The organism is Gelidibacter maritimus (genome assembly GCF_014062315.1).
GTDB classification, from domain to species: domain Bacteria; phylum Bacteroidota; class Bacteroidia; order Flavobacteriales; family Flavobacteriaceae; genus Gelidibacter; species Gelidibacter maritimus.
This window is the reverse complement of the sequence record NZ_JACGLT010000002.1, coordinates 115343-173013: the sequence shown is the minus strand read 5'-3', so window position 1 is coordinate 173013 and position 57671 is coordinate 115343. Positions and strand designations below refer to the sequence as shown.

The following is a 57671-nucleotide window of genomic DNA, read 5'->3' as shown; positions in this document are numbered from 1 at the left end:
TGTTCAGCAATCCCCAAGAAACCACCTGGATTATTTCGTAAATCAAGTACTAATTTGGTAGCCCCTTCGTCTTGCAGATTATCCAAGGCCTTTTTAAATTCTCGATATGTGGACTCAGCAAACCGGTTTATTTTAATATAGCCCAGATTTTTTGTGATCATATAGGCCGCATCCACACTTTTTATAGGGATGCTGGCTCGTCTTAAGGTGAAGTCAAGCAGTTCTTTCTCACCTTTTCGGTAAACTTTTAGATTAATTTTAGAGTTTTTTTCACCTTTTAAGCGCTTAATGATCTCTTCGTTGCTCCATTGATGCCCAAAGATAGAATCACCGTCGGCCATGATAATTCGGTCACCACTTTTAATCCCAGCTTTATCACTCGGGCCTCCTGGAAGTGATCTGATGACTGCTATGGTGTCTTTGTAAGTGTAAAAACTGACCCCTATTCCAACAAAATCGCCCTTCATGTTTTCGCTGACCCGTTGCATTTCATTTTTCGGAATATAAACGGAATGTGGATCGAGCTTGTCTAAAATACCATTAACCGTAACATCCACAATGCTGTCAGTATTTACAGCGTCAACGTATTCATAATCAATATAATCAATGAGCCTGTTAAGTTTGTCTTTTTTGCTGTTAGAGGTAAATAAACGATCAGAAGTATCCGTGAAATTGAGTTTTCCACCAATAAAGACGCCTGCTGCAATGGCAACACCAATTAGTAATGGAATATATTTTTTCTTAGATATCATTCTGCGGATAATTCTTCAATAAGTTCGATCTCTATACCGGCTTTAGCTAAAAATGCAAGTCCGGAATCATCTTTATAGCCTTGGTGATATACAACACGAATGATGCCAGCTTGATGGATCAATTTGCTGCATTCTTTACAAGGAGATAATGTAATATATAAGGTAGCGCCCTTACACGATTGTGTGGAGGCCGCTACTTTTAAAATAGCATTGGCTTCGGCATGAAGAACGTACCATTTGGTGTAACCTTCATCATCTTCACAATAGTTTTCAAAACCCGTAGGTGTGCCATTATAACCATCAGAAATAATCATCCTGTCCTTTACTATAAGTGCACCCACTTGCTTGCGTTTGCAATGGGATAATTTCCCCCATTCCTGTGCTATTCTTAAATACGCCTTGTCGTAGCGTAGCTGTTTTTTCCTTGGCATTAATTTATTTAATTATTTGGTCGCTATTTCTCCTGCAAACCTACAACGAAAATAAAAGCTTCGTATTTTAATTTTTACAATTTAGAGTTAAATTTTTAACAAACCTTATGCTATTTATGAAAACAACTTGTTGTTTTTCAGTATTGGAATGACCTATCATAGAAACATTGCTGATGATACCTTGATCCAATCGTCTTTTGAAATCCTATAAATAGTTTGAGATTAAAACCCTAAAAACAAGTTGTCAAATGCAACGACTATTTATACGAATGCAATGCCTAATTCAAATCTCACTAAGGGCATCACCTTGTTTTCTGCCCTCCCTACAAACATGTCTAATGGTATGGCCTAAAGTGAATAGGGTAAGGAGTATAAATTTGCTTTTAATCTTGAGTATGTATGGTGAAAACCCTAAAGAGAGCATATCATCGTTTTATGCATTGCTGTGCAAAACATAGTTCATGCCCTAGGTCACTTTAAACCAAATAAAATGTTAAGCCTAAATTCGTTATTTGGAACGTCTCAAAGGTACGATGAACCAGGTGAGCTGCAAAATATATTATTGAAAACAACTGGGCTGAAAACCCAAGAATCAAGGTGTTCCGTTTTTATTGTTTTATGTTTTCCAGCTTGATGCGATGATAGTCTTGCATATATTTAAAACTATGGATAAATGTATAGCGTATAAATCTTATGGAGCGGTGTCATACAATCAGAATCAGAAGCTTGCCTGTTGATGCCATTTTTGGAAGAGCCTATTGCGGCAATTTACATCTTTCCTAAAAATAAACCCTTACAAACGGTGCCCAAGGATCTGCGTAGATACTTTTGTCTTTATCGTATAAGACATCATATCTAATCCCAACCGCCACATTGTGAGACCTAAAACCAGCGCCCAAAAACAATCCGGGGTACCAATAGTTTTCATCAGCAATGTTCAATCTATCATCCCATTTTCGGTTAACGTTGAGCTCTTCAAATTCTGCCGATAATTGAATTTCGGGAATGGGATTGAACAAGCCAATCAGGCTTCCTCCAAAAACGGTCGACTTGTAATAGTTTTTGCGTTTGTTGTACGTGCCATTAAGTCCAACCCCTAGTGCAAACTGTGGGTTGAATTGGTAAATAGCACTTGGAGCCAATGTGCCACTAAAAAAACCATCACCAAAGCTCAATCCAATCCCGCCTCCAAACCGGACGTGATTCCAGAAATCTGTAGAAGATTGACCTGCATTTATTTGTGCCAAGCCGTTTAAGGTTAATGATATCATAATAATACAAGAAAACAAGGTTTTATTTAGTGAGAATCGCATAAATTTGGTATTTTGTTTATTGATACAGTTATATCATATAAATATACTAAAAGCAATTCTTATTTTGCTAAAAGTTGTATTTTTGAATAAAATCTGAAAACATCTGAACGTTTTACAAAATGATGGATAAATATTCCTTTTTAAATGCCGCTCACTCAGCTTATTTTGCTGAATTATACGATCAATATTTACGAAACCCAGATATCGTTGAACCAAGTTGGCGAGCCTTTTTTCAAGGTTTTGACTTTGGATCAGAAAACAGTGAGGCCGTCTATGATGATGGCGCTGTTTGTATTTCGCCTGAAGTTCCTGAACACATGCACAAGGAATTCAATGTTATAAGACTAATTGACGGGTACAGAAATAGAGGCCATTTGTTTACAAAAACCAATCCGGTTAGAGAACGAAGAAAATACGAACCTACTTTAGCTATTGAAAACTTTGGACTTCTTCAAGAAGATTTAAAAACTGTTTTTTCAGCAGGTGAAATTTTGGGTATTGGACCTCAGACCTTGGAAAGTATCATTACGCATCTTGAAAAGATTTACTGTTCTTCCATAGGGTTGGAGTATATGTACATCAGAAATCCGAAAGAAATTGAATGGATCCAGAAAAAGCTGAATATCAATGATAATCAGCCAAACTTTTCTGCTGATCAGAAAAAGCATATTCTGAGCAAATTGAATGAAGCCGTAACGTTTGAAAGCTTTTTGCATACTAAGTATGTAGGACAAAAACGCTTTTCATTGGAAGGTGGCGAATCTCTGATTCCTGCGCTTGATGCGCTTATTGAAAGTGCCGCAGAAATAGGGGTGAAAGAATTTGTTATGGGCATGGCACACAGAGGCCGTTTGAGTACGCTGATCAATATTTTTGGAAAATCGGCTAAGAATATTTTTAGCGAATTTGATGGAAAGGATTATGAGCAGGAAGTATTTGATGGCGATGTAAAGTACCACTTAGGATGGACGAGCGATAGAGAATCTAAAGGGGGCAAGAAAATAAACTTGAACATTGCGCCGAACCCTTCTCATTTAGAGACTGTAGGTGCCGTGGTAGAAGGAATTGCTAGAGCCAAACAGGACGATAAATATGCTGACGACCCATCACAGGTGTTGCCTATTATTGTTCATGGTGATGCTGCTATCGCAGGGCAAGGATTGGTTTATGAAGTAATTCAGATGGTAAATTTGGAAGGGTACAAAACCAATGGTACCATTCATATAGTAATAAACAATCAAATAGGGTTTACAACTAATTATCTTGACGCCCGTTCAAGTACTTACTGTACTGATGTGGGTAAAGTCACTTTGTCACCAGTATTGCACGTTAACGCTGATGATGTTGAAGCCGTAGTGCATGCCATGTTGTTTGCCTTAGATTTTAGAATGACTTTTAAGAGAGACGTATTTATTGATCTCTTAGGGTATAGAAAATACGGACATAATGAGGGTGACGAGCCTCGTTTTACCCAACCTAAATTATATAGAGCCATTGCAAAGCATGAAAATCCGAGAGAGATTTATGCTGATCTTCTTATTAAAGAAGGCCTTGTAGATAAGGATTACGTCAAAAAATTAGAAGAAACTTATAAGGCTTCTTTAGAAGAAGAATTAGAGGATTCGCGTAAACAGGAAAAAACGGTCATTACAGCATTTATGCATGATGAATGGACTGGCTATGAATACGCAGATCTTAATATGATGATGCAAGATGTAGATACAACGGTTTCTGAAGAGAAATTATCTAAGATTGCAGAAGTTATTTCCACTCTGCCAGAAGACAAAAAATTCATACGTAAGATAGAGCGTCTTGTACAATCCAGAAAAACCATGTTTGATGAAAATAAGTTGGACTGGGCTATGGCTGAGCATTTGGCCTACGGGACACTATTATCTGAGGGTCATGACGTTCGTTTCTCGGGTCAGGATGTTGAACGCGGCACCTTCTCACATCGTCATGCCGTTATAAAAGTGGAAGACAGTGAGGAAGAAATTGTTCTGTTGAACCATATTAATGATGAACAAGGTAAATTTTATATTTATAATTCATTGCTTTCTGAATATGGCGTTGTAGGATTTGACTATGGTTACGCCATGGCAAGTCCGAATACATTGACAATCTGGGAGGCGCAATTTGGTGATTTTGGAAATGGTGCCCAAATTATGATAGACCAATACATCTCCGCAGCAGAAGATAAATGGAAATTGCAAAACGGCTTGGTTATGTTGTTGCCACATGGTTATGAAGGTCAAGGTGCTGAGCATTCTTCAGGGCGTATGGAACGATTTTTACAGCTTTGTGCCAGTGATAATATGTTTGTGGCCGATTGTACAACGCCGGCAAATATGTACCATTTGTTGAGAAGGCAGATGAAGACCAACTTCAGAAAACCGCTCATTATTTTTACACCAAAAAGTTTACTGAGACATCCTTTAGTGGTTTCAACCGTCGATGAATTTGCAAATGGAAGTTTCCAAATGGTCATTGATGATGAAAAAGCTAAGGCGGATAAAGTGAAAACTTTGGTTTTTATGACCGGAAAATTCTATTATGATCTTTTGGAAGTTAGGGAAGAAGAGAAAAGAGAGGATGTTGCATTAGTAAGAATAGAGCAGCTGTTTCCTTTACCTGCAAAACAGTTGAGAGAGATCATGCAAAAATATAAAAATGCCGATGATATTGTCTGGGCACAGGAAGAGCCTCGCAATATGGGGGCGTATAGCTTTATGATGATGCATTTTGAAGAGGCCAAATCCTTTAGGTTAGCTTCGCGACGCGCTTATGGTGCGCCGGCAGCGGGAAGTGCAACACGCTCGAAACGCCGTCATAAAGAAGTGATTGATTATGTGTTTGACAAAACAAAAAACAACCAACGATAAATAAAAATAATACTAAAATATAGAATACGATGATTTTAGAAATGAAAGTTCCTTCACCAGGAGAATCCATTACAGAAGTAGAAATTGCAGAATGGTTAGTCGCTGATGGTGACTATGTAGAAAAAGACCAAGCCATTGCAGAAGTAGATAGCGACAAAGCTACCTTGGAGCTTCCAGCAGAAGCTAGTGGTACGATTACCTTGAAGGCAGAAGTAGGAGATGCGGTTGCCGTGGGTGCTGTGGTGTGCTTAATTGACACCGCTGCCGAAAAACCTTCAGGTGATTCAGATGCTAAGCCTGAGAGTACAGGTGATGAGGGTTCTGGTGACAAAGATGTTGAAAAAGAACTTTCCAAGGAACATAAGGAAACTCCGAATAAGAAGGATTCCGAAAAAGCACCAAACCCTGATCAAAAAACGTATGCTTCAGGAGCTGCGAGTCCGGCAGCCAAAAAGGTTTTGGCAGAGAAAAACATGTCGGCTTCAGATGTTCGAGGCACTGGTAAAGATGGTCGTATCACCAAGGATGATGCTGTAAAGGCAACCCCTTCAATGGGTACGCCAACAGGAGGGAATCGTGGTGTTTCACGTTCAAGGCTGTCTATGTTGCGTCGTAAAGTTGCAGAGCGTTTGGTAGCTTCCAAAAATGAAACAGCCATGTTAACCACCTTTAATGAGGTGGATATGACCGCAATTTTCAAATTACGTGAAGAGTATAAGGAAACTTTCAAAAGCAAACATGGTGTTGGCTTAGGTTTTATGAGTTTCTTTACCTTAGCTGCTGTTAGAGCCTTAAAAGAATATCCGGCAGTTAACTCTATGATTGATGGTCAGGAAATGGTGAGCTATGATTTTTGTGATATTAGTATTGCGGTTTCAGGTCCACGAGGACTGATGGTTCCAGTAATCAGAAATGCTGAAAACCTATCCTTCAGAGGCGTAGAGAACGAAGTAAAACGTTTGGCCATCAGAGCACGAGACGGAGAACTGACGGTAGATGAGATGACTGGCGGTACCTTTACAATCTCTAACGGTGGTGTTTTTGGCAGCATGATGTCCACACCAATTATCAACCCGCCACAAAGTGCAATTTTAGGAATGCACAATATTGTGGAACGTCCTGTAGCAATAGATGGGCACGTCGAGATTAGACCAATCATGTATTTGGCGGTGTCTTATGACCATAGAATTATTGACGGAAAAGAAAGTGTTGGATTCTTAGTGGCCATCAAAGAGGCGCTTGAAAATCCTACAGAGCTCTTAATGGATAATGATGTTAAGAGAGCATTGGAATTGTAAATTAAAAAAGACAATAAAATACAAAAGGGCAACTTAAATATTAAGGTGCCCTTTTTTATTGTCCTATATCAAACAGATTTGAATGTTTAAGAAGGATAACTCAAATTCAACAAAAATTAACCAGAATATTTGCAGTTATTATCAATATAGCACTCGTTATAAGCCCTATGATTAGTAAACGATTGCCACTTTCGAAATTATTTTTCATGATTTTCATAGGTTTTAAGAAATTTAGGTTCTTCCTATTAACTTATTTAGAGGTGTACCCTCACAGAAATCAATAAGCTTATTGAAATGTAAAATTCGGCATTAAACGGACGTTAAACAATACGTAGTTCTACGTATTTTTGAACGATAGTGCTTAAAAAATAAAGCCCTGAATCAGCAAAGATCCAGAGCCTTATAAATAATTCCCCTAAGAATTAATAGCAATGTAAATTTCGACTATTTAATAACACCAAACAATACGTAGTTCTACGTATATTTTGATCGATTTTGACTTTTTCTTAGAGTATTCTTACTAAATGACGATGAAGTACATCTACTTTTATCCTAATAAATATAAACGCTGTTTAGACAATCACTTAACTTTAAGTGAAAAATAGATAGTAGAAGATGCACTTAAAATGGGAGCAAAAAAAGGATCGAAAAGATACTAATCATGTTTTCATGCCAATCGGTTTATAAAAAAGCTCTGGATCAGTTACAATCCAGAGCTTTTTGATTCCCCTAAATAGAAATTGATTAATAGCTCTGTAAATGTCGTGATTATAATAATGCTAAACAATACGTAGAACTACGTATTTTTACCAAGAAACTCCTCGTTTTCCTTAGCGAAAAGGGCTAAACTGCCAACTTTGGACTCTAAATCCAATTTTCTAATAATATGGCTCTTGTGTTTTTCGACGGTTCTGCTTGAGATAAAAAGAATGCTGCCGATTTCTTTTGCCGTTTTATTTAAAGCAATAAGTCTCAATACTTCAATTTCGGTGGGAGTAAGTAATTCAAGTTCTTTTGGAGGCTCAACTATTTCTAAATATTCAATGAGCTCAGGACTGAAATAGGATTTTCCATCTAACACCGCTGCAATACAATTTTCAATTTCCACCAACGCAAACTCTTTAAGTACATAGCCATAAATCTCCAGTGCTTTTGCTTGATTATAAATCTGTTCATCCTTTTCAAATGTAATCAAAATGATTTTGGTGGGAAGTTCTAATGCCTTGCATTTTTCTGCAATTTCCAAACCGGTCATAAATGGCATCTGAATATCTAAGATGGCAATTTTTGGCTGCTTGGATTTGATCATTTCAAAGGCGTCCCTGCCATTTACGGCGCTTCCGATAAGATTATATTCCTTTTCAATTAAAAAATCAGTCAGACCTTTAAGGATAAGAGGATGATCGTCTGCTATTATGATAGAGGATGCCATGTGCTATTAATAATAAGTATAGGGACTTAAATATAACTCTAATATATTGAAAACGAAGGAAAATTATTACAGTTTTAAATACACATAGCGTTTGTTATAGTCAATAATAGCTTTTGCTTTCTTCAAAATATCGGCACCTATAATGCCATCTACAGGCTTTGAATTATAGTTTAGAAGTGCTGTATTGACGTGGGTCAAATTGAAAAGTACCAGAGCTACTTTGTCTTTTTTCCACTTTCCTATTTTGAGTTTGTTCTTCTTAGAAATCTGTGTCAACATATCCGATGCGCCGGCGCCGGCTGCTTTGACTTCAGAATCCTTTGCGGTAAGTTTAAAAGTTTCAATAGCTTCAAAACCTACACAGGAATTGGAGGCACCAGTATCTAAAATAAAAAGACCTTTGACTCCGTTTAAGGTTGCTTTGATTTCAAAATGATTTGTTTTGGTCAATTTCAATTTGACTTTAACATAGCCTTTTTCCAAAAGAAAATCCTGAAGGGACAGATCGTTGCAATCAATCATTTAAGTTAGTTGTTTTGTGATTTTTAAACCATAAAAATAAAACAAATAACACTGCAATCATCCCAAAGAAATAATAAATGATGTTTCCACGCGTAACGGGAGGTTCAATCTTACCATAATATACAAAGGCACCCCAGTAGTAAGGCGATTTTTTGGTAGTGCTAATGGATGGGTTCTGTAAATAATCGAGTTTTGATTGCCGGTTTGCAAAATGAGCCGATTTTGTTTTCTCAAAAGATGTGTAGTACAAATCCATTAATGTTGCTGTTGATGCATCGTTGATTTGCCAAAGTGAGAATAATAGGTTTTTGGCACCTGCATATTGAAAGCCACGTGCAATGCTCATAGCACCTTCGCCTTTTTGTAATTTCCCAATTCCAGTTTCGCATGCACTTAAAATGACAAGCTCGGGCTGGATATCTAAGCTGTATAATTCGTTGACTGTTAAGGGTTGATCGTAAAATGCAATACTGGCTGGATTTATAAAATCACCACCAGTGGCATGGGTTGACAAATGTAAAATGCCAAAATCTGCAGCGGTTTTTAAAAATTCAGTTTTAGTAGCTTCAGTATGCATTAGTACCTTAGCTTCGTCAATCTCTTGGATGGAATGCGCTTCGTCAACGGAATAGCGAAGCTCTTGATTGCTATTTTCAAAGACAGGAAAAACACCAAGAATCTGATGGTTGGACGACTTTTTTCGATCTTGGAGATAAAAATTAATATTAGAGTTGTAGACAACATTGTTGGAAGTGACCAGAAATGGCATCTTTGAAAAATTGTTAGTCTCGGTAGACTCAGTAAGCAAAGTCTCAAAAGGGACGAAATTTAAGAGGCCATCGGGAATAATAATAAGATTGGGTTGCGTGACTATCTGATCAAGTTTTAAGATTTTATAAAGCTCAAAGGCTTGAAAAGTGAAGCTATTGACGTTATTGTTTATGACAGATGCATGGTCAAATAAATGAATGAAATCAGTGATGGCTTTTGTAAACTGCGTATTCAATTCAATTTTAGAAAGTTGATGTGTGCCTGCTGTAATTGAGAATTTATATAAGGCTTTGTTACCATAAAAATATACGGCAAGAGCTGCTTGGTCAAGCTCCAATTGGTTTGATAGCTTTACAAAATCAATGGTCTGATTTTGCGTGGCACCATATTTATCGTTAATGGCTTGAGCTACGGATTTTAATGCAATGCTTACTTCCAGTAACTCTTTGTTTAAACTCTCGTTTTGTAAGGACTGATACCCCAACTTGGTTTTGATCAAAACATCGGTAAGCCGTTCTTGTTCTTTCAAAAGTTCTTGCTCTTTAAGCAAAAGACGGTCGTTGGGATGTTTAGACAGCAATGACTTTTTCTGAAACACTTCATGTAAAACAGCGGCCTTATCTTTTTCAGCATAATTTAATGCGCGATAAAAAAGTTTAGGATTTGGGTCTTTTTCATATGCGTCAAACAATAAATCAATACACCATTCACTGCGCTTTCTATTGCTATTTAAATTGGCCAACTTTGATTCCTGAGAGGTCAGACTGGAAGTGAGTAGATTGGTAACATAAAAGCTCAGGTCATAATATGCCAATGCATTCTCAATTTGAGTTTGCAACCGGGCCTTAAGATCAAAAATATCTATTAAGGTATTTTCTGCATAAAGATCTGATTCTTCAGGGAGTTTTTGATTGTGATAATTGGGAAGCAATAATCTTAAAGCATTTTCCAAAAATAAATCTGCGTTATCAAAGTCATTCAAAACATAATACAATTGGGCTTCTTCCATATCCCGTTTTGCCATGGCTCTAATGGTGAGCTCTTCGTTGTTCTGGAATTGTTTTGACCGTTGGAAATGTTCCAATGCCTTAGTATGATCCTTGTTTTTGAGGGCCAGCTGGTAGGCCAATCTGTGTTTTGCGAACGGCTTTTCAATAATTGGCATATCCTGGTTTTTAGGGATATCTTTATCAATCTGGCTTTTCAGAGCTAAAGCACTAAAGGCTTTTAAATTGGTTAACTTTTCTTCCTGCAATTTGCTAACTCCCGAAATACGCTCTCCTTTTGCCACCATCTTTAATACTGATGAATGCATTCCTCGCGTTTGGTATAAAGCCGACAAATTGATTATTCCTGCAATATTTTGAGCTTTATTTTTACTTTTTTCAGCTAATCCAATGTACTGATGAATGGTGTTTTCGGCATTGGTATAATTATTTGTCTTTGTGTATAAATTACCAAGCGGTTTTAAGCAATATTCAATGATATCAAAATCTGATATAATTGAAAGCTCATGGTAGCTATAACGTTGCCAAGCCTCTTCGTAGGTGGAAATGGCTTTTCTTAACTGATTGGTGTCTTTGAGGTAGAATGCCTTGTTGCATTGTAAGAACACGAGTGCAAGTTGTTCGTCCTTACTTTTAATCTCAGACTTAAAATTATTTTCCTGCTGTACTAGACGTTGGTAAGAGTGGTCGTTTTTGTTGGCAATAAATGCTTCAGTGGCACTGTAAATCTGCTCCTCCAAATTTTGGGACAAGGTAACTCCGCTAATAAAAAAGATGATGAAGCAGATGCTTTTCATTCTTAAGATTGTATTGTTTTAAAATGGACCATTTTGAATTGCGATTTGTTCTTTAATACCGACTATGATCTTAAAAGTCATATCAATTTGACTTAAAATTTCCAAATTGCATAAAACTGAAGATAATTAAAGTCTTCCTTTAAATTCAGCACATATCTTGCGCCAAGACTGGGGCCAATCCGAGCAAAACCGCCAGTAACATCAAGTAATAAGCCCGTTCTGAAATTGTTGAAACCACTACTATGACTACTTTTTGTGAGTTGGGTCTGCATGACGTATTCATCTGTAATACCTTCAAATTGTTCAATCAAAATTTCCTGATCCTGTTTTTTACTCAAAGAAAACATGCCTTGTAATCCGGCGCCAATCCCAAAATAATTATTGATATTGTAACGCACAAGTACTGGAATTTCCCAATCGACATTTTGAAAATGTGAGTTTGTGGTGGTGCGCTGCAATGATCTCTGTTGAGCCATGTCGATAATTTCATCAAAAACATGCGTCTTGGCGTCATAGTTATGGAAGCTGTTTAACAATTCTACTTGCCAATACCAACGATAAGATTTGTAAGGCGAAATTGTAGCGCCTACAAAGTAGCTTTCAGAGTTTTTTAAATCTGAATATGCATTGTACCCGACTTTTGCACCTATGGAGAGTCCGGGAATAAAACGGGTAGTTGAGTAGTTGGTGATGATTGGGTCGTTCTTATCAAAATAAATAGCGGTTTGACTTTTGGTGCTCTTCTTATGAAAATCCTTGGCAAACTTGATGTTATATTTTACAAAGCCTTTGGTAGAATCGTAATCTTTGACATTTTTTTGTTCACTGCCAGGGAGGTAGATGTTTTTAAATGTGAAAATAGCTTTCTTATCGGTAAAGGCGGTGTCTAAACAACTATAGCGCACTTCATAATCGGGACAGATTTCGCACTTGGGATACATATCTGTGACCTCGATGGATTGTTTGTCCAATATTTCAGGAATATCGGTTTCCAATCGGATGGTCCTTGCTGGCCCTTCGCCATTATTTTGGAACTTGATTTTGTATTTTAAAGTCTTAAAACGTACTGTACGGTAGTTCATGAAAGTGCCGTTACTTGACATTTTATTGGGGTCGTGGGAAGTGACAATTTCCATTTCCATATCTTTTACCTTATGGTTGTCAAAATTGGCATCAGGCACATAAACTCCCCGTATCGAAATAATGGCACTCGTATCTTTTAGCATTTCTGGAGGGGTTTTTAAGGTGAAAAACAGATTTCGTTCTTCGTTGGGTTCCATATTCTGAAACTCTAAGGTTTCCCAGTCTCTATATTCGGCCTTAGCATCCTCAAGTGTGAACTGTAAATTGGTCTTGATGGTGGTGTCTTGGACCTGACCTTTTAAATGCTGCTGATTTCTATCTGCGGAAGCGACAAAATCTCTATCTGAATCATGGGTGGTATTGGTATAGACAAAATCAGTTTCGTGTACCTGATTTTCATTGTGATACATTCTAATATCTACCACTTCAAAATTATCTGCTTTATACTTTTGCTCGTTATAAAACATAAATAATTTTCCGTTTGTGGTGTAGTTTAAGTAGTTTTTATAGCTTAATACCACAACAATTTCTTCTTGGGGCATGGGTTCTCTGTTGCGGATTAACATTAAATCCTCGGTCATGGAAGCTTCATCCTGGTATGATGGATCGGGGTTATTGACGCTAATTTTTTTAGGACGGGTGGTGGGCGGCTTTCCAGTGTCATAATTATTGGTGGCCCAAAGCTTGACGTCGTAATCACCCGCAGATTTATAAGTGTGTTCTGGGTTTTCTTCCTTGCTGTACTTGCCGTCACCAAATTCCCAGAAATGAGAGTAAAAGGCTTTTGGCGCCCCCGCAATTTGCTCTAATGTTGGCGTTTGTGGCGTAAATTGAATGGTATTGCCAAGGACTTCATGCTTTATGGTTGCTATACGAGAGAGGCTGTCATGCGAGGCTTCTGTTTGTGCGAAAAGCCATTGACCACAACAGCAAAAATAAATGACGGATAAAAAGGTTCTCATGTTAAAAGCATTGATTCCTTGCTAAAATACAAAAAGCGATGGTCTTGACAACCATCGCTTTTCTGCAGGTTAAATTAAGGCAAATTATTTACTATTGATATGAGTTCAGCTTCTGTAGCTACTGTAGATTCTTCAATGCTAAAGGCGGTGACCTGATTTTCGGCAATTGTTACTGCTTTTGTTGCATAGCGCCAAACACCATTATCTTCGGTGACGAAAATTATATGGCAATCCAAACCGATAGGTATTTGTCCGTAATGCTCACTGAACAGTCCGTTGTCAAAAGTGTCCAATAAAGCTAGGCCTGAATCTTCACCATCATATGATAAATATACCGCACTGTTTTCATAGGTGTATCCAAGTGGTGGCTGTATTTTAATGGTGGTTTTGGGACGCGGATCACTATAAAAACGATCAATATTGGTCCATCCAAAATTTTGCACAAAGGCAAGGTAATTTCCACCTTGAATAAATAAACCAGCTTCACCTGCTACATCACCTTCTTCTTCCCAGGTTAAATCGCCGTTATCGTCAATACTGCCTTGCCACATGATCATTTCAGGATCATCGCCACCTGTTAGACTTGTTGGTACTTTAATTATCATTGGACAATTAATCTCTAAGGCAATACCATCTTGAGTGGCTTCAAAATAGAATTCACCTCCCGTAACGAGCATGGCTTTATCACCGTTTGACATACGGCCCATGGTTGGTTTATTTGTGGTAATCATGTTTCCTTTTTCAAAGATCTCAACGTATTCCAAGGCTACAGCTCCGGTGACCGGGTTTCCGTCTTTAGAAAGGCAATTGGCATATATGGAGACTTCCACTCCATTGTTAGTGGTTAAAGAGATGTAGCCGTCATCAGCGTTAAATTCAAAGTGTTGCGTAATATTTTCTAAACTTTGGGCTCTGATACCTGCAAACTGTTGCGCTGTGGGCGGCATAATTTGGGCGGTATAATCATTGTCATTAAGACTGCAACTTGTTAATGTTAGCATGAGCAAAGTCAATGTGGTCAATACTAAAGCTATTAAGCTTATCTTTCCGAAAATTGTTTTTAAATATTTCATAATTAATGGATTTTAATTGTTGTCATTTTTATATCAACAGGGCAACGATTTTGTTACCCTGTTTACGGAATATTTAATCTGAAAGGCCGCTTTTAATGATCTTAGAGGTAATAATATCACCACGTGCAACTAAATGGATCATTCTACGCGCCGCATTTTCCGAAGCAGAATAGCCCTGGGCATGACCATGGGCGCTGCTCACTTCCCATAAATAAATTCTTTTGGCATTTTGTTTGACATCTGTTTCAAGCATAAAGTAGCTTTGAATGGTCTTTTCAAGAATAACTTCTCCAGTACTGACAAGCGCAATCATTTTTGTGGCATGTGCCGCACTGGTTGAGGTTCCGGAATAGTAAGTGTGATTTGTTTTTACGTTCCATTCGTAGATTTGAATAAGATGATCTACGGTCATCTTAGGGTCATTGTCAAAATTGTTAAGACTTGCGTTATCATTAAAAGCATTCATTTGTAAAAATGATAAAAGAGCAGCTGCGATAATTAAGATTGAATTTTTCATAATGAGGAGTTTTTGGATTAATTTATATTCTCTTCAGCGTCGTTTCCTTTGCTGATTCAACCTTATATCAAAACCCGTTAAGAATTGTTACCCCTATATTTGAAACTTTTTTTACTTTAGTAGAAAATACGAGGGTTGATGAGCCAAAAAATAATTCACCAAGACCAAAAATATGTTGAGGGTTTAAAGCAAAACAACAGTTTTGTAATTCAATCCATCTATGAGAAATTTGCACCTAAGGTTATCAATTATATCAAGCAAAATAGTGGTGATGAAGACCAAGCAAAAGATGTGATCCAAGAAACAATCATGACCATCTATAATCAGGCACATGAAAAGAATCTTCAGTTAACATGTCCGTTTGATGCCTATTTTTTCTTGCTCTGTAAACGGAGATGGTTAAATAATTTAAAGAAAAGTGATACAAAAGGGGTAACAATTAATGAAGCATTGCTATCTGATGGTGACGACGCTTTAGAACTTGTTTTTGAAACCAGGTTAAATGAACAGCAACATGAGCTGTTTGAAGACATGTTTCAGAAATTAGGACAGGCTTGTAAAGATTTGCTCAAAGCATCTTTTAAAATTAAATCAATGCAAGAAGTTGCTGAAAGTATTGGAGTTACCTATGCTTATGCGCGAAAAAAGAAATCGCTATGCATAGGCCAGCTTACTAAAATGGTCCAGGCGTCGCCAAAATACCAACATGTAAAACCCTAACCATGCAAGAACAAGACTTTATATTATTTGACGATTATCTTTCAGGAAGCTTAGATACTGAAAGTATCCAAGCGTTTGAAAATCGGCTTAATACAGATCCTGACTTCAAATTGGCTTTTATTGACTACCAGCAGGCTGAAGCTTTTTTGGAACATAAGTTCAAGAACGAAGAACAAACACAGCACTTTAAAGAGAACTTAGAGCGTATTTCTTCAGGGTATTTTGAAAAGAAAGCATCTGGAAAAACTAAAGTGTTACGCATAAAACCGTGGTACTATTCAGTTGCAGCCGGTGTTATTTTGCTTTTTGGTGTTGTGATTGCACAGCAGTTCTCGAGCCCAACCTATGATGATTTTGCAAATTATGGCACTATTAGCTTGACGGTTAGGGGCAGTGACAATGCTTTGCAGAACCAAGCAGAAAAAGCCTTCAACAACAAGGATTATAAGGATGCTGAACAACATCTTAGTCAATTACTTCAGAAAGATCCGAATAATTTGGAGCTTCAACTCTATAAGGCCATCTCATTGGTGGAATTAAATAGGTATGACGAGGCCGATAAACTCTATCAAAATGTAATTCAATCGCCATCCGTTTATAGCACCAAAGCGAAATGGTATTTGGCATTAAGCAAATTGAAACAGAAAGATGAATCTGCAAGTATCGCCGTTTTAAAAACGATTCCTGAAGACGCTGATGATTTTCAAAGTGCACAGAAGCTTCTAAGAAAGTTACAGTAATACTAATTTAATTTTGAAACGCTGTATAGAAAGCGCTGTTGTGTTTTTCTATGATGCTGTGATTGAACTATTTGGCCTTAGCTATGGAATTTATGAACAAGTTTAAATGCGGTATTACATTTATACTTGGTTTAAAAGGTACATTCGATTGAAATTTGATCTTTTAACACTGTAGCCGTTAATTAAGGTTATTTGCAAAAGAACCTATATTTTTGCAAGATGATTGTAACAGATACCCACACTCATTTATATAGTGATGCTTTTGACGAAGACCGAAAGGGAATGATGGCACGTGCCATAGAAGCCAATGTGACCCGTTTTTTTATTCCTGCCATAGATTCTACTTACACAAAAGCCATGCTTCAATTGGAAGCCGATTTTCCAGATCATGTTTATTTGATGACGGGTTTGCACCCCACTTCAGTCAAGGAAAACTATAAAGCTGAGTTGAACCACGTTGAAGATCAGCTTTCTCAGAGGAAATTTATCGCCATTGGAGAAATCGGCATCGATTTGTATTGGGACAAAAGTACATTGCAAATCCAGAAAGACGCTTTCAAACATCAAATACGTCTGGCAAAACAGTATCAATTGCCCATTGTCATCCATTGTAGAGATGCTTTTGATGAGATATTTGAGGTTTTGGAAACTGAAAAATCTGAGGATCTATTTGGTATCTTTCATTGTTTTACGGGTGACTTGGAACAGGCAAAGCGCGCTATTTCATTTAATATGAAGTTAGGTATTGGCGGCGTGGTTACATTTAAGAATGGTGGTATTGACAAGTTTTTAAATCAAATAGATTTGAGGCACATCGTATTGGAGACAGATTCTCCGTATTTGGCGCCAACACCATTTAGGGGAAAACGCAATGAAAGTGCCTACATAATAAATGTGCTTGAAAAAGTATCTGAGCTCTATGGACTATCCGAAGAGAAAATTGCCGAAATTACCACTGAAAATTCAAAAGCCATTTTTAAAGTCTAAACATGTCTAGCCAAAAACCCAATATTTTATTAATATATACAGGCGGAACCATTGGTATGATTAAAAATGCCGATACAGGTGCTTTAAAAGCTTTCGATTTTAGTAATTTGCTCAAACAAATACCCGAATTGAAGCTTTTAGATTGTAAAATCAAGACGGTTTCTTTTGAAAAACCAATTGATTCCTCTGACATGAATCCCGATTACTGGGTTCAAATAGCCGAGCTTATCGAGCTCTACTATGAGGATTTCGATGGTTTTGTTGTTTTACACGGTAGTGATACGATGAGTTATACCGCTTCTGCGTTAAGTTTTATGTTAGAGAATTTAGCCAAACCGGTCATTTTTACGGGCTCGCAATTGCCTATTGGCGATTTGCGTACGGATGCCAAGGAGAATCTGATTACCACTATTCAAATGGCCTCTCTACGACATCGTGGTAGGCCAGTAATCAGAGAGGTTGGGCTTTATTTTGAATATAAATTATACAGAGGTAATCGGACCACAAAAATCAACGCTGAGCATTTTGAAGCCTTCGAATCTTTAAATTATCCTGATTTAGCAGAATCCGGAGTGCATTTAAAAGTGTCAAAAGAGTATCTTTTTAAACCGAATGTCCGTAAAAAATTTAAGGTTCATAAAAAACTTGAAAACAATATCGCCTTAATAAAGATGTTTCCTGGGATTTCAAAATCCGTGTTGGAGTGTATGTTTTCGTCACCTGATATAAAAGGAATCATTTTGGAAACCTATGGCGCTGGGAATACAACCACAGCCAATTGGTTTATTAATCTGATCAAACAAACCATAAAAAAGGGTATTCCTGTCATTAATGTGACACAATGTTCGGGCGGAAGTGTTATTATGGGACAGTATGAAACCAGTTCACAGCTCAAAAATATTGGTGTCATATCAGGTAAAGACATTACAACAGAGGCAGCAGTGGCCAAATTAATGTATATGTTAGGAGAGAAAATTTCACTTAAAACGTTCAAAACCATCTTTGAAACCTCCTTAAGAGGGGAAATGTTTTAAAATTAACGTATAAAATTTTTTACGCCAATATTTTTTTTCGTTATTTGGCAAAGCAATTGAGCTGTAAATTTTAGAGAGGTGGCCGAGTGGTCGAAGGCGCACGCCTGGAAAGTGTGTACACCTCAAAAGGGTGTCGAGGGTTCGAATCCCTTCCTCTCTGCAATTTAATTTCGAGCGGAATCAGAATTTCAATTGAAATTTATTTTGCAATCTATGGGTAAGATTAAGGATTAACCACAATATTAAATCTGAGATACTCTCCCGTATTTTTATTTTTTAATTGCAATTTTTTTATATCTTTAACACTTTAACTAATAAAATTAAGATCAGAACAATGAAAAGACTATTTTCTACCCTAGCCATTGCAGGAATCATGGCTTTCGGAACTGTAAGTGCAAATAACTATGCGGCTACAGCGTCAATGGCAACTACAACTGTTGCAACAGTAACTCAAGAAGATGAAACTACGGCTACGTCTGGAGAAGAAGAACTTGGGTTTCATCAAGAATTAAAGAAACGTTTTATTGAAGGTGGCCCTGGCTTTATGGGTATCGTATTGCTTTGTTTGATTTTAGGACTTGCAATTGCCATTGAAAGAATTATCTTTTTAAACTTATCAACTACAAATACTAAAAAATTAGTACAAAATGTAGAAGATGCTTTACAATCAGGTGGTATTGAAGCTGCAAAAGAGGTTTGTAGAAATACAAAAGGACCTGTTGCCTCAATATATTACCAAGGATTGGATCGTGCAGATGAAGATTTGGATGCTGCAGAAAAAGCTGTTATAGCTTACGGTGGCGTACAAATGGGACAGTTGGAGAAAAACGTGTCTTGGATTTCATTGTTCATTGCATTGGCACCAATGCTCGGTTTCATGGGTACGGTTATTGGTATGATCCAGGCCTTTGATAAAATTGAAGCAGCTGGAGATATGCAGCCTTCACTTGTAGCTGGTGGTATTAAAGTTGCACTTTTAACAACGGTATTTGGTCTTATCGTGGCAATTATCCTTCAGGTATTTTACAACTATATCATCGCTAAGATTGATAGTATTGTAAATGACATGGAAGATGCATCTATCACTTTGATGGATATGCTCGTGAGATACAAAAGATAAACCGCACAATAAAAGAAAATTATGAATTTACACAGAATATTAAAAATAGTAGCGGGACTTTTGGGGCTTGCAGGTATTATCTTTTTAGTGATGGTGATCTCTAAAGGTGATACGGCAATTCAATCGGCTGCTGCAGATGGCGATAGTGCCGTTCTTGATCCAATGCTTTATGTAACATATGTTATTTTTGCATTGACCATTCTTCTCGTTCTAATTTTCGTATTACAAAACTTGTTTACAAATACAGGTTCTTTGAAAAGTACGTTAATTGGAGTAGGAGCCTTTGCAGGAGTACTGATCATATCTTATATATTGTCTAGTGGCTCTGATGCCGGAGACTATTTCTATAATGGAGTTCCCGCAACAGAAGGTGAGGCACACATGGTTGGTGCAGGCTTGGTAGCATTTTACATTCTTATTATAGGAGCTGCTGTAGCAATGTTATTATCAGGAATCAAAAAAATCTCTAAGTAATTATGGCAAAAAGATCAGCACCCGAAGTTAATGCAGGATCCATGGCTGATATTGCATTCTTACTTCTTATCTTTTTCTTGGTAACAACAACCATTGAAACTGATACAGGTTTAAATAGAAGATTACCTCCTATTGACGATCAAGAGGTAGAGCCACCTATTATTCGGCAAAAGAACATCTTTACAGTGTTAATTAACGGAAAAAACCAGCTCATGGTTGAAGATGAGTTAATGGAGCTTAAAGATTTAAGACAGGCCGCTGTAGAGTTTTTGGACAATGGTGGTGGCACAGGAGAAGAAGCATGTTCTTATTGCCAAGGGAAGAAGGATCCAAAATCATCGGACAATCCTGACAAAGCGATTATTTCGTTAAAGAATGAGAGAGAAACCAAATATGGTACTTACATCTCCGTTCAGAATGAGTTAGTTGCAGCGTACAATCAATTGAGAGATAGAAGGGCCACAGAACTTTATGGAACCACTTTAAAGGAAATGGAAGCCAACTATAAAGATGTCAATTGGATAGGGAATAAAGACGCTCTGAAAGAGAAAATTGAAAGAGTTAAAATTGAATACCCTCAGAAGTTGTCAGAAGTTCAATAATAATTTAGAAAAACATCAATAATGGCCAAATTTAATAAAAAGAAGTCAGGCGAATTACCGGCAATATCAACGGCATCCTTACCCGACATTGTATTTATGCTATTGTTCTTTTTTATGGTGGCAACTACAATGCGTGATACAACGTTGAAGGTGGAAAACAAATTACCTTATGCTGACCAAATCGAGAAACTTGATAAGAAGGATTTGATAATGTATATCTATATTGGAAAACCTCAAGAGGCCTTCCAAGGACAATTCGGAACAGAATCGCGAATTCAGTTGAATGACAAGTTTGCTGACTTAGTTGATATTAAGGCGTTTATTGCGTCAGAAAGAGCCTCTAAAAGAGAGGAGCTGGTTCCGTTTTTAACCGTGGCACTTAAGGTAGATGAAAATGCCAATATGGGTCTGGTGAGTGACGTTAAGCAGGAACTTAGAAAAGAAAATGCATTAAAAATAAACTATACGACCAAAAAAGGTGATATATCTGAGAATAGGTAACATTAGTTTATTAGTTAAATAGTCTATAAAGCATCCTTATAAAATGGGATGCTTTTTTTATGGTATCAATTCAAATCCGCCGCATTATCAATTATATTTGTAGTATGAAAAGCTTTATATTTATTATTCTGTTTTCTTGTGCCACATCAATTCTGTTTGCGCAACAATCTGTTGATACCACTTTTGTAGATCATAAGTATAAAGAAGACCAGTTTTACTTTTCAATTACCTATGAGTTGCTAGGTAAAAAACCTAAAGCAATCAAACAAAGTGGCTTTTCTAGTGGGATTCATTTTGGAGTCATTAAAGACATGCCCATCAACCAACGTCGCAATAGGGCTATTGGGGTGGGCTTGGGACTATCTGTGAACTCCTACAATCAGAACATGCTGATTTCGTCTGACCCTGATGGCGGCTATACCTATCAGATTATTGATGAAAGTCAGATTACCATTAAAAGAAATAAATTTACCACCTATTTAATTGAGATGCCGTTTCAGTACCGATGGCGAACCTCAACTGCTCAAGATTATAAATTCTGGCGTATATACTCCGGTATAAAACTTGGGTATATTCTTTATAATTCCTCTAAATTTATCGGAAGTATTGATGATGTCAGGCTGAGTGAGATTGATGATTTTAACAAATTCCAATATGGACTCACCTTGAATGCGGGGTATTCTACTTGGAATTTTCACGTCTACTACGGGCTAAACTCCATCTTCAAGGATTCGGCAAAATTGGACGGAAAGGCCGTGGACATGAATAGTATTAAAATTGGTTTGATGTTTTATATACTTTAGTATTACTTAAACCAGGGATATACGCACGGTGTTGCTAACACTGCTTAGATGTGATTTAAACGGCTCTAGAGCCAGTAATTCAACAATACCAATTGTGGTACTAACCCAACGAAAAAGCCTACTAACAGCTCTGCATTGTTATGGGCTTTTAGGTGCAATCTAGACGTTGCAATGCCACCCATAATGATACACATCAAAGCAATAGTACCATTGATATTGATTTTAAAATGAATGCTCAATGCCACCGCAAACATAAAAAATCCTGCACTGCCAATCATGTGGATACTTGCTCTAAATTTTAAAATGGCCAAGAATAAACAGGTCAAGGTAGAGAAGAGGATACCGAGATAGAAGTAGTACAATTCTGGTATTTCGTCATAAGACAAGACCCTTTTTAAGATCAGGACCATGATCAATACATTTAGTATCAGGGGGGTGATGCGCTCTTTGCTCGTTTTAAGTTCCAAGGATTCCACTTTCTTAATAGTTTTGAGCAAAAAGTATAAGAGTATTGGTAAAATGATGGTGAGGATGGTTACCGAAAACAGCTTCGCTTTTATCACAGGCAGAGGAATAAAACGGGGTGTTTTTGAGAAATAAAAAATCACACCCAATAGGGGCATGAGTAGTGGATGGAAAATATATGAGATGCTTTTTAAAAGGTAATGAATCATAATTGTTTTCGTAATCGCGCTACAGATATGTCTAATTGTTCCCTGTATTTTGCAACGGTGCGTCGCGCGATAGGATAGCCTTTTTCCAATAAGATAGCCGCCAATTTTTCATCGGTTAGTGGCTTTCTCTTATTTTCATTTTCTATGACGGTTTCGAGAATTTTTTTAATTTCGCGTGTGGAGACCTCTTCACCTTGGTCGTTGGTCATAGATTCTGAGAAAAATTCCTTGATTAACTTCGTGCCGTAAGGAGTGTCTACATATTTGCTGTTTGCCACGCGTGACACTGTTGAAACATCCATATCTATTTCTTCAGCAATATCCTTTAAAATCATGGGTCTAAGCTTCCGCTCATCGCCAGTTAAAAAGTAGTCCTTCTGATAGTGCATAATAGCACTCATCGTTACAAATAAGGTCTGCTGACGCTGTTTAATGGCCTCAATAAACCATTTGGCAGCATCCAGTTTTTGCTTGATAAACATGACCGCATCTTTTTGGGACTTGGATTTGTTTTTGGACTCCCTATAGCCTTTCATCATGTTGCTATATTCTCTAGATACGTGTAGTTCTGGTGCATTTCTGCCGTTTAAGGTCAGTTCCAATTCGCCATCCACAATCTTAATGGCAAAATCAGGAACAACATGCTCAACAATTCTATTATTTCCAGAGTAGGAGCCACCCGGCTTAGGATTCAGACGTTCTATTTCTTCAATAGCATCTTTAAGTTGAAGCTCGCTAATGTCAAATTTCTGAATCAATTTTTTGTAATGTTTTTTCGTAAATTGATCAAATGCGGTATCAATAATCTCAATGGCCAATTCAACATCCGGATTTTTCTCTTTTCGGTGTAATTGGATACTTAAACACTCTTGCAAATTTCGGGCGCCTACGCCCGCAGGATCCAATTGATGTACCACATGAAGCACTTTCTCTATCGACGCTTCATCAGTAAAAACGTTTTGAGTAAAGGCCAAATCATCAGTAATATCAGATAATGATCGTCGGATATAGCCGCTTTCATCTACACTGCCCACCAAAAACTCAGCAATATCTCGTTCATCATCAGTTAACCTGAAAGTATTAAGTTGATTGGTCAAATATTGCGTAAAAGACGTCCCAGCGGCAAAAGGGATGTCCCTATCTTCATCATCTGCACTATAATTACTTACTTGAGTCCTGTAATCAGGAATATCATCGTCACTTAAGTACTCATCTACGTTGATGTCTTCACCAATTTGCTCATGCTCGTCAAAGTCATCCTGAGTATTGTCAAATTCATCCAGTTGGTTGTCAAATTCATCCGTTTCCTTACCAGCTTCCAAAGCAGGATTTTCTTCCATCTCCTGTTTTAAACGTTGCTCAAATGCTTGCGTAGGCAATTGAATCAGTTTCATCAACTGAATCTGTTGCGGCGACAACTTTTGTGACAATTTGAACTGTAAATACTGTTTAAGCATGCGTATTAAAAGATTTACTCTAAAAATAGAAAAAACAATCTACATAAGTAATAAATGCAGATTGTTTTGTGAAAAATTTACGTTTTCAGACCTTGCAGCGACTGACTTCCGATAGTAAAAGTTCGTGTTGCTCGTGTCCTGTCTAAAAGTCGGCGTTATGTGGTGTTCTTGGAAAAGGAATGACGTCTCGGATATTTCCCATTCCGGTAACGAACATGACCAAACGTTCAAAGCCAAGTCCGAATCCTGAATGCACAGCCGTACCGTATTTGCGTAATTCCAAATACCACCATAATTCTTCTTCATTAATGTCCAAGGCTTTCATTTTTTCTCTAAGGACCTCCAAGCGCTCTTCACGTTGTGATCCTCCAACCATTTCACCAATGCCTGGGAACAAAATATCCATGGCACGAACGGTTTTTCCATCTTCATTCAATCGCATATAAAACGCTTTGATGTTGGCTGGATAATCAAATAAAATCACAGGACTTTTAAAATGCTTTTCAACTAAAAATCGCTCGTGCTCACTTTGAAGATCCGCACCCCATTCTTCAATAGTATATTTGAATTGTTTCTTCTTATTCGGTTTTGAATCCTTCAATATGTCGATGGCTTCGGTATAACTTACCCGCTTAAAGTTGTTTTCAATCACAAACTTCAGCTTGTCAATCAGTTTCAACTCTGATCGATCAGCCTTTGGTTTTGTCTTTTCTTCATCCAACAAACGCTGCTCTAAAAACTCTAAGTCCTCACGGTTGTGATCCAAAACATATTTGAGGACTGATTTGAGGAAGTCCTCAGCCAAATCCATATTTCCTGCCAGATCCATAAAGGCAACTTCTGGTTCAACCATCCAGAACTCTGCCAAATGGCGAGATGTATTGGAGTTCTCAGCCCTAAACGTTGGCCCAAACGTGTAGACTTTGCCTAATGACATGGCATACGCCTCGGCTTCCAGCTGCCCGGAAACGGTAAGATTGGTTTCTTTGCTGAAGAAATCTTGTTTATAATCTACTTCACCATCCTCTGTCAGTGGTGGATTTTTAGGATCCAAGGCACTTACACGAAACATTTCACCCGCACCTTCAGCGTCACTTCCGGTAATTATGGGGGTGTGCATATAGTAAAATCCATTGTCATTAAAGTACTTATGAATGGCGAAAGATAAAGTAGATCGTAGTCGCATCACGGCACTAAACGTATTGGTTCTAGTGCGCAAATGCGCGTTTTCACGTAAAAATTCAAAAGAGTGTTTTTTGGGTTGGATCGGGAAGGTCTCCGGATCAGAATCGCCTAAAATAACAATGCTTTCTACTTGAATTTCAACAGATTGCCCTTTACCTTGGCTTTCAGTCAATTGGCCTTTAATATGGACTGCAGCACCAGTAGTAATACGCTTCAATGTTTTTTCGTCGGTGTTTTCAAAGTCCACAACACATTGTATGTTCTGAAGGGAAGATCCATCATTCAAAGCGATAAATCGATTGGCTCTAAAGGTTCTTACCCAGCCTTTAATGTCAACGTCCTCCGATTTGAAATCGGCCTTTAATAGTTGTGCAACGGTTTTAGATGTCATTGTCATAAAATTTAAGAGTGCAAAGATAAAAAAAGCCTATGAGGTTTCAAGTGCCAAACTTTGAAATTCTAAATAGCGACTCAAACTGTATGTATTTGAGTTTTTTTTAATTCGTATTTTCGTCATTGTCATCCTCTTCAGGAATAATATTAATGGTAGGTTTCTTCAATGTTTCCTTGTTGGCAATACTTCTTTCTAAGGATAAAAGTAAGGATGGCAGCAATAGTAAATTGGACAACATGGCAAACAGTAAGGTGGCGGATACCAAAGCACCTAATGCGACGGTGCCTCCAAAACTGGAAAGCGTAAATACGGAAAACCCAAAGAATAATACGATGGAGGTGTAGAACATACTTACTCCAGTTTCCCGCAATGCGCCATAAACTGATTTTTTGATCTTCCACTTATTAACTTGTAATTCTTGACGGTATTTTGCCAAAAAGTGAATGGTGTCATCCACCGAAATTCCAAAAGCAATACTAAACACTAAAATTGTAGAAGGTTTTAACGGAACGCCCAAATAGCCCATCAATCCGGCGGTAATCAATAAGGGTAAAAGATTGGGGATAAGTGAAATGACAATCATTCTAAACGATCTGAAAAGATAGGCCATAAATAAGGCAATCAAGAAAATGGCAAGCGATAAGGAAATGGCCAAATTCTTCACTAAATAATTCGTCCCCTTTTGAAACACTAAGGCTTTACCGGTCATGATGACGTTATAGTTTTCAGCCGGAAACAGTTTATTGATTTCAGTTTGAAGGTCTTCTTCTATCCGTTCCATTTTGTCCGTACCAATATCTTTCATAAACGTTGTGATACGTGCATAACGTCCTGTACTGTCCACAAAACTCTGTAAAAGATCGGCTTCTGTATTGGAGTTTTTGGCATAAGAGAGGATAAAACTATTTTCCTGACTGGTTGGCAACTGATAGTATTTTGGATTACCATTATAATACGCTTGTTTGGAATATTTAACCAAACTCACTACAGAAATAGGTCGTGATAACTGAGGTGTTTCAATAATATGCGCTTCCAACTCCTCCATGCGTTTGAGCGTACTCAGTTTCATGACCCCTCTTTTGCGTTTGGTATCTACCATGATTTCCAAAGGCATGATACCATTGAATTCATTTTCAAAAAATCGAATGTCATTGAAAAACTCCGTGTTTTGAGGCATATCTTCAATAAGGCTTCCCGAAATTTTAATTTGGTAAATCCCAATCAAGCTCACGGTCAATAAACTTACTGCAGTAATGTAAATGGTGATGCGACGTTCTTTAACCATCCGCTGCATCCAATTTACGAATCCACTGGTCCAACGTCGGTTAAGATGCTCTAAATGGCGTTCTTTTGGGAAGGGGAGAAAGGTGTAAATTATCGGAATAATAAGTATGGATAGCAAAAAAATGGCAATAATACTTAAAGATGCCACAACGCCAAATTCGTTTAATAGCGAGCTTTCTGTCAAGATAAAGGTGGAAAAACCTACAGCTGTCGTAGCATTTGTCATTAAGGTGGCATTTCCGGTTTTGGTGATGACCCGTTGTAGTGACCTGACCTTGTTCCCGTGGTCTTTAACTTCCTGTTGATACTTGTTGATTAGGAAAATACAGTTCGGAATCCCGATGACGATAATCAAAGGGGGAATTAAAGCGGTTAAGACCGTTATTTCGTAACCCAAAAGACCAATGATGCCAAAGGTCCACATTACGCCAAATGACACAACAACCAATGCAATCAAGGTAGCTCTAAACGATCTGAAAAACAGAAAGAAAATAAAGGAGGTGACAAACAGTGCTGCACCAATAAACAAGCCAATTTCATCGACGATATTTTGAGAATTAAGCGTTCTGATATAAGGCATTCCTGAAACCCTGACATCCAAGTCATAATCTCTTTCAAAATTATCAACCTCGGTTTGGAGGATGTCTATAATAAAATCTTTTCTTATTGAGGTATTTACAATATCTTTTTTGAGATATATGGCGGTTCTTATCGTGCGTGTCTCTTTATTAAAAAGAAAGTTGTCATAAAAAGGATACTGTTGAAAAAGCTCTTGTTGCAGGGTGTCAATTTCAGCTAAAGTTGTTAAATAATCCGTGATAAAAGGCTGTAGATCAAATTTTTGCTTTTCAGTGTTTTTGACGAGCTTTTGTAAATCCTTTATTGAAAGTACGGTCTCAACTTCGTCATAGCTTTTGAAGTTTTCTGACAAACGGTTCCAAGCATTTAACTTTTCTACCGTAAATAGTGAGGGGTCCTTGACGCCAAGAACAACAAGGTTGCCTTCTTCTCCAAAAATATTTAAGAATTGGTTGTAAGTGATGTTGACCTCGTGGTCATCAGGGAGAAGATTGGCCTCGGTAAAGGTAAAACGCATATTTTTCCATTGGGTACTAAGGAAAAACGTGGCTAACACGATAAGGACGAGGATGATAATCTTGTTGCGCAAAATTGATCGCGCTACAACTTCCCAGAAGCTTTTTGTAGACAGTTTGGACATAATGTTTATTACTGTTACAAAGGTAAAAAAACAAAACCTTAATCGTTTGTTTACAGACTAATATTAAAAGTAAACTTCGCAGCAACATTATCTGCAAACTCGGGCAAGTGATATGCACCATAGCGGTAGGCAAAGCTAAGCCCAAAACCGAATAGAATCTTATTCACTTCCATGCCCACTTCGGTATATCCTTTGTGCAATGTTTTGAATTCAATGTCTTGATGACGTTCTAAATGATCCATCTCGCCCAAGGCCATTCGTGAAATAAAAACGATTTGTGGCTGTATGTGTTTTGAGACGTCAAAAGTCTTTAAGTAATATTTAAGTTGGAGCGTCGCGAATTTATCAGAAAAAAATTCGTCGAAATACATGGTTTCAAAACTGTTGATTCCTGCAACCGAGAAGCGTTGTAGGATGGTCTGTTTATCTAGGTTGTTTGGATAGGTATGGTATAAATGGGTCAACGGAGTTTTTCCGGCAGCAATACCTCCTGTTAAGGTAGCTTCTGCAAAAGAACTGCCCTCGGGGTTGATGTCAAATTTGTATATGGTTCTAAAATCGGCTTTGAAAAAATTAAAATTACTGCCCAATACATCTTTAAAACTCTTTGAAAGTTGTAGTGTAAAGTTAGGGAATCCGTCTTTTTCAATTTCAATATCGCCATCAGATTCAAAAGTGTTAAAGGGGTTCCATTGCAATGATATTTTTGCCATTGTCATGCGGAACTCTTTGTACGCATCATCGTCTACAAAAAAAGTGTAGTCGTAAGTGGGGGTGATATTGCTTCTTGACAGTTCAATTTCTGACAGTAGATAAGGTGTCAGACGGTGTTCAAGAGATACATTTTTGGTAATATGGTGATGAAAAAGACTAATATTCAATAAGCGCGGTTCAAAAAATGAAAAAAAGCGCTTATCGGTTAAAATAGTAGAGCTTCCCGTTTCCTGTAAATCGTCAGTATAGGAAAAATCAACCCAAGTGTCCGTACTTTTTGAGATTCTAAAGCCGCCACCTATACTATATTTAAAATGATGGTCTTTAAATCCATAGACGACATAACCAACCATTCGGTATTTTTCTGATAGGTTATTGTTGGTCCTACCGCCCAAACCTGTTCGGAATCCCTCATACTGATTGAATTTTATCAAGTATCTTAAATCTATATCGATATACTTAGTAGGGAAGAAGCCATTGCCAATCTGCTTAAAAAACTTACTTCTCTTTAAAGAATCTTGTTCAACAACACTGAGCGTATCTCCTATTTTTTCGGGAACTTGTGACTGCGCAGACCATATACAAATGATAAAAAGAAAGCAAGCACAGTATTTAGGCATATAGCATACAGGTAATGATTAGGTTAAAGCTAAAAAAGCGACTTGTGAGTCGCTTTTATTTATACGGTCATGATTTCTTTTTCTTTTATTTCTAAAGCATCATCAATCCTCTTAACGTATTTATCTGTTAATTGTTGTACATCCTGCTCTATGCCTTTTTGAAGATCTTCAGAGAGGTCGTCCAGTTTTTTGATTTCTGTATTGGCATCTTTTCTGGCACTCCTAACACCAATTTTAGCATCTTCCGCTTCCGCTTTAGCTTGCTTTGCCAATTCACGACGACGCTCTTCAGTTAAAGGGGGTACATTAATAATGATGAGATCGCCATTGTTCATTGGGTTGAACCCTAAGTTGGCAATCTGGATGCCTTTTTCAATTTCTTGAAGCATCTTTTTTTCCCATGGCTGTACTGCTATAGTCCTGCCGTCAGGCGTATTAACGTTGGCTACTTGCGCCAATGGGGTTTGGGTCCCGTAGTAATTGACCGTAACATTTCCGAGCATGGCAGGACTTGCCTTACCTGCTCTAATGTTTGAGAATTGTTTTTCAAGATGCTTAATGGCATTTTCCATCGCTTCTTTTGCACTGTCCAATATAAAATTAATGTCTTCGTTCATCATTAAAAATTTTTAATTTCTAAAACATTTCAAAATTTGAGCCAAACGGCTTTTATTGATCTATAGATTAACTTTTGTTCCAATTTTTTCTCCAGAAACTACTTTCAGAAGATTTCCTTTTTTATTCATGTCAAATACAATGATCGGTAATTCATTTTCTTGGCTTAACGTAAAGGCCGTAGTATCCATTACCTTTAATCCTTTACGCAACACATCCTCAAAAGTAATATGATCAAATTTAGTTGCAGACCGGTCTTTTTCCGGATCGGTGTTATAAATGCCATCAACCCGTGTTCCTTTTAAGATCACATCGGCTTCTATTTCAATGGCTCTTAAAACGGCTGCCGAATCTGTTGTAAAATAAGGATTTCCGGTGCCGCCACCAAAAATTACCACCCGGCCCTTTTCTAAATGGCGCATGGCTTTTCTTCTTATAAATGGTTCCGCTACTTGATCAATATGAACAGCGGACTGTAGGCGTGTTGGAATACCAGCATCTTCTAAGGCGCTTTGAAGGGCCAAACCGTTAATAACTGTTGCTAACATGCCCATGTGGTCACCCTGTACGCGGTCCATACCGTGACTGGCTCCTGCAACCCCTCTAAAAATATTTCCTCCACCAATAACAATGGCTACTTCAACGCCTTGATTTGTAATGTCTTTAATGTCTTCGGCGTATTCTGCCAATCGTTTTGGGTCAATTCCATATTGGCGATTTCCCATTAATGCTTCGCCAGATAACTTGAGAAGGATTCTTTTGTATTTCATTTGTTGTATTGAAAAGTTTAGCAAATATAAGGATTATTGTAATCTACAATAGTAGAAGTTTTTTATTTCCATTTTAAGGTTTCCATGATATGTTTGATATCTTTTTTTAAATAATCGGCTGCAGGTAATATGGAGTCATAATTGGGTTTCGCATAAAAATAGAGCGACCCATTTAAAAAATGATTGATACTATCGGTCACATAAAATTGAGATTGCGATGCAGCATTGCCACCAATTTCATAGAACATGCCATAAACCTGATGGTCTCTGTTTTCGTAAAAATCGCCTTCAATGGCATCGGCTTTTTGGGTATGCTCTTGGGTGAGATTCTGTGAATCTCTAATCAATGGAATAAGATTGTCATCAGTTACCTTAATATAAGTCAGATAAATGGTCCCCTTTAGGGTTGGGTAGTCAATATTGACACCGTAAGACAAATTCTTGCTTTCCATTTTAATTTTCTTCACGGGTGCTGCCAGAGTGTTCTTTTCAAAAACAAAGGGCAAATCGGCATCAATTTCTTGATATTTTGCTTGCGGATAATCTAATCTTAAAAACCCTTTTGGTTTTGGAACGGGGTCATCACCACAGGAAAAGCAGAATAATACAGATAGGGCAAAAACAACGTATTTGGATTTCATCATTTTAAAATAGTAAATTTTACAAGTTTGATGCGCTTTTTATCTAAAACTTCAATTGTAAAAACATAATTCTTGAAATTTATTTTACTGTTTCGTCTTGGGAAAATTCCAGAAATTTCCAATACAAAGCCAGCAATAGTTTCTGCTTCTCCTTTGTTGTTTTCAAAATCAGACTCGTCTTCAAGGTTGACAATCTTATAAAAATCTTTTAATGGCGTTTTACCATCAAACGCATAGTTGTACTCATCAATCTTACTGTAAGTCAAGTCATCATCATCAAACTCATCACTGATATCGCCTACAATTTCTTCAATAACATCTTCAAGCGATACTAGGCCTGAAGTCCCTCCGTATTCATCAACTACCACTGCCAAATGCACTTTTTTGTCCTGGAACTCAGCCATTAAATCATCAAGCTTTTTATTTTCGGGAACAAAAAATGGCTCGCGTAACAAGGTGGTCCAATCAAATTGTTTTCGGTCAATATAAGGCAAGAGATCTTTAACGTACAAGATGCCCACTACATTATCAATAGTTTCTTTGTAGATAGGAATTCTGGAATATCCGTTTTTGATGATTTCTGGAATGACTTCAGAATACTTTAACTCGGTGTTCAAAGCAAAGATGTCAATACGCGGGCGCATGACCTGTTTGGTATCCGTATTGCCAAAAGAAACTATGCCTTGCAGAATTTTATGTTCTTCTATAGTCGTTTCATGTTCGCCAGTAAGTTCTAAGGCTTGGGACAATTGGTCCACACTTAGGTTGGATTTCTGTTTTCCCAATTTATTATGAATGCCAAGGGTAATGGAACGCATTGGCAAACTAATTGGTGAGAAAAAAACATCTAAGAATTTGAGTGGTGATGCCATGAAAACTGCAAACTTGATTCGGTTTCTATTGGCATAAATCTTAGGGATGATTTCCCCAAAAAGAAGAATCAAGAAAGTGACAACAACAACTTCTAAAGCAAAACGAAGCCAACCAATCGAAATTTGGTAGAATACAAATTCTCCGACGGATGCAAATAAGATGACAATGGCAATATTGATAAAGTTGTTTGCCACAAGAATGGTTGCCAATAATTTTTTGGGACGTTCCAAAAGTGTCGAAATGATCTGGAAGGCGGTCGGTTTCTCCTCCAAACCTTGATCAATATCTGAACGGGTTAAAGAGAAAAAAGCTACTTCAGCACCTGAAATAAGGGCAGAACAAGCAAGTAGAACACCTATTAGAATGACACCTATAATAAACTCGAAGTTCTCAGAGTATTGAAGAATTAGGAATTGCGTGGGTTCAGGGTCCAATACAAAAGTAATTAGTTAGAATTTTTAAAACGGTAAATCATCTTTATCTTGTTTGGGTTCGGCAACCGTTGGGTCTGTTGCAGGTGGCCCTTGAGATGAAGGAGGTTCTTGGCTTGAGGGGTTGTCCTGGCTTTCTTTTTTAGTGGTTAAAAAGGTGAAATCCGTACATTGGATTTCTGTGGAATAACGCTCAACGCCCTTGTCATCGGTCCATTTTCTTGTTTTAATGCGGCCCTCAATATAAACGCGATCGCCTTTACTTAAATATTTCTCGCAAACTTCAGCGGCTTTATTGCGCACCACAATGTTATGCCATTCAGTATTGCTGATGCGCTCATTGGTTTGCTTACTGATATACGTCTCGTTGGTAGCTAATGGGAACCGTCCGACACAATTTTTATCATCAAAATAGTGCATTTTCACATCATCGCCCAAGTGTCCAATTAACATGACTTTATTTAAAGTGCCTGACATAATTATATTAGAATTTAATTGCAAAATTAACCATTTGCATTGATTTTATTAAAAGTAATGAAAAAATATGAGTTAATATTATTTGCGTTTCAATTTGTGAAGCTGAATTGACAATCCTTTTGATGCGATTCTTCAGAACGGGGACATAAAAGTTTAGAAGGGAAATTTGTTTGCTATCATTTTTTAATGATACTAATATGGTGGCATGACCTTCAATGTTAACGCAATGATGAGTGTTAGTTACTTCTCTATGTAACACATGTTTTTCTCTGGTTAAGGTTTGTGCAAAAAAACATTTAGCTTAATCATCAAAAAACTCATCTATAAAATTACTAATCAAGATAGAAGTTGGGTAGCGCTTTAAGTCAGTAATTGGTATGCCTTTTTTGGGGAGTTGATCAATTTCTACAATCCAAAATTTGGTATGTAAATGCTGGTGTGAAAGTTTATGCACAATGTCTTTATCATTGTAAAGGCTAAATTCAAAAGACGTGTCCTTAAAATATGACCTTATAAAAGGCTGTTTTTTAAAGTCAGCAATTTTAAGTTTCTTATCTGATTCCAATAATGGGAATTGATACAGATTCTGCCAAATACCTTTTTGTGTTCTTTTTTGAAATATGGTTTTATTATCGGTTGAAAGCGTCACGATAAAATTAAAATACTTGGTACTGATCTTTGTCTTTTTTAGTTTGACCGGTAATTGATCGACTATATTCTTTTGAAGTGCCACACAACTCTCATTTAAGGGGCAGGTATGACAGTATGGGTTTTTTGGTTTACATTGAATGGCACCAAACTCCATAATGGCCTGATTATGGTCTGACGGATTTTCATGATCTATTAAAGAGGTGGCGAGTGTTTTAAACTCTTTAATGCCTTTTGTGGAATTTATAGGGGTATCAATGCCAAAATACCGCGACAAGACTCTATACACATTGCCGTCAACCACTGCTGTTGGCGCATTGAAGCATATGGAAGCTATGGCACTGGCCGTATAATCACCAACGCCTTTTAATTTTAAAAGGTCTTTATAGGTGTTAGGGAAAATACCATGGTATTGATTGGCCACATATTTTGCCGAAGCGTGTAGATTTCGAGCTCTGGAGTAATAGCCCAATCCTTGCCAAAGTTTTAAAACCTCGCTTTCTTGCGCATTTGCAAGGTCAAAAACTGTTGGATATTTGCTAACAAAAGCTTCATAATAGGGCTGTCCTTGGGTTATTTGTGTCTGTTGCAAGATTATTTCTGACAGCCAGATATAATAAGGGTTTTTGGTATTCCTCCAAGGCATGTCGCGCTTATGCTTTGAAAACCAAGCGATTAATGTTCTGCTGAAATTCATATATTTTTGTAAAACTGAACAAAAATAAAGCTTTACAACGTTAAATTTTAATTAATTAGGCTTGAAATATTGAAATTAAAATGCCTATATTTGCGTCCCTTATAATTAATAGATAAACCCTAAAATTAATAACAATGACAAAAGCTGATCTAGTAGCGAAAATTTCTGAGAGATTAGGAATGGAAAAAGGAGATGTTCAAGCAACCGTTGAGACGTTTATGGACGAAGTAAAAACCTCTTTAGAAGGTGGAGATAATGTTTACCTAAGAGGTTTCGGAAGCTTTATAATCAAAACAAGAGCGGAAAAAACAGGTAGAAACATTTCTAAAAATACCACTATTAAAATACCAGCACACAACATTCCAGCATTTAAACCTGCAAAAGTATTTGTGGAAAGTGTAAAGATGAATGTTGAAGTAGAGTAACAACATTAAAAGAAATATTAATCTAAAAAAGACTTGATTTATGCCAAGTGGTAAAAAAAGAAAAAGACATAAGGTAGCGACGCATAAGCGTAAAAAACGTAGACGCGCTAACCGTCACAAAAAGAAAAAGTAGTTTTATAACTACTTTTTCGGTTTTACAGTAACGTTCTTTGATATAAAATTTATGCTTGGCCGCTGGTTGTGGTCTTCATAGGTTTACCGGAATTATCCCGATATTTTATTGGGAATCCTGTGTCAAAAAATTTAGTATAATCCATCTGTTGTGATGTATGTTGCAACGGATTTAAATTAACAACATGGATAAAGAATTAATTATTCGTTCGAGTTCAGATTTTGTTGATTTTGCCTTATTAAAAGATGGAAAACTTATTGAATTGCATAAAGATGAAGAGGATAACAACTTTTCGGTTGGCGATGTGTTTATCGCCAAGATCCGAAAGGCTGTTCCTGGGCTAAATGCTGCATTTGTAAATGTAGGTTATGAAAAAGATGCATTTTTGCATTATCATGATTTAGGCCCAAAATTACCTTCACTTTTAAAATTCGTAAAACGTGTAAGCACAGGAAAACATACAGATTTTCTACTCAAAAACTTTCAATTTGAAAAAGACATTGACAAAAACGGCAGTATTGCCGACGCTTTAAAATCAAATCAATCGCTCTTGGTCCAAATTGTAAAAGAACCCATTTCAACCAAAGGGCCTCGCCTAAGTAGCGAGTTGTCAATTGCCGGGAGGTATATTGTTTTGGTGCCATTTTCTGACCGAATTTCTATTTCTCAAAAGATAGAATCGAAGCAGGAAAAAGATCGTTTAAAACGATTGGTCAAAAGCATTACTCCGAAAGGTTTTGGCGTTATTGTCCGAACGGTTGCTGAGGGTAAAAAAGTTGCAGAGATAGACACTGATTTGCAGAATTTGTTGGGCCGTTGGACCGCAATGTGTAGAAAACTCCACAAAGCGCCCCATCCAAGTAAGGTACTTGGAGAAATGAACAAAGCGTCCTCAATTTTGAGGGACATTTTTAATGATTCATTCTCAAGTATTGTTGTGGATGATGAGGAACTTTATATGCAGATCAAAGATTACGTGCATCAAATTGCACCAAAAAAGGAATCAATTGTGAAACATTATCAAAATGGCGTGCCCATTTTTGAGAAACATGGTATTGAGCGACAAATAAAAACTTCATTCGGTCGCACGGTATCCATGGCCAAAGGTGCCTATATTGTGATAGAGCACACTGAAGCACTCCATGTGATTGATGTGAACAGTGGCAATAGATCCAACAAAGAAAAAAATCAAGAGGATACTGCTTTAGAAGTCAATTTAATTTCAGCTACTGAAATTGCCCGACAGTTGCGTTTACGCGATATGGGAGGCATTATTGTGGTGGATTTTATTGACATGTCCAAGGCAGAGAATCGGAAAAAACTTTACAATCATCTTCGTGACGAAATGAAAGATGATAAAGCAAAGCATAAGATATTACCTCCTAGCAAATTCGGTCTGATCCAAATTACAAGGCAGCGGGTGCGCCCAGAAAGGAATATTGAAACAAAAGAAGAAAATCCCGATGGCAGCGGTGATGAAATTGAAGCACCAATTAAAGTGGTTCAACGCATTCAGCAGGACATGGAGCGGATTTTCAAAAAAGACTACAAAAAGGTGACCTTAAACACACATCCTTTTATAGCAGCCTTTTTGACCAAAGGATTCCCGTCCATCAGGTCAAAATGGTTTTTAGAACATAAAAAATGGGTAAAAGTACTGCCCAGAGATGCTTACACATATCTTGAATACCATTTTTTTGATAAAAATGGAGACAAAATCGATTAATTGATAAACCCCTTATTTCTTTGGAAATGAGGGGTTTTTTTGTGCTTTTGTTTTTATCTGTTTGATTATGAATTTTATCAGTGCAGTGTATTCTATTCTTCCTTTTCTTTTTTCTCCTTCTTCTTCAGCCACCCAAAAATACCACCACCTTTCTTTTTCTCTTTCTTTTCAAATTTGCGTTCGTCTTTATTACTTCCGAAAAGACGTTTAAAAAATCCGTCAGCTTTTGTGGGTTCACAGTCCAAAGCATTCAATACCGTTTCGGAAGGTGCCTCGAAAGTAGCTTTGGTAATGCTGTTATATTTAGAATCAGCATTTAGTTTCTGGATGTATTTTGCGAAAATAGGCAATGCCGAATTGGCGCCTTGGCCAAGTCCGGTAGAGCTGAAACCTATTTGCTGATTGTCATTACCAACCCAGGTTACGGTAACTAATTTTGGCATAATCCCAACAAACCAGCCATCTTTATTATCTTGGGTTGTTCCTGTTTTTCCGGCAATGGCATTAGGTAATTGATAGCTTGATCTTAACCGAGCGGCAGTACCTTCATTGACCGTAGCTTTCATAAATTCTAACATCACTTGCCGGGTATCATCACTGAAAGCCATTTCCGCGTTGGAACCATTGTCTGGATACAAATCCTCATAAGAGGCGATGATATTGCCGTCTTTGTCTTCTATCTTTCTGATAAAAATTGGGTTTGATGGTTTGCTTCCATTAACGTAAGTGGTATATGCTGTGGCCAGTTCCAAGACCGTAAGGTTTGAAGATCCTAAAGCAATGGATGGTACAGGCTGAATGTCACTCTTGATACCCATTCGTTTGGCTTGTTCAATAACTTTGTTGATGCCGGTTTCATATAGAACTTTCACAGCAATGGTATTGATGGAATTGCTCAATGCATATTGTAATGAATAATTCATGTCATCGTCCTCAGAACCTCCAGCATTTGTGGGACGCCAATTATCCACATCGGTATAGGTTATGGCTTTTATGGGGAAATAGTTGCACGGATCCATCCCATTCTCCAAAGCTGCGGTATAAACAATAGGTTTAAACGTTGAGCCTACTTGGCGCCTGCTTTGTACAATATGGTCAAATTGGAAAAAGCCGTAGTCAATCCCGCCAACATAAGCTTTAATGGCACCGTTGGCAGGATCTAAGGAGAGAAGGCCGACATTGAGGAATTTAGAATAATATTCCAAACTATCTAGAGTGGACATGGATTTTACGGTGTTTTCATCCCATGAAAACAAATCCGTTTGATGTTTTTGACTCAAAGAATCTTCAATGGCTTTTTCATCCAAACCTTGAGCTTTGAGTTTTTTATATACGTTTAACCGCTTTTTTGCGGCTTCAAAAGCATGTTTTCCTTTGAGCCAAGGTGCATTTTGTCCATAGGCTTTTTCAAACTGACGCTGCAAATCGCACATATGCTCTTTCATTGCTGCCTCTGCATAGCGCTGCATCGTATTGTCTAAAGTGGTGTAAATTTTTAAACCATCATGATAAATATTATACATCTCACCATCAGGTTTCAAATATTTTTTTTGTTTGAGCAAACTGTCCAATTGCGTTTTGATCTGTGCTCTGAAATACGGAGCTAATCCTTCGTTGGGTGCATAATTCTGATAGTCGATGCTGATGCTATCAGTTTTGGCTTGCGTGGCTTCAGTAGGAGTGAGGTAGCCGTATTTTTCCATTTGACCGATGACCACGTTTTTTCTGATATGCGATTTTTCAGGATATCGGCGCGGATTGTAACTTGTATTGGCTTTAAGAGATCCTACCAAAGCAGCTGATTGCACCAAGGTCAAATCTGTAGTATGGGAGTTGAAAAACTTTTCTGAAGCACTTTCAATACCGTAAGTATTGTCTGGAAAAGGAACTGTGTTGAGGTATAGGGTGAGAATTTCTTCTTTTGAATAAAGATTTTCGATACGTCTCGCTACGATGCTTTCTCTGATTTTGTTGACGACAATACCCAAAGTACCATAGTCTTTTCTGCCAAATAGGTTTTTGGCCAATTGAAGGGTAATGGTGCTGCCGCCTCCGGACGAATCATTTGACAGTAAAATACTTTTAAAGAAAACACGGAGTAAACTCTTGTTGTCTATACCATTATGTTCGTAAAACCGCACATCTTCCGTAGCAATCAGGGCATCAATGAGATGTTGTGGAAAGTCGGTATACTTGATCGATTGTCTATCGTAAACATAAATTTTACCAATCAAATCATCGTTGGCATCCAAAACCTGGGTAGCTTGACTTTGTTTTAAGCGCGCCAATTCTTCCGAATCTGGGATTTTTCCCCAGAGACCAAAATAAATGCTCGCATAAAAACAAATAAAAAGAGCTAAGAGAATTCCTAAACCGTAGCCGATTCGCTTAGCCCATCTGATGAGCTTGACTTTATTAATGTGCATTACTTTTAAATGTCTTTTACAAAGTAACGAATATCCGTTTGAAGTATTTCAATTTAATATTTAATTAATACCGACACTAATCATCAAACCACTACAAACCAGATGGTTTATTCTTTTTTACGCTCATCAATCAAGCCTTGTAATTCCTTTCCGTATTTGGAGGTCTTAATTTCTGGAGGCAATGCTTGATTAATGGTATCTAAATATTTAAGATTAGCGTCTGGGATTTCTGATACTGCCAAATATGGAGCAATCTCACTGTCTTTATTGTTGATGGCAAAATTGATAGTGTACAGATATTTTCTGACAATTAAATTGTTGTATTCCTTTAAACTCGAATCTATCTGAATGGTATCGTTGTTTCTTTGGGCTTCGAGATTATCTCTTATCAGATCAAGGTTTTTATCTTGAAATCTATCCATCATCAATTTGAATTCTTGCAATTTTTCCTGTTGCGCGGACCCTTTGATTTTTGCATCCATAAAGAAGTTTTTCAATGTGGTGTTGATTTCTGTGACGCCTTCAGCTGCGAAAAACGGAATAAGATTATTTTCTTCTCCTTGTTTATCCAGTTTTAAATAAAAAACTTCAGGGGCTTCTAAATGCGTTTGCAGTTGAAATTCCTTGTCGCCAATAATTTTAATCGAATCAACCGAAACGAGCACACTATCCTCTATTTTTTGTAGATATACGGTTCCTTTCTTTAACCCCTTGATGGTCCCCTTAAGAGTGAAATTTGAGTTGTCCTTTGCACAGGACGATACAATAAGTAAAGTGATGATGAACGCAATTCTTTTCATTTATTTTTTTATGTTTAATTACAAATGCAATGGCCTATTCAGAATTTTAACCTCTGCTTGCCCTGTCCGTCCGGTTGCCCGAAACTTTTGTAAAAACAGATAGCTTTTTCTTAGGCGGGAATTCTGAATTTTAGGTCGGCAAATATCTTATAAAATTCCTTTTAAAACTAACCTACAGAAACTATTCTCATGAGTTCAGCACATAAAAGGGCACCATAAGTTCCTACTACATATCCGAAAACAGCTAAAAGCGCACCAACCGTTGCCAATGAAGGGTGGAAGGCTGCTGCAACGACAGGAGCAGAAGCTGCACCGCCAACGTTTGCCTGACTTCCAACAGCCAAGAAAAAGTAAGGTGCCTTAATAAGTTTGGCAATTAGGATTAAAAGTCCTGCATGAATGCCCATCCATACCAAACCAATTAAAATCAGTCCTGGATTTTCGAAAATTTTGCCCAAATCCATTTTCATTCCGATGGTAGCTACCAAGATATAGATAAAAACACTGCCCACTTTACTGGCACCGGCCCCTTCGTAATTCTTGGCTTTTGTAAAGGATAACAAAATTCCGATTAAGGTTGAAATGGAAATTAACCAAAAAAATTGGCTTCCAAATGAGGAGAGTGCACTTCTTGGATCGCTTACCGCAACAAAGTTGTTAGAAAGATAGGTGGAAATGACATCAGCACCATAATGTGCAATCCCTACCGCAACAAAGGCAAAGGTAAGAATCATCATTAAATCGGTCAGTGATGGAATACGGATGATTTTTTCGCTAAATGTTTGCACTTTTTCCTGCAAAGCATTGATTGCTGTATTGTCTGCTTTTAACCAATTATCTATTTTCTCGCGCTTGCCAATACCCAATAAAAGGACTGCCATCCATATATTGGCTACTACAATATCTACCAAAACCATACCTCCGTAAAGCTCTTGGTTAAAACCGTAAATCTCTAACATGGCTGCTTGATTGGCACCCCCGCCAATCCAACTTCCTGCTAAAGTTGCCAAGCCTCTCCAAACAGCATCAAATCCGGCGCCACCTACAGTTTCAGGTGAGAAGGTGGAGATGATCAAAATGGCAATGGGGCCGCCGATGACAATACCAATGGTTCCAGTAAAAAACATGACCAAGGCCTTCCATCCTAAGTTAAAAACGGCTTTTAAATCGATGCTAATGGTCAGTAATACCAACGAGGCTGGTAGCAAATAGCGACTCGCAATGTAGTAGGTTTGTGAGACATCGGCGGAAATCAAGCCCAAAGAATTGAATATAGCCGGAATCATATAACACATCAAAAGTCCTGGAATGTACTTGTAAAACTTTGACCAGAAACCGTCCTTCTTAGATTCAGTATAAAAAACAAAGCCCAAAGCCAGCATTAAAAGCCCAAAGACAATGGCGTCATTCTTAAAAAGAACAAATTTGTTAACCGATGAGGGCTTTATCTGATTATTGACGGAAAGCAGATCTGATTGGTTGTAAAAATTACTTTCATTGATAACAATCAAATTCTCATCGGAGAATCTATTGCTAGTATTCAATTTTAAATCGAATAATTTCTCTCTTTTTAATATTGAAATTGGCGTTTCACTTGAATACTCAATAGTATAATTAGACCCGGTAGCAGCAAATTGTAAGGTTCCTTTTGAGAATTTTTTATTTAAAACTACCTGATTGACGATAATTGATGGGTCATTTGTAGAGAGGTTGATCTGAAACCGACTAAAGCTTATGGAATCAACGCTGACTGGAATATCGAAATTCTCTGAGTAGCTCTCGTTGGCTTTATCAAAGGTCAGGGTTTGAGCTTTAGCAGAAAATGTTGTAATAATTATTAAACCTAAAAACACTAAAAGTTTATGGAAATGCGACATGGTAAGTTAGTTTGACCCGCAAAATACTACAATTTATGTTTTAAAAAAAGCGACACTTAATTCCAGTTTATTTTTTTAAAAGCGTGTGTATTCGCAGAAGTGGGTTTTAATAGTCAGCAGCATATCGCCCGATTACGTTGGTCATACAACTAATATGGTTCTTGATTTCCATTAGGTATGAGGTGGGAATATATTGTATTGTAAGAGGTGTTTATGTGACAATTAAAATCAATGTCGGCTTAGGTGTCGCCTTCGGGCGTATCATTGCTGGATGGTCTGGGGTGGCGGTTCGCTTTCTTTAAAGCTTGCATAAGGATATATTCAATTTGACCATTGGTGCTCCTAAATTCATCAGAAGCCCATTTTTCAACGGCATTGAGCATTTCTTCATTCATGCGAAGTGCAAAGGCTTTTTTTTTGGCCATTCAACTATCTGTTTTTATAGGGTGTTTTGTCGTTATAATTATGTCTTTCTTACCAATCAACAGCAACAAAAATTGGACAATTTGTGGGGGTAAATTTATGTGTCTTTTTGGATTCCACATCATGATTAACCCAGTGGGTTATAATATTTCGAAGCTTGTCTTGAAGACAATCCGGTATTCGTGCCTTATGGGCCTGTCTGCTCGTGTAGGTTGGATAGGCTCCGAAGTTCTTGATTCTATTAATGGTTTAATGTTCCGGCGTTCACAACAGGAGTAGCGTCTTTATCACTGCACAAAATCACCATAAGATTACTTACCATGGCCGCCTTGCGTTCCTCGTCTAAATGCACGATATCTTTTTTGCTTAATTCTTCCAAAGCCATTTCTACCATGCTAACGGCGCCTTGCACAATTTTATGTCGTGCTGCAACAATAGCGGTGGCTTGTTGACGCTTGAGCATGGCATTCGCTATTTCCTGAGCGTAGGCCAGATAGCCTATTCGTGCTTCCAAGACCTCAATTCCTGCAATGGCTAAGCGTTCCTCTAGTTCTTTTTCCAGCGCTTCACTCACTTCGTTTACACTTGATCTTAAAGTGATATCCTCAATCAAGCCTTCATCTGCAAAATTATCATAGGGATACATGCTGGCTAACTTTCTCACGGCTGCATCGGTTTGAACACGAACAAAATCTTGAAAATTATCCACATCAAAAGCCGCTTTGTATGTGTTCTCTACACGCCAGACCAAAATGGTGCTGATCATGACAGGGTTGCCTAATTTGTCATTCACCTTTAAACGTTCACTGTCAAAGTTACTCGCTCTTAACGAGATTTTAGTTTTTGTATAAAATGGAATGACCCAGTAAAATCCATTCCTCTTAACGGTTCCTACATATTTTCCGAATAATAAAAGGACTCTGGAATTGTTGGGCTGCACCATTAAAAACCCAGGTGCTATAAATAATGCTCCCAAAACCGCAAAAGCATATAAAGCATTTTTTGTGATAGCAATAGCAACAATGCCACCAATAAATAGGATAAGGAATAGGAATAGCATTAAATAGCCGTTGGCAGGGATTATAATTTTTTCTTCTTTCATCTGGTAGTTATTTATTATAATATCATATTGATATCATAAAGATATACAAAACGTTTTTAACACACAAATGATGTTTGGCACGGAATTTGGAAGTAGGTGTAGTGTAATAATTATGCTCTACAATACCAAAAAGGAGTAGTTAACCTTTAGAGACGTTAATATTACAATTTGGTTGGTTAGTTAGTAAAAAAGCATCTCGATTTCGAGATGCTTTTTTTATGGAAAATGGTCTGAAGTTTACTTTTTAATAAAGTTTACGGTGGCCTCTATTAGTTCTTCTGAAACCTTTTTATTAGAGTCGTTATACGATTTAGCATTTTCTTGAGCATCTCCTTGTATTATATATAAAACATGGTTCATGTTCTCAATAAGTTTTAGTTCTGATTGTTCTGAAACCTTATGTAGTGTTTCAGCTTCAGTAACACTAACTTGGAGATCTTTTGTGCCATTGATAATTAGGATGGGAATGTCTAATTTTTTTATGGCGATGATTGGGTCATATTTCATCCAGCTCATCATAAATTCCTGTACGCTGCTATCAAATATTGATCCAAGCGCTGGTGGATAATCGGTAGTTGTATTTCCGGATCTTAGGATATCAAAAATCCGTTTGGTTTCTTCAGTGAACATTGGCGCTGTATTTTGCACTTGTTCTATCACCACGGCATCAATAGATTGTCCCGCACCGGCCAGCGATATAACACCATTGACACCTTGCTCTGCAGCTAGCATACCTATTAAGCTTCCTTGACTATGACCTATAATATAGATGTTTTCAAAATTTTGTTTGGTCTTAAAATAATTGACCACATCAATGGCATCTGATACAAAATCATCAAATTTAATGTCCGGGTCCACAGCATTCGTTTTGATCTGTTTGACAATTCGTTTGTCATATCTAAAAGTTGCAATGTCATTTAAGGCAAGCTCTTGCGCCAATTTTTTGAGATTGTTGGTTTTTAGAAAATTCTGATTGCCATCTCTATCGGTTGGACCGGAACCACCAATTATAATGGCCAGATGGTTTGATCCTGATGTTGGAATCAGCAAACTGCCGTCAATCCATTTTGAAACGCTGATTTGAGATTCTGAATAAGGGGCTTGAGCAAACGTCAAACCAGTGAAAAGGCTAAAAAGAAGAATTAAATTTCTCATAGAATGTTTTATTTTGTTAACGAAGATACATCACGCATGTTATTAGTTAACGTTATAATATTAAAAAAGTGATATGCATAAAGCGAAAAAAATCAGTCGTATGACACGGTATCTCATCGTTGAAATACATCATTTAGTCGATATATGTTAAAATTTAGTGCATTTCATCGATTTAATATGTGTTTAAACTGATTGTTTCAATAATTAGTTTACATTTGAAGTGTACTGAGACTTTGGTTTTAGTTCAATGGATTAATTAATTAATATTTGCATATGTTGTTGACTTAGTGACCCTAAATCTACACAATATAAAAAACGCAAATTAGGAGAACCGAGGTTGAGGGACCTCGGTTCTTTCTTTTTAAATGGTTCTGTTTCTTCTATCGCTTGCAACGCAAAAAGTTTTTAGGATTACTGCGTTGGTTATTAGGTCTTCAGCGAATTGTTTTGCTTAAATTATAACATAACTAATAATTTCCATTTTTTAGAAGCAACCTTTTCAAATATCGAGCATCTTACTTAATGAACTCAAAAACTACAAAAAAACATGAAAAAATCAATTTTAAGTATCAAATCGTTGTTTGTGATCGGTGCACTTTCAATTTTCAGTTGTAATTCTGATGATGGAATCAAATGCCCAGAACCTTTAACAGGGGAATTATCTGCAACTGAAACTGCATTTACTGGCACTTGGAATCTTGTTGCTATGGAATCCGATGTGGCTCTAGATCTTACCAATGACGATGAGGACAATCCAAGCACAGATCTTTTTAATCAATATTCGGACTGTGATCGAGATTTGGAGTATCACTTTATGGCTGACAGAACATTAGTTTATAGACAGGGGTATTTAGCTGATGAATGCAACAACAAACTAACTTTTGATGGCACCTGGAGTCTAAGCGGTAATAATTTGACTTTAGTCGCTAACTGTGCTTCTCAGCAAATTTCGATTGAGACAAATGCAGAGGAGGATCAATATTCTTACGACGTAATTTTGCAATTTAGAGATGTTAATGGCGCTCAGAAAACAGCCGAGGTGACATTTACATTTGAAAAGGCTACGGTAGATGAACAGCCGGTATAAGTCGAAATACGCTATAAAATATAAAAAGCGAATCCTACACGATTCGCTTTTTTTTGTTTCCTATTAAATTATGCTGAGGGATTTGGAATTTCCTTATGCACTTCTTCAATAGCATCCAAAACTTCCTGACTTAAGTTCAAATGAATACTATCAATATTTTCTTTAAGTTGATCTAAATTGGTAGCTCCAATAATATTACTGGTTACAAACGGCTGTTGAGTAACAAACGCTAATGACATCTGTGCCAAAGACAAATTGTGCTGGTCTGCTATGGCAAGATATTTTTTGGTAGCCTCAGTACATTGCGGACTGCTATATCTCGCAAATCTGGTAAAAAGATTTAATCTTGAATTTTCAGTATCCTCACCTTTTACATATTTTCCTGAAAGCACCCCACAGGCCATCGGTGAGTACGCCAAAAGTCCAATATTTTCTCTCATGGCGATTTCAGCCATATCACCTTCAAAAATCCGATTGATCAAAGAATAGGCATTTTGGATAGTGAGCATTCTTGGTAATTTATGCACTTTAGATTCTTCCAAATAACGCATTGTTCCCCAGGCTTTTTCATTAGATATTCCTATATGTCTAATTTTTCCAGAAGTAATGATGCCATCCAAAGTATGGAGGATTTCATTGAAATTATCCTGCCATTGCTCCTCTTCATGTTTATAATCGCGTTGGCCCAAAGTATTCGTATTGCGTTCTGGCCAATGGAGTTGGTATAAATCTATATAATCGGTCTTCAACCGTTTTAAACTTTTATTGACTGCATCTTTTATGGCTTCTGGACTAAAGCCAGTGGTCCTAATGTGGGCTGTGTATTCTCCCGGTCCCGCAATTTTAGAAGCCAATACAACCTTGTCTCTATGTCCTGTTTTTTCAAACCAGTTGCCAATTATGCGCTCCGTATCTGCATAGGATTTTGGTTCTGAAGGAACAGGATAGAGTTCGGCAGTGTCAAAAAAGTTGATGCCTTTATCAAATGCATAATCCATTTGATCAAAAGCTTCAGCTTGGGTGTTTTGGCGTCCCCAAGTCATCGTGCCCAAACACAGTTTGCTGATTTTTATATTTGTGTGTGGTAGTGTGGTGTATTTCATATGTACTCTCTGCGAATCCCGACAGCTATCGGGGAGGAATTTCCTTGTTAGTTAAACTTTTCCATATTTGATTAAACATAGACCAGTCAGCCCCAATAGCTATCGGGAATGACTGGTCTATGATCAATTAATCATTCAATAATCTCGAAATCTCATCTAATTTAGGTGTCAGAATAACTTCAATACGTCTGTTTTTGGCTTTGCCTTCAGCCGTATCGTTGGATGCGATTGGGGCATATTCACCACGACCAGCGGCGGTTAGGTTCTCTGGATTGATGGCAGGATTCTCTTTTAGAATTTGAACAATAGCGGTAGCTCGTTTAGTGGATAAATCCCAGTTACTGTTCATTGGCCCAGTGCCATTATAAGGATCAGTGTCCGTATGGCCTTCTATCAGAATGGCAATATCTGGATTTTGAGCCAATACGCTTCCCAATTGTTTTACGGCTTCTCTACCATTAGCGCCCACGGCCCAACTGCCTGATTGAAACAATAACTTATTTTCCATGGAGACATAGACTTTGCCATCACGCTGTTCAACGGTCAGACCTTTGCCTTCAAAATTGGTCAATGCAGTAGAAATCGCATTTTTTAGTTTGTTCATGGCTGCATCTTTCGCGGCAATCACGCTTTCAAGCTCTGCAATCCGTTGTGAACGGGCTTCCATATCTTCTTTTAATTTTTGCAAACGCGAGTTTTCATTGGCTAAAGCTTGCTCTTTTGCGTCCAATTGTGCTAATAACTCTCTATTCTTTCTGGAGTTTTCGGCAATTGCAGAAGAACTGTTTTTCTCTAAGGCCTGATACGATTCCTGTAGATTTCTAAGATTGGTACTCGTAATGTCATACTCCTTTTGAAGCTGATTGCGTTTCGCGGTGGTATCATCGTAATCTCTTTGTAATTGAGATAATCTATTTTGTGCCAGGATTAAATCCTTTTTTAGGTTGGCATTTTCATCAGCAATTTCCCGATTCTCTTTTCTTAAGTTGGCGTATTTACTTTCTAAATCGGTATAGATTTTTTTAGATACACAAGACGTGGTCAGCACAAGCGTCAACGCAATAAGGGACAATTTTTTAATCATTTTTATAAGTATTTATTGTTAGGTTTATTTGACATCGGCAGTCTTCGGACTTCCGTCATCGGTCCACCGTCATCATCTCTCAATTTCCAGTAATATCGGACAATGATCGCTATGCACGGCATCTGACAAGATAACGCTGCGTTTTAGTTTTTCTTGTAATGGGTCGCTTACTAAAGCATAATCCAATCGCCAGCCCTTGTTTCTTGCTCTTGAATTGGCTCGGTAGCTCCACCAGGTATAATGCTCAGGTTCTTTATTAAAATGTCGGAACGAATCTATAAACCCACGATCTAAAAAATTCCCAATCCATTCGCGCTCCACAGGTAGAAAACCAGAAACATTGGAAAGTCCTACTGGGTTGTGGATGTCTATGGCTTCGTGGCAAATGTTATAATCGCCTAAAATAATCAAATTCGGGATGCGTGTTTTAAGTTCATCAATATAAACCTGGAACATATCCATATAGTCAAGTTTATGCTGCAAGCGGGCGTCATTGGTGCCAGACGGTAAATATAAACTCATAATAGAAACGTTGTCATAGTCCACCCTCAGGTTTCGTCCTTCATAATCCATTGACGCAATTCCTGTGCCGTATTCAACGTGGTTGGGTTCGGTCTTACAGAGGATCGCCACACCACTATAGCCTTTCTTTTGCGCGCTGAACCAATAGTGATAACGATAACCTGCTTCTTCAAAAACAGACACGTCCAATTGTTCTTCCATCGCTTTGATCTCTTGAAGGCAAATGACGTCTGGATTGGCACTTTTTAACCACTCTATAAAACCTTTTTTGAGTGCTGCACGAATCCCATTAACGTTATAGGAGATGATTTTCATATGTATTTCCCTTGAAAATGGGAATCTTTAAGTTAAAACTTGATTTCGCACAAACTTAAATAATACTGTACTTTTATACGATAATTTTAAAGGCATTTTAACGATAAAATAATATCCGTCTTTAGAAGTTAATGTATTAGATGAAAATTGCTGTTCTTCTTATCTTCTTTTTAACCTGTTGTTGTGTGTATGCACAGCAACCAACATCCAATTATAGGACAAAGAAAATGGCGGTGAAGGCTTCTATACAGATTGACTCGGTGAGTATCAACTCTAGTCAATTCAGTCTTAAAACTAAAGAAAATGTCGTCCTTGATACTTCTTATTATAAAATCGACTTTTCAAAGGCGCTGTTGACATTTAAAAAACCTGTTGAAACGGACTCTGTTATCATCGACTATCTCAGATATCCAAACTTTATTACTCGAAAATATTTTCAGCTTGATGACAAGATCATCGTTGACAATACCGATAATATGCAGCAGCTGTACAAAATGCGCCAATCTACCTTGACCAGAAATTACACGCCATTTGATGGATTGACCACTTCTGGAAGTATTTCAAGAGGTGTGACCATTGGCAATAATCAAAATTCGGTATTGAACAGCGAACTCGACCTTCAAATTTCTGGTAAACTCAGTGATAAGGTGTCTTTGCGAGCCTCTATCCAAGATGCCAATATCCCGTTGCAGGAAAGTGGTTATTCGCAGCGTTTGGATGAGTTTGATCAGGTTTTTATTGAATTATTTAGCGACACCTGGCGCATTAGGGCAGGAGATATTGATTTGCAAAACAACGACTCGTATTTTGCCAGTTTTACAAAACGTGTTCAGGGTCTGAATGTGGATGTGGATTTGGGCAATGATACTTCCAAAACAAATCTATTTGCGGCGGGAGCTTTGGTAAGGGGCCAATTTACAACCAGCCAATTCAGAGCGCAAGAAGGCAATCAAGGTCCTTACAAGTTAAGAGGACCAAATAACGAGTTGTATGTGCTGGTGGTTTCGGGAAGTGAAACGGTTTATGTGAATGGAACACCTATTAAACGTGGTGAAAATGAAGATTATATCATCGATTATAATGCGGGTGAAATTATCTTCAATTCGACATTCCCCATAACTTCTGAAATGCGCATTACTGTAGATTATCAATTTAGTGAACGAAATTTTTCACGGTTTACAGTATATGGCGGTGGAAGTGTAGAAACCGAAAAATTTAAAATAGGCGCTTCGGTCTATTCAGAAGTCGATTCTAAAAACCAACCATTACAACAAAATCTATCCCCTGAACAGGATCAGATCTTGGCCAATGCCGGCGATGATCAGTCCTTGATGGTGGCACCTTCTGGCGTACCCGAGCCGTATAATGAAAACCGTATTTTATACAAAAAGGAACTTATTGACGGTGCAGAGGCTTATGTGTTTTCAAACAATCCTGAAGATGATCTCTACAGTGTGAAATTTCGTTTGGTTGGCGATAATCAAGGGAATTATGTGCTGGTCAATAGCAATGCGGTTTCTAATATATATGAGTATGTGTCACCAATTTCCGGGGTGCCTCAAGGGAATTATGCAGCCATTGTCCAATTGATTGCGCCTACCAAATTGCAGGTTGCCGTGGTCAATGGAAGTTATAAGCCTACTGAACGAACCGATATTTATTTTGAAGCCGCCGGTAGTAAAAACGATTTGAACCTCTTTTCAAATTTGGATGATGACAATAACGACGGGTTCGCTGGGAAACTTCGCGTACGACAGGAGGTCATAAAAAGTGATAGTCTTTGGAATTTGTCAGCAATACTTGACGCAGATATAATTCAACAGGATTTTAAATCCATCCAACGTTTGTATTATGCGGAGTTCAATCGGGATTGGAATTTGGAGATGCCGCTTGGAAATCAAAGTTTACTGACTGCTGGCCTTGATCTTTATCACCCAGAAAACGGTATGGCCAGTTATAAATTTGAGCATCTTAATTATTCTGAAAATTTCAACGGCAATCGGCATAGTGCGTTTGCTAGTTTGAAATTTGGTAAATGGCAGCTCTTTACCAATTCCAGTATCTTGAATAGTGAAAGTAATATTTCAGAATCAACCTTTTTACGGACTTTTAATCGGGTCACCTATAACTTCAAGAACCAATGGGTAGGCACTAAGCTTGCGGCGGAAGATAATGAGCAACGTGAAATTGCCACCGACCAACTGACCACATTGAGTCAACGCTTTAAATCGGCCGAAATATTTTACGGCATTGGCGACAGCACCAATGTTTTTGCGGAGGTGGGTTATCGACATCGTGTCAACGACAGTTTACGGATGAATAGCGTTGAAAAAGTGAGCAGCTCCAATACCTATTATATCAAGTCTAAAATCATTCAGAATGCCGCAACCGATTTAGGGGTTTATATCAATTATCGCACCTTAAAATCGGTGGATAAAGCCATTGAAAATGAAAAATCCTTAAATTCGAGAGTGACCTTTAGCCAGCAATTGTTTTCCCAAATAGTGTTATGGAATACGGTTTTTGAAACCAATGCCGGAAGTCTGCCTCAGCAAGATTTCACCTATGTGAAGGTGGAGCCTGGCCAAGGTGCTTATACATGGATTGACTATAACAACAATGGCATTCAAGAGCTCAACGAATTTGAAATTGCACAGTTTCAGGATCAAGGTGAATTTATCAGGGTGTTACTGCCTAATCAAGTATTTGTCAAAACGCATCAGAATAGGCTAAGTCAAACCATAACCATCAATCCTCAGCAATGGGCGGTAAGCGAAAGTGGTAGCAAGAGATTTTGGTCGCATTTTTACAATCAGACCTCCTATTTGGTAGATCGAAAGTTAAAAAGAGAAGATAATGCCTTTGATCTCAATCCGTTTGCTAATGACGATGAGAATCAATTGGCCTTGAACAAGAGTGTTAGAAATGTCCTTTTTTTTAACAGGGGCAAACAGCACTTCACAACCTCCTACACATTTTTAACCAATGCAGCGAAGACTTTACTTTCCATCGGATTCCAAGAGAGCAAACTAAATAGCCATCAACTCAATTTTAATCACAAATTTGCTGAAAGTTGGCTTTTGAATTTAAAAACAAGTTTAGAGGAAAATCAAAGTTTGAGTGAGAATTTCGCCAGTCGAAACTATATAATAGATGAAACTCGTTTACAACCTAAATTGTCTTATCTGTTCAATGAAAATGCCCGCTTTGATATCTTTTACCAATACACTTCCAAGGAAAATACCATCGGCAATATGGAAACTTTGCTTCAAAATAACTTCGGCCTGTCTTTCACTTATAACAGAGCACAGAAAGTGGCGCTTACCGGTGAGATTAATTTTTATGACAATAGCTTTGAGGGCAATGCAAATACACCCGTGTCGTATCAAATGCTGGAAGGTTTACAGCCTGGTAAGAACTTCACATGGACTTTGTTGGCACAACGTAAATTGACCGCATTTTTAGATTTAAACCTGAATTATTTCGGCCGTAAAACAGAAACTTCCAAAACTATCCATACAGGAACTATTCAGTTGAAAGCTTATTTTTAGAAGGTGACTTATGTCACATAACGTATAAAGATTTTTTCGTAGCTTTGCTGACATGTCAAAGTTAGTTGCCATATTTTATACTGTTTTGATTCTTTTTCAAAGTTTGAATATCAGCTTTGAAGACGTGTCAAAATTCAGTGCGCTTATGGAACATGCGTCCTATCATCAGGAAACTTACGGCGATTCTTTTTTTGACTTCCTTTCTGAGCATTATGGCGAAGCTTCTGTGGCACATGAAAATGAGCATTCAGAGCACGAAAATTTACCCTTCAAACATAATGATCAGAATTGTTGTCATATAAACACCTCTTTTACACTTCAAAACACTGAGTTTATAGATTCTTACGAGGCTTTTATTGAAATTCCTCTTAATTTTCATTATAAAGAATCCTTCTCCTTATTTGAGAAACCATCTGTGTTTCAACCGCCTAAATTCGCATAATTCATTTTAGTTTAAGTTATTTTAAATAAGTCGTTTATTCAACGGCTTGCAACGCTTTACATATGAGTTATGTTAGAAAATATTATAAAATTCAGTTTAAGGAATAAACTTATTATTCTCTTATTTATGGGGTTTGTGGTCGGTTTCGGAATTTACTCCTTAACAAAAATCCCCATTGGTGCCGTGCCTGATGTTACCAATAACCAGGTGCAAGTGATTACTACGTCACGTAATTTGTCAACGCAGGATGTTGAGCAATTTATCACCTATCCTGTTGAGTTGGAAATGGCCAATCTGCCTGGCGTTATTGAAATTCGATCGACTTCAAAATTTGGACTTTCCGTAGTCACTATTGTGTTTGAAGATGCGATGGGAACGTATTTGCCACGGCAGCTCATTGCTGAGAAAATCAAATCGGCATCAGAAAAAATACCGGAGAACTTCGGAACCCCAGAGATGGGTCCTATTACAACTGGTTTAGGTGAAATCTATCAGTATATCCTTGATGTCAAACCTGGCTATGAGGATAAGTACAGTATTACTGAGTTACGGACTATTCAGGATTGGATTGTCAAGCGTCAACTTTCAGGGATTCCCGGTGTGGTTGAGGTGAATACTTGGGGTGGTTTTTTAAAGCAATACGAGGTGGCCATCAATCCGAAACAGTTGAATGCCATGAATATTTCCATTCTGGAGATTTATGAGGCGCTCGAAAAAAACAATAGTATAGCCGGTGGTGGATACATAGAAAAGGCTAATCAAGCATTTTTTATACGGGGAGAAGGCTTGGTGGAATCACTTCAGGACATTGAAAATATTGTGATCCGAAACGATGGTGTACCTATTTATGTAAAAGACGTTGCAAAAGTTGGCTTTGGTAGTGCGACCCGTTTTGGAGCCATTACGGGTAATGGTGAGGGTGAGAAGGTGATGGGACAGATTATGATGATTAAGGATGGAAACTCCAAAAAGATCATTAATGCGGTCAAGGAACGCGTGGCTTCTATAGAGCAAACCTTGCCAGAAGGCGTTTATATTAATGCTTTTTTAGAACGGACCGAACTTATTGATAAAACTACCTATACTGTGTCAGAAAACCTCATTTTGGGTTCCTTAATCGTTATTTTTGTAGTGGTTTTATTGTTGGGGAATTGGCGTTCTGGTTTAGTTGTGGCATCTGTGATACCACTGAGCTTACTGTTCGCCATTTCTCTAATGAATATTTTTGGTGTTGATGCCAATTTAATGAGTCTTGGTGCCATCGATTTTGGAATTATCATTGATGGTTCCGTCATTATAGTAGAATTCATCGCTTATCAGATTGTGACCCAAAGTGCCAAAATTAAAGCGCTTTCGAAGGGTGATCGGCAGACTGAAATTGATCAGATCACTTTGAAAAGTGCCTCTAAAATGATGAATTCAGCCATTTTCGGCCAACTCATTATCCTCATAGTTTTTATTCCGATTCTGTCATTGAGTGGCGTAGAAGGAAAGATGTTCAAACCAATGGCCATGACCTTTAGTTTTGCCTTGATCGGAGCTATGATCTTTTGTCTCACCTACGTTCCAGTGGCGTCCTCAATGTTTCTAAAAGCGACCAAGCCTAAGGATTCTAATATTTCAGTCCGTTTAATGCGATTTTTAAATAGGCAATACCGACCAGTAATCAATTGGGCCTTGCTAAATACGCGCCTCGTTGTTGGAGTTTCCATAGTTCTACTGGTTTTAAGTGGATGGATTTTCAGTAGAATGGGCGGTGAGTTTGTGCCTACGTTGGATGAAGGTGATTTTGTCATCCAACCCGTCTTGAAGACGGGAACCTCCTTGAGCAAAACGATAGAAGTCACCACCAAAATTGAACAAATACTATTGAACAATTTTCCTGAAGTGGAGCAAGTGGTGACACGAATAGGAGCGGCAGAGGTGCCAACAGATCCGATGTCAATGGAAGAAAGTGATGTCATTATCAAATTGAAACCAAAGAAGGAATGGACATCTGCCTCTTCTAAAAATGAATTGGCGGACATGTTTGAAGAAGCGTTGCGGGTCATCCCAGGAATGGAAGTGGAATTCACACAGCCCATAGAAATGCGTTTCAATGAATTGATTACCGGGGTAAGGGCTGATCTTGCCATTAAGATATTTGGTGAAGATTTATCAATCTTGGCGCAAAAAGCGGATGAAATAAAAAACTTGATCCAAAACGTTGAGGGTGCTTCAGATATTATTGTTGAAAAAGTAGAGGGTTTGCCGCAAATGAGTGTCACTTTCAACCGCAGTAAAATTGCCCGATATGGCGTCAATATTGCCGATTTAAACGATTTGATTGCTGCAGGATTTGCCGGCCGAACTGTTGGTAGTGTCTTTGAAGGTGAAAAGCGATTTGATCTGGTCATCAGGTTACAAGAATCACAGCGACAGAATATTGAAGATCTGAAAAACTTGTATGTGGATATTCCAAGCGGCGGGAAGATTCCGTTGAGTGAATTGGCGGATATTACTTATACCACAGGACCAGCGCAAATATCGCGAGATGATACGAAACGCCGGATTGTGGTTGGTGTTAATGTTAGAAATCGGGATTTGCAATCGGTGGTGGACGAGGTGCAAGATTTGATTGAAAACAACTTGCAACTGTCAGCGGGATATAGCATTACTTACGGCGGACAGTTTGAAAATTTACAAAGTGCCAAGGCGCGATTAATGGTTGCTGTTCCTGTTGCGCTGGTGCTGATTTTCATCCTATTGTACTTTGCGTTTCATTCGGTCAGAGATGCTTTGTTGATCTACTCTGCCATCCCACTGTCAGCAGTGGGTGGGATTCTGTTTTTATGGATTAGGGACTTGCCATTCAGTATTTCAGCAGGTGTTGGTTTTATTGCCCTTTTCGGAATAGCAGTCCTGAATGGGATCGTATTGATAGAGCATTTTAAAGAACTTAAAAACCAAGGGATTATGAATATAGATGAACGTATCAAGCGTGGTACCCATGAGCGATTAAGACCTGTATTGTTAACGGCATCGGCGGCAGCCTTAGGTTTTTTGCCTATGGCCATCTCTACCAATGCTGGGGCTGAGGTGCAGCGACCATTGGCCACCGTGGTTATTGGTGGATTGATCAGTGCTACCATATTAACCTTAATGGTGTTACCAGTGCTTTACGCTTGGGTAGAAAAGAAACGAGATTTAAAAATTAATAAAACCGCTCTGGTAACTTTAGCTTTTATCATGCTGTCATTTCAGATGAGCGCACAAGAAAAGCCGATGTCGATTGAAGAGACTTTGAATTTGGCTATTGAAAACAATGCTGGATTAAAAGCGTCATCACTTCAAATTGACGAAGCCGATGCCTTAATAGGAAGCGCTTTCAGTTTTGATAAAACCTCTGTTTATTACAAGTATGAAAATAACGCCAATGAGGTTGAACCTTTAAAGGTCTTTGGGGTTTCTCAAGATTTTAAATTCCCAACGGCCTATATAGCGGACAGAAATGTCAACAGAGCGAAAGTCAGATTGCAGGAATCAGCTCATACTATTGAACTTCAAGTCTTGAAAAAGGAGGTGTATTCAGCGTATTACAATTTGAGTTATGCCAAGAACAAGGCGAAATCTTATCGTTTTTTGGATAGTTTATATCAAAATTTTGCACAATCTGCCAAACGACGGTTTGAATTGGGGGAGACCAATTATTTAGAAATGATCACCGCTCAATCTAAGCAGAAACAGTTGGAAACTTTTTATCGACAGGCGCAGCAAGAGGTGGTCATGTATCAGTCGCTACTGAAAAAAATTGTTCAGGTTGAAGATATTGAGATTGCCGATGAGCCATTAGGGAAGTTAACCGTTCGTTCAGAATCTATTAATGAAAACGTTGGAATGCTCCATTTTGAACAGTCCAAATCCTTTTACGATGCCAAATTACGGCAAGAGCATCAAAGTTTAATGCCTGATATAAGTGTTGAATATCTTCATGGCGTTAACGATGGGTTGAACAGGGATTTTGTGGGTTACCAATTGGGTTTGAAAATCCCCTTGTTGTTTGGAGGAAATTCTTCTAAAATAAAGGCATCAAAAATCGCACAGGATATTATTGAGGAAAAACAACAAGATTATAAATCAAAATGGCAAGCTGAAAAAGAAGCTTTACTCGCCAAGCTGGAGCAATATGATGAGGCCGTTATTTATTATGAAACACAAGGGAGGCGTCTTTCCGAAGAAATCATAAAAACTGCAGAACGCACCTTCAAGGAAGGAGAAATTGATTTTTTCCAATACATTCAGAGCATTGAGACTTCGAAGGATATTGAAATGACCTATCTCGATAATCTTAATGCCTACAATCAAACTATTATTGCAATCAATTATTTAATTTTAGACTAATGAAACAGTTATATATACTATTTGTTTTCATGCTTTTGGTAGCTTGTGGAAATGATAAAAATGAAGAACAAACAGAAGAAAATTTGCAGAAAACAGACGAATTGGTAGTCTCCAAGGAGCAGTTTAAAAGTGAACAAATGGAATTTGGCACCCTTTCTGAACACGATTTTAATACCATTGTAAAGGTGAGTGGTCAGATTGAAGTTCCTACCCAAAACCAGTCGAGTGTGAGCACTTTTCTTGGAGGTTATGTCACCAAAAGCCCAATGCTTATTGGAGATGAAGTTAAGAAAGGACAGTTTTTGGTCACTTTGGAAAGCACAGAGTTTGTTGAAATACAACAACGTTATTTGGAAGTTGCGCAACAGCTTAATTTCTTGAAATCTGAGTTTATACGCCAGAAGACCTTGTATGATGAAAACATCAGTTCGGAAAAGAACTTTTTAAAGGCAGAAAGCGATTATAAGAGCAGTTTGGCACATTATAATGGACTAAAAAAGAAGCTCCAAATGCTCAATATCAATCCGATATCTGTAGAAAATGGCAATATTACTTCGACCATTAATCTCTATGCGCCTATTGATGGATTTGTGACCAAGG

The 57671-nt window shown here is 37.8% G+C and carries 47 protein-coding genes and 1 tRNA gene (2 of these 48 running past the window's edge); 19 read left to right on the top strand and 29 right to left on the bottom strand.

Translation table 11 applies throughout. The annotated features are described in order from the left end of the window. The 3 genes from H3Z82_RS03040 to H3Z82_RS03030 form a co-directional block, all read right to left on the bottom strand. Positions 1-752, bottom strand: the start of a protein-coding gene (locus H3Z82_RS03040) for a S41 family peptidase (protein ID WP_182202416.1). 841 nt of this gene lie to the left of the window's left edge; the window shows 752 of its 1593 coding nt (coding positions 1-752); its start codon is at positions 750-752; its stop codon lies beyond the left edge, outside the window. Then, a complete protein-coding gene (locus H3Z82_RS03035) occupies positions 749-1183 on the bottom strand; it encodes a deoxycytidylate deaminase (protein ID WP_182202415.1) in 435 nt (144 codons plus the stop codon). Before H3Z82_RS03035 ends, H3Z82_RS03040 begins: the two co-directional genes overlap by 4 nt. A gap of 779 nt (positions 1184-1962) precedes the next feature. Further along, a complete protein-coding gene (locus H3Z82_RS03030; RefSeq protein WP_317172419.1) occupies positions 1963-2496 on the bottom strand; it encodes an alpha-ketoglutarate decarboxylase in 534 nt (177 codons plus the stop codon). Between the two features lie 122 nt (positions 2497-2618). On the opposite strand from H3Z82_RS03030, the gene H3Z82_RS03025 reads away from it, so the two are divergent. Further along, positions 2619-5378 carry a 2-oxoglutarate dehydrogenase E1 component gene (locus tag H3Z82_RS03025; protein WP_182202997.1) on the top strand — a complete coding sequence of 920 codons (2760 nt, stop codon included), beginning with the start codon at positions 2619-2621 and terminating at the stop codon, positions 5376-5378. 29 nt (positions 5379-5407) lie between these two features. Further along, positions 5408-6676, top strand: coding sequence for a 2-oxoglutarate dehydrogenase complex dihydrolipoyllysine-residue succinyltransferase (gene odhB / locus H3Z82_RS03020; RefSeq protein ID WP_182202414.1), 1269 nt, complete (start codon positions 5408-5410; stop codon positions 6674-6676). Between the two features lie 796 nt (positions 6677-7472). Here the strand turns inward: odhB and H3Z82_RS03015 are convergent. The 6 genes from H3Z82_RS03015 to H3Z82_RS02990 form a co-directional block, all read right to left on the bottom strand. Continuing rightward, entirely contained in the window at positions 7473-8108 is a 636-nt protein-coding gene (locus H3Z82_RS03015; protein WP_182202413.1) for a response regulator transcription factor, read from the bottom strand. A gap of 66 nt (positions 8109-8174) precedes the next feature. Continuing rightward, complete coding sequence (locus H3Z82_RS03010) at positions 8175-8630, bottom strand: retropepsin-like aspartic protease (RefSeq protein ID WP_182202412.1); 456 nt, start codon at positions 8628-8630, stop codon at positions 8175-8177. After that, complete coding sequence (locus H3Z82_RS03005) at positions 8623-11205, bottom strand: CHAT domain-containing protein (protein ID WP_182202411.1); 2583 nt, start codon at positions 11203-11205, stop codon at positions 8623-8625. The genes H3Z82_RS03010 and H3Z82_RS03005 overlap by 8 nt, the downstream gene beginning before the upstream one ends. A 92-nt stretch (positions 11206-11297) precedes the next feature. Continuing rightward, complete coding sequence (locus tag H3Z82_RS03000) at positions 11298-13250, bottom strand: DUF7849 domain-containing protein (protein ID WP_182202410.1); 1953 nt, start codon at positions 13248-13250, stop codon at positions 11298-11300. 74 nt (positions 13251-13324) lie between these two features. After that, positions 13325-14323 (bottom strand): hypothetical protein, encoded by a 999-nt coding sequence (locus H3Z82_RS02995; protein WP_182202409.1) that lies wholly within the window; start codon positions 14321-14323, stop codon positions 13325-13327. Between the two features lie 73 nt (positions 14324-14396). After that, positions 14397-14840 (bottom strand): hypothetical protein, encoded by a 444-nt coding sequence (locus H3Z82_RS02990; RefSeq protein ID WP_182202408.1) that lies wholly within the window; start codon positions 14838-14840, stop codon positions 14397-14399. Positions 14841-14978: 138 nt separating this feature from the next. Between H3Z82_RS02990 and H3Z82_RS02985 the strand changes: the two genes are divergently transcribed. From H3Z82_RS02985 to H3Z82_RS02940, 10 genes are all read left to right on the top strand, one after another. Then, complete coding sequence (locus tag H3Z82_RS02985; protein ID WP_182202407.1) at positions 14979-15560, top strand: RNA polymerase sigma factor; 582 nt, start codon at positions 14979-14981, stop codon at positions 15558-15560. Between the two features lie 2 nt (positions 15561-15562). Next, on the top strand, positions 15563-16300 hold the full coding sequence (locus tag H3Z82_RS02980; protein WP_182202406.1) for a tetratricopeptide repeat protein: 738 nt from the start codon (positions 15563-15565) through the stop codon (positions 16298-16300). A gap of 219 nt (positions 16301-16519) precedes the next feature. Further along, complete coding sequence (locus tag H3Z82_RS02975; RefSeq protein ID WP_182202405.1) at positions 16520-17287, top strand: TatD family hydrolase; 768 nt, start codon at positions 16520-16522, stop codon at positions 17285-17287. 2 nt (positions 17288-17289) lie between these two features. Next, positions 17290-18321 (top strand): asparaginase, encoded by a 1032-nt coding sequence (locus H3Z82_RS02970; RefSeq protein WP_182202404.1) that lies wholly within the window; start codon positions 17290-17292, stop codon positions 18319-18321. A 72-nt stretch (positions 18322-18393) separates the two neighbouring features. Then, positions 18394-18481: transfer RNA gene (locus H3Z82_RS02965), tRNA-Ser, on the top strand. A gap of 174 nt (positions 18482-18655) precedes the next feature. Continuing rightward, a complete protein-coding gene (locus H3Z82_RS02960) occupies positions 18656-19441 on the top strand; it encodes a MotA/TolQ/ExbB proton channel family protein (protein WP_182202403.1) in 786 nt (261 codons plus the stop codon). Between the two features lie 21 nt (positions 19442-19462). After that, positions 19463-19915: a hypothetical protein gene (locus tag H3Z82_RS02955; RefSeq protein ID WP_182202402.1), complete on the top strand. Its 453-nt coding sequence runs from the start codon at positions 19463-19465 to the stop codon at positions 19913-19915. Between the two features lie 2 nt (positions 19916-19917). Continuing rightward, positions 19918-20517: an ExbD/TolR family protein gene (locus tag H3Z82_RS02950; protein ID WP_182202401.1), complete on the top strand. Its 600-nt coding sequence runs from the start codon at positions 19918-19920 to the stop codon at positions 20515-20517. Between the two features lie 21 nt (positions 20518-20538). Next, positions 20539-21018 carry an ExbD/TolR family protein gene (locus tag H3Z82_RS02945; RefSeq protein ID WP_182202400.1) on the top strand — a complete coding sequence of 160 codons (480 nt, stop codon included), beginning with the start codon at positions 20539-20541 and terminating at the stop codon, positions 21016-21018. Positions 21019-21122: 104 nt separating this feature from the next. Beyond that, entirely contained in the window at positions 21123-21821 is a 699-nt protein-coding gene (locus tag H3Z82_RS02940) for a porin family protein (protein WP_182202399.1), read from the top strand. 65 nt (positions 21822-21886) lie between these two features. Here the strand turns inward: H3Z82_RS02940 and H3Z82_RS02935 are convergent, their stop codons facing one another. The 11 genes from H3Z82_RS02935 to mutY all read right to left on the bottom strand — a co-directional run bounded on the left by H3Z82_RS02935 (position 21887) and on the right by mutY (position 34520). Beyond that, complete coding sequence (locus H3Z82_RS02935; protein WP_182202398.1) at positions 21887-22495, bottom strand: hypothetical protein; 609 nt, start codon at positions 22493-22495, stop codon at positions 21887-21889. Continuing rightward, a complete protein-coding gene (gene rpoN, locus H3Z82_RS02930) occupies positions 22492-23952 on the bottom strand; it encodes an RNA polymerase factor sigma-54 (protein ID WP_182202397.1) in 1461 nt (486 codons plus the stop codon). The genes H3Z82_RS02935 and rpoN overlap by 4 nt, the downstream gene beginning before the upstream one ends. Before the next feature lie 142 nt (positions 23953-24094). Further along, positions 24095-25528, bottom strand: coding sequence for an asparagine--tRNA ligase (gene asnS / locus H3Z82_RS02925; RefSeq protein WP_182202396.1), 1434 nt, complete (start codon positions 25526-25528; stop codon positions 24095-24097). 106 nt (positions 25529-25634) lie between these two features. Beyond that, complete coding sequence (locus tag H3Z82_RS02920) at positions 25635-28034, bottom strand: efflux RND transporter permease subunit (RefSeq protein ID WP_182202395.1); 2400 nt, start codon at positions 28032-28034, stop codon at positions 25635-25637. Positions 28035-28084: 50 nt separating this feature from the next. Next, positions 28085-29368, bottom strand: a complete 1284-nt coding sequence (locus H3Z82_RS02915; protein WP_182202394.1) for a hypothetical protein — start codon at positions 29366-29368, stop codon at positions 28085-28087. Between the two features lie 59 nt (positions 29369-29427). Beyond that, on the bottom strand, positions 29428-29985 hold the full coding sequence (gene frr, locus H3Z82_RS02910; RefSeq protein WP_182202995.1) for a ribosome recycling factor: 558 nt from the start codon (positions 29983-29985) through the stop codon (positions 29428-29430). 60 nt (positions 29986-30045) lie between these two features. After that, the gene (gene pyrH, locus H3Z82_RS02905) at positions 30046-30753 is read right to left on the bottom strand and encodes a UMP kinase (protein WP_182202393.1); all 708 of its coding nucleotides are present in this window, start codon (positions 30751-30753) and stop codon (positions 30046-30048) included. A 62-nt stretch (positions 30754-30815) separates the two neighbouring features. Continuing rightward, positions 30816-31394 carry a gliding motility lipoprotein GldD gene (gene gldD, locus H3Z82_RS02900; protein WP_182202993.1) on the bottom strand — a complete coding sequence of 193 codons (579 nt, stop codon included), beginning with the start codon at positions 31392-31394 and terminating at the stop codon, positions 30816-30818. Next, on the bottom strand, positions 31394-32701 hold the full coding sequence (locus tag H3Z82_RS02895) for a gliding motility-associated protein GldE (protein WP_182202392.1): 1308 nt from the start codon (positions 32699-32701) through the stop codon (positions 31394-31396). Before H3Z82_RS02895 ends, gldD begins: the two co-directional genes overlap by 1 nt. Positions 32702-32725: 24 nt before the next feature. Beyond that, positions 32726-33175, bottom strand: coding sequence for a single-stranded DNA-binding protein (locus tag H3Z82_RS02890; RefSeq protein WP_182202391.1), 450 nt, complete (start codon positions 33173-33175; stop codon positions 32726-32728). A 301-nt stretch (positions 33176-33476) separates the two neighbouring features. After that, a complete protein-coding gene (gene mutY, locus H3Z82_RS02885) occupies positions 33477-34520 on the bottom strand; it encodes an A/G-specific adenine glycosylase (protein ID WP_182202390.1) in 1044 nt (347 codons plus the stop codon). Between the two features lie 134 nt (positions 34521-34654). On the opposite strand from mutY, the gene H3Z82_RS02880 reads away from it, so the two are divergent. Then, positions 34655-34945, top strand: a complete 291-nt coding sequence (locus tag H3Z82_RS02880) for an HU family DNA-binding protein (RefSeq protein WP_163518142.1) — start codon at positions 34655-34657, stop codon at positions 34943-34945. Between the two features lie 317 nt (positions 34946-35262). Beyond that, the gene (locus tag H3Z82_RS02875) at positions 35263-36804 is read left to right on the top strand and encodes an Rne/Rng family ribonuclease (RefSeq protein WP_182202389.1); all 1542 of its coding nucleotides are present in this window, start codon (positions 35263-35265) and stop codon (positions 36802-36804) included. A gap of 92 nt (positions 36805-36896) precedes the next feature. Here the strand turns inward: H3Z82_RS02875 and H3Z82_RS02870 are convergent, their stop codons facing one another. The 6 genes from H3Z82_RS02870 to H3Z82_RS02845 form a co-directional block, all read right to left on the bottom strand. After that, on the bottom strand, positions 36897-39230 hold the full coding sequence (locus tag H3Z82_RS02870) for a transglycosylase domain-containing protein (RefSeq protein WP_182202388.1): 2334 nt from the start codon (positions 39228-39230) through the stop codon (positions 36897-36899). Positions 39231-39337: 107 nt separating this feature from the next. Continuing rightward, complete coding sequence (locus tag H3Z82_RS02865) at positions 39338-40030, bottom strand: DUF4369 domain-containing protein (RefSeq protein ID WP_182202387.1); 693 nt, start codon at positions 40028-40030, stop codon at positions 39338-39340. Positions 40031-40197: 167 nt separating this feature from the next. Continuing rightward, on the bottom strand, positions 40198-41412 hold the full coding sequence (locus tag H3Z82_RS02860) for a DUF819 family protein (RefSeq protein ID WP_235982364.1): 1215 nt from the start codon (positions 41410-41412) through the stop codon (positions 40198-40200). Positions 41413-42146: 734 nt separating this feature from the next. Then, positions 42147-42332, bottom strand: coding sequence for an Arc family DNA-binding protein (locus H3Z82_RS02855; protein ID WP_182202385.1), 186 nt, complete (start codon positions 42330-42332; stop codon positions 42147-42149). A 239-nt stretch (positions 42333-42571) separates the two neighbouring features. Continuing rightward, positions 42572-43432, bottom strand: a complete 861-nt coding sequence (locus tag H3Z82_RS02850; protein WP_182202384.1) for an SPFH domain-containing protein — start codon at positions 43430-43432, stop codon at positions 42572-42574. A 237-nt stretch (positions 43433-43669) separates the two neighbouring features. Next, positions 43670-44587, bottom strand: a complete 918-nt coding sequence (locus tag H3Z82_RS02845; RefSeq protein ID WP_182202383.1) for an alpha/beta hydrolase — start codon at positions 44585-44587, stop codon at positions 43670-43672. A gap of 547 nt (positions 44588-45134) precedes the next feature. On the opposite strand from H3Z82_RS02845, the gene H3Z82_RS02840 reads away from it, so the two are divergent. Then, positions 45135-45674: a DUF5004 domain-containing protein gene (locus tag H3Z82_RS02840; protein ID WP_182202382.1), complete on the top strand. Its 540-nt coding sequence runs from the start codon at positions 45135-45137 to the stop codon at positions 45672-45674. A 68-nt stretch (positions 45675-45742) separates the two neighbouring features. Here H3Z82_RS02840 and H3Z82_RS02835 read toward each other — a convergent pair whose 3' ends face one another. The 3 genes from H3Z82_RS02835 to H3Z82_RS02825 form a co-directional block, all read right to left on the bottom strand. Continuing rightward, the gene (locus H3Z82_RS02835; protein WP_182202381.1) at positions 45743-46777 is read right to left on the bottom strand and encodes an aldo/keto reductase; all 1035 of its coding nucleotides are present in this window, start codon (positions 46775-46777) and stop codon (positions 45743-45745) included. 127 nt (positions 46778-46904) lie between these two features. Next, positions 46905-47861, bottom strand: coding sequence for an OmpA/MotB family protein (locus H3Z82_RS02830; protein WP_182202380.1), 957 nt, complete (start codon positions 47859-47861; stop codon positions 46905-46907). A 72-nt stretch (positions 47862-47933) separates the two neighbouring features. Further along, entirely contained in the window at positions 47934-48698 is a 765-nt protein-coding gene (locus tag H3Z82_RS02825) for an exodeoxyribonuclease III (protein ID WP_182202379.1), read from the bottom strand. A 140-nt stretch (positions 48699-48838) separates the two neighbouring features. Here H3Z82_RS02825 and H3Z82_RS02820 point away from each other — a divergent pair, with 140 nt between their 5' ends. From H3Z82_RS02820 to H3Z82_RS02805, 4 genes are all read left to right on the top strand, one after another. Next, complete coding sequence (locus H3Z82_RS02820; RefSeq protein WP_182202378.1) at positions 48839-52249, top strand: hypothetical protein; 3411 nt, start codon at positions 48839-48841, stop codon at positions 52247-52249. 52 nt (positions 52250-52301) lie between these two features. Further along, positions 52302-52691, top strand: a complete 390-nt coding sequence (locus H3Z82_RS02815) for a hypothetical protein (protein ID WP_182202377.1) — start codon at positions 52302-52304, stop codon at positions 52689-52691. Positions 52692-52760: 69 nt separating this feature from the next. Then, entirely contained in the window at positions 52761-57071 is a 4311-nt protein-coding gene (locus tag H3Z82_RS02810; RefSeq protein WP_182202376.1) for a CusA/CzcA family heavy metal efflux RND transporter, read from the top strand. After that, a protein-coding gene (locus H3Z82_RS02805) for an efflux RND transporter periplasmic adaptor subunit (protein WP_182202375.1) crosses the window boundary here: on the top strand, positions 57071-57671 show its 5' portion. 545 nt of this gene lie beyond the right edge of the window; 601 of the gene's 1146 nt are visible here — the first part of the coding sequence; its start codon is at positions 57071-57073; the stop codon falls past the right edge of the window. Before H3Z82_RS02810 ends, H3Z82_RS02805 begins: the two co-directional genes overlap by 1 nt.

What these genes read in the sequence shown, in the direction of transcription:
- H3Z82_RS03035 (WP_182202415.1), bottom strand. Translation starts at nt 1,183, where the DNA reads ATGCCAAGGAAAAAACAGCTACGCTACGACAAGGCGTATTTAAGAATA.
- H3Z82_RS02830 (WP_182202380.1), bottom strand. Translation starts at nt 47,861, where the DNA reads ATGATTAAAAAATTGTCCCTTATTGCGTTGACGCTTGTGCTGACCACG.
- H3Z82_RS03030 (WP_317172419.1), bottom strand. Translation starts at nt 2,496, where the DNA reads ATGCGATTCTCACTAAATAAAACCTTGTTTTCTTGTATTATTATGATA.
- H3Z82_RS02870 (WP_182202388.1), bottom strand. Translation starts at nt 39,230, where the DNA reads ATGCACATTAATAAAGTCAAGCTCATCAGATGGGCTAAGCGAATCGGC.
- rpoN (WP_182202397.1), bottom strand. Translation starts at nt 23,952, where the DNA reads ATGCTTAAACAGTATTTACAGTTCAAATTGTCACAAAAGTTGTCGCCG.
- H3Z82_RS02825 (WP_182202379.1), bottom strand. Translation starts at nt 48,698, where the DNA reads ATGAAAATCATCTCCTATAACGTTAATGGGATTCGTGCAGCACTCAAA.
- H3Z82_RS03015 (WP_182202413.1), bottom strand. Translation starts at nt 8,108, where the DNA reads ATGGCATCCTCTATCATAATAGCAGACGATCATCCTCTTATCCTTAAA.
- frr (WP_182202995.1), bottom strand. Translation starts at nt 29,985, where the DNA reads ATGAACGAAGACATTAATTTTATATTGGACAGTGCAAAAGAAGCGATG.
- H3Z82_RS02970 (WP_182202404.1), top strand. Translation starts at nt 17,290, where the DNA reads ATGTCTAGCCAAAAACCCAATATTTTATTAATATATACAGGCGGAACC.
- H3Z82_RS02810 (WP_182202376.1), top strand. Translation starts at nt 52,761, where the DNA reads ATGTTAGAAAATATTATAAAATTCAGTTTAAGGAATAAACTTATTATT.
- H3Z82_RS03005 (WP_182202411.1), bottom strand. Translation starts at nt 11,205, where the DNA reads ATGAAAAGCATCTGCTTCATCATCTTTTTTATTAGCGGAGTTACCTTG.
- H3Z82_RS02945 (WP_182202400.1), top strand. Translation starts at nt 20,539, where the DNA reads ATGGCCAAATTTAATAAAAAGAAGTCAGGCGAATTACCGGCAATATCA.
- H3Z82_RS02955 (WP_182202402.1), top strand. Translation starts at nt 19,463, where the DNA reads ATGAATTTACACAGAATATTAAAAATAGTAGCGGGACTTTTGGGGCTT.
- H3Z82_RS02855 (WP_182202385.1), bottom strand. Translation starts at nt 42,332, where the DNA reads ATGGCCAAAAAAAAAGCCTTTGCACTTCGCATGAATGAAGAAATGCTC.
- H3Z82_RS02875 (WP_182202389.1), top strand. Translation starts at nt 35,263, where the DNA reads ATGGATAAAGAATTAATTATTCGTTCGAGTTCAGATTTTGTTGATTTT.
- H3Z82_RS02820 (WP_182202378.1), top strand. Translation starts at nt 48,839, where the DNA reads ATGAAAATTGCTGTTCTTCTTATCTTCTTTTTAACCTGTTGTTGTGTG.
- H3Z82_RS02850 (WP_182202384.1), bottom strand. Translation starts at nt 43,432, where the DNA reads ATGAAAGAAGAAAAAATTATAATCCCTGCCAACGGCTATTTAATGCTA.
- H3Z82_RS02845 (WP_182202383.1), bottom strand. Translation starts at nt 44,587, where the DNA reads ATGAGAAATTTAATTCTTCTTTTTAGCCTTTTCACTGGTTTGACGTTT.
- H3Z82_RS02840 (WP_182202382.1), top strand. Translation starts at nt 45,135, where the DNA reads ATGAAAAAATCAATTTTAAGTATCAAATCGTTGTTTGTGATCGGTGCA.
- H3Z82_RS02960 (WP_182202403.1), top strand. Translation starts at nt 18,656, where the DNA reads ATGAAAAGACTATTTTCTACCCTAGCCATTGCAGGAATCATGGCTTTC.
- H3Z82_RS02880 (WP_163518142.1), top strand. Translation starts at nt 34,655, where the DNA reads ATGACAAAAGCTGATCTAGTAGCGAAAATTTCTGAGAGATTAGGAATG.
- H3Z82_RS02975 (WP_182202405.1), top strand. Translation starts at nt 16,520, where the DNA reads ATGATTGTAACAGATACCCACACTCATTTATATAGTGATGCTTTTGAC.
- H3Z82_RS03010 (WP_182202412.1), bottom strand. Translation starts at nt 8,630, where the DNA reads ATGATTGATTGCAACGATCTGTCCCTTCAGGATTTTCTTTTGGAAAAA.
- H3Z82_RS03025 (WP_182202997.1), top strand. Translation starts at nt 2,619, where the DNA reads ATGGATAAATATTCCTTTTTAAATGCCGCTCACTCAGCTTATTTTGCT.
- asnS (WP_182202396.1), bottom strand. Translation starts at nt 25,528, where the DNA reads ATGACATCTAAAACCGTTGCACAACTATTAAAGGCCGATTTCAAATCG.
- H3Z82_RS02985 (WP_182202407.1), top strand. Translation starts at nt 14,979, where the DNA reads ATGAGCCAAAAAATAATTCACCAAGACCAAAAATATGTTGAGGGTTTA.
- odhB (WP_182202414.1), top strand. Translation starts at nt 5,408, where the DNA reads ATGATTTTAGAAATGAAAGTTCCTTCACCAGGAGAATCCATTACAGAA.
- H3Z82_RS02920 (WP_182202395.1), bottom strand. Translation starts at nt 28,034, where the DNA reads ATGTCCAAACTGTCTACAAAAAGCTTCTGGGAAGTTGTAGCGCGATCA.
- H3Z82_RS02995 (WP_182202409.1), bottom strand. Translation starts at nt 14,323, where the DNA reads ATGAAATATTTAAAAACAATTTTCGGAAAGATAAGCTTAATAGCTTTA.
- H3Z82_RS02860 (WP_235982364.1), bottom strand. Translation starts at nt 41,412, where the DNA reads ATGCTGGCTTTGGGCTTTGTTTTTTATACTGAATCTAAGAAGGACGGT.
- H3Z82_RS02940 (WP_182202399.1), top strand. Translation starts at nt 21,123, where the DNA reads ATGAAAAGCTTTATATTTATTATTCTGTTTTCTTGTGCCACATCAATT.
- H3Z82_RS02835 (WP_182202381.1), bottom strand. Translation starts at nt 46,777, where the DNA reads ATGAAATACACCACACTACCACACACAAATATAAAAATCAGCAAACTG.
- H3Z82_RS02935 (WP_182202398.1), bottom strand. Translation starts at nt 22,495, where the DNA reads ATGATTCATTACCTTTTAAAAAGCATCTCATATATTTTCCATCCACTA.
- H3Z82_RS02815 (WP_182202377.1), top strand. Translation starts at nt 52,302, where the DNA reads ATGTCAAAGTTAGTTGCCATATTTTATACTGTTTTGATTCTTTTTCAA.
- H3Z82_RS02980 (WP_182202406.1), top strand. Translation starts at nt 15,563, where the DNA reads ATGCAAGAACAAGACTTTATATTATTTGACGATTATCTTTCAGGAAGC.
- H3Z82_RS02950 (WP_182202401.1), top strand. Translation starts at nt 19,918, where the DNA reads ATGGCAAAAAGATCAGCACCCGAAGTTAATGCAGGATCCATGGCTGAT.
- H3Z82_RS03000 (WP_182202410.1), bottom strand. Translation starts at nt 13,250, where the DNA reads ATGAGAACCTTTTTATCCGTCATTTATTTTTGCTGTTGTGGTCAATGG.
- H3Z82_RS02990 (WP_182202408.1), bottom strand. Translation starts at nt 14,840, where the DNA reads ATGAAAAATTCAATCTTAATTATCGCAGCTGCTCTTTTATCATTTTTA.
- mutY (WP_182202390.1), bottom strand. Translation starts at nt 34,520, where the DNA reads ATGAATTTCAGCAGAACATTAATCGCTTGGTTTTCAAAGCATAAGCGC.
- pyrH (WP_182202393.1), bottom strand. Translation starts at nt 30,753, where the DNA reads ATGAAATACAAAAGAATCCTTCTCAAGTTATCTGGCGAAGCATTAATG.
- H3Z82_RS02890 (WP_182202391.1), bottom strand. Translation starts at nt 33,175, where the DNA reads ATGTCAGGCACTTTAAATAAAGTCATGTTAATTGGACACTTGGGCGAT.
- H3Z82_RS02865 (WP_182202387.1), bottom strand. Translation starts at nt 40,030, where the DNA reads ATGAAAAGAATTGCGTTCATCATCACTTTACTTATTGTATCGTCCTGT.
- gldD (WP_182202993.1), bottom strand. Translation starts at nt 31,394, where the DNA reads ATGAAATCCAAATACGTTGTTTTTGCCCTATCTGTATTATTCTGCTTT.
- H3Z82_RS02915 (WP_182202394.1), bottom strand. Translation starts at nt 29,368, where the DNA reads ATGCCTAAATACTGTGCTTGCTTTCTTTTTATCATTTGTATATGGTCT.